General features: G+C 64.1%; 53 protein-coding genes (2 of these 53 running past the window's edge). 23 read left to right on the forward strand and 30 right to left on the reverse strand.

What is annotated here, in order from left to right; genetic code table 11:
• Window positions 1-288, reverse strand: the start of a protein-coding gene (locus AAFG07_RS28370) for a DNA polymerase Y family protein (RefSeq protein ID WP_342729267.1). It extends 1,209 nt beyond the left edge of the window; the window shows 288 of its 1,497 coding nt (coding positions 1-288); the start codon lies at window positions 286-288; its stop codon lies beyond the left edge, outside the window.
• Between the two features lie 187 nt (window positions 289-475).
• On the reverse strand, window positions 476-1,270 hold the full coding sequence (locus AAFG07_RS28375) for a DNA repair protein (RefSeq protein ID WP_342723088.1): 795 nt from the start codon (window positions 1,268-1,270) through the stop codon (window positions 476-478).
• 197 nt (window positions 1,271-1,467) lie between these two features.
• Here AAFG07_RS28375 and AAFG07_RS28380 point away from each other — a divergent pair, with 197 nt between their 5' ends.
• Window positions 1,468-2,901, forward strand: a complete 1,434-nt coding sequence (locus tag AAFG07_RS28380) for a UdgX family uracil-DNA binding protein (RefSeq protein WP_342723089.1) — start codon at window positions 1,468-1,470, stop codon at window positions 2,899-2,901.
• Window positions 2,902-3,198: 297 nt separating this feature from the next.
• Here the strand turns inward: AAFG07_RS28380 and AAFG07_RS28385 are convergent, their stop codons facing one another.
• Genes AAFG07_RS28385 through AAFG07_RS28410 form a run of 6 tightly spaced genes read right to left on the reverse strand, consistent with a single transcriptional unit; the run spans window position 3,199 to window position 10,320 of the window.
• Window positions 3,199-4,068, reverse strand: coding sequence for a cation diffusion facilitator family transporter (locus AAFG07_RS28385; RefSeq protein ID WP_342723090.1), 870 nt, complete (start codon window positions 4,066-4,068; stop codon window positions 3,199-3,201).
• Window positions 4,069-4,097: 29 nt separating this feature from the next.
• The gene (locus AAFG07_RS28390) at window positions 4,098-4,469 is read right to left on the reverse strand and encodes a hypothetical protein (RefSeq protein WP_342723091.1); all 372 of its coding nucleotides are present in this window, start codon (window positions 4,467-4,469) and stop codon (window positions 4,098-4,100) included.
• Window positions 4,466-7,675, reverse strand: a complete 3,210-nt coding sequence (locus tag AAFG07_RS28395) for a CusA/CzcA family heavy metal efflux RND transporter (protein WP_342723092.1) — start codon at window positions 7,673-7,675, stop codon at window positions 4,466-4,468. The genes AAFG07_RS28390 and AAFG07_RS28395 overlap by 4 nt, the downstream gene beginning before the upstream one ends.
• The gene (ihpB, locus tag AAFG07_RS28400; protein WP_342723093.1) at window positions 7,668-8,618 is read right to left on the reverse strand and encodes a divalent metal ion exporter adaptor subunit IhpB; all 951 of its coding nucleotides are present in this window, start codon (window positions 8,616-8,618) and stop codon (window positions 7,668-7,670) included. The genes AAFG07_RS28395 and ihpB overlap by 8 nt, the downstream gene beginning before the upstream one ends.
• Entirely contained in the window at window positions 8,615-9,886 is a 1,272-nt protein-coding gene (ihpA, locus tag AAFG07_RS28405) for a divalent metal ion exporter subunit IhpA (RefSeq protein ID WP_342723094.1), read from the reverse strand. Before ihpA ends, ihpB begins: the two co-directional genes overlap by 4 nt.
• Window positions 9,887-9,942: 56 nt before the next feature.
• The gene (locus tag AAFG07_RS28410; protein ID WP_342723095.1) at window positions 9,943-10,320 is read right to left on the reverse strand and encodes a hypothetical protein; all 378 of its coding nucleotides are present in this window, start codon (window positions 10,318-10,320) and stop codon (window positions 9,943-9,945) included.
• 354 nt (window positions 10,321-10,674) lie between these two features.
• Here AAFG07_RS28410 and AAFG07_RS28415 point away from each other — a divergent pair, with 354 nt between their 5' ends.
• On the forward strand, window positions 10,675-12,297 hold the full coding sequence (locus AAFG07_RS28415; RefSeq protein ID WP_342723096.1) for an inorganic phosphate transporter: 1,623 nt from the start codon (window positions 10,675-10,677) through the stop codon (window positions 12,295-12,297).
• 87 nt (window positions 12,298-12,384) lie between these two features.
• Here the strand turns inward: AAFG07_RS28415 and AAFG07_RS28420 are convergent, their stop codons facing one another.
• A complete protein-coding gene (locus tag AAFG07_RS28420) occupies window positions 12,385-13,293 on the reverse strand; it encodes a LysR family transcriptional regulator (RefSeq protein WP_342723097.1) in 909 nt (302 codons plus the stop codon).
• 138 nt (window positions 13,294-13,431) lie between these two features.
• On the opposite strand from AAFG07_RS28420, the gene AAFG07_RS28425 reads away from it, so the two are divergent.
• Together AAFG07_RS28425 and dapD are read left to right on the forward strand one after the other, a co-directional pair.
• On the forward strand, window positions 13,432-14,613 hold the full coding sequence (locus AAFG07_RS28425) for a cytochrome P450 (protein ID WP_342723098.1): 1,182 nt from the start codon (window positions 13,432-13,434) through the stop codon (window positions 14,611-14,613).
• A gap of 213 nt (window positions 14,614-14,826) precedes the next feature.
• The gene (dapD, locus tag AAFG07_RS28430) at window positions 14,827-15,798 is read left to right on the forward strand and encodes a 2,3,4,5-tetrahydropyridine-2,6-dicarboxylate N-succinyltransferase (protein WP_342723099.1); all 972 of its coding nucleotides are present in this window, start codon (window positions 14,827-14,829) and stop codon (window positions 15,796-15,798) included.
• A gap of 262 nt (window positions 15,799-16,060) precedes the next feature.
• Here dapD and AAFG07_RS28435 read toward each other — a convergent pair whose 3' ends face one another.
• The gene (locus tag AAFG07_RS28435) at window positions 16,061-17,233 is read right to left on the reverse strand and encodes a M20 aminoacylase family protein (protein ID WP_342723100.1); all 1,173 of its coding nucleotides are present in this window, start codon (window positions 17,231-17,233) and stop codon (window positions 16,061-16,063) included.
• Window positions 17,234-17,515: 282 nt separating this feature from the next.
• Here AAFG07_RS28435 and AAFG07_RS28440 point away from each other — a divergent pair, with 282 nt between their 5' ends.
• Complete coding sequence (locus AAFG07_RS28440) at window positions 17,516-17,941, forward strand: hypothetical protein (RefSeq protein ID WP_342723101.1); 426 nt, start codon at window positions 17,516-17,518, stop codon at window positions 17,939-17,941.
• A gap of 121 nt (window positions 17,942-18,062) precedes the next feature.
• Here AAFG07_RS28440 and AAFG07_RS28445 read toward each other — a convergent pair whose 3' ends face one another.
• The 3 genes from AAFG07_RS28445 to AAFG07_RS28455 form a co-directional block, all read right to left on the reverse strand.
• Window positions 18,063-18,755, reverse strand: a complete 693-nt coding sequence (locus AAFG07_RS28445; RefSeq protein ID WP_342723102.1) for a pyridoxamine 5'-phosphate oxidase family protein — start codon at window positions 18,753-18,755, stop codon at window positions 18,063-18,065.
• A gap of 39 nt (window positions 18,756-18,794) precedes the next feature.
• A complete protein-coding gene (locus AAFG07_RS28450; protein ID WP_342723103.1) occupies window positions 18,795-20,132 on the reverse strand; it encodes an amidohydrolase in 1,338 nt (445 codons plus the stop codon).
• A gap of 118 nt (window positions 20,133-20,250) precedes the next feature.
• A complete protein-coding gene (locus AAFG07_RS28455) occupies window positions 20,251-21,021 on the reverse strand; it encodes an IclR family transcriptional regulator C-terminal domain-containing protein (protein ID WP_342723104.1) in 771 nt (256 codons plus the stop codon).
• 169 nt (window positions 21,022-21,190) lie between these two features.
• On the opposite strand from AAFG07_RS28455, the gene AAFG07_RS28460 reads away from it, so the two are divergent.
• From AAFG07_RS28460 to AAFG07_RS28480, 5 genes are all read left to right on the forward strand, one after another.
• Window positions 21,191-21,682 (forward strand): MaoC family dehydratase, encoded by a 492-nt coding sequence (locus AAFG07_RS28460; protein ID WP_050406695.1) that lies wholly within the window; start codon window positions 21,191-21,193, stop codon window positions 21,680-21,682.
• A gap of 11 nt (window positions 21,683-21,693) precedes the next feature.
• Window positions 21,694-22,143: a MaoC family dehydratase gene (locus AAFG07_RS28465; protein WP_342723105.1), complete on the forward strand. Its 450-nt coding sequence runs from the start codon at window positions 21,694-21,696 to the stop codon at window positions 22,141-22,143.
• Between the two features lie 237 nt (window positions 22,144-22,380).
• Window positions 22,381-23,688 carry an MFS transporter gene (locus AAFG07_RS28470; protein ID WP_342723106.1) on the forward strand — a complete coding sequence of 436 codons (1,308 nt, stop codon included), beginning with the start codon at window positions 22,381-22,383 and terminating at the stop codon, window positions 23,686-23,688.
• A gap of 99 nt (window positions 23,689-23,787) precedes the next feature.
• Window positions 23,788-25,407 (forward strand): GMC family oxidoreductase N-terminal domain-containing protein, encoded by a 1,620-nt coding sequence (locus AAFG07_RS28475; protein ID WP_342723107.1) that lies wholly within the window; start codon window positions 23,788-23,790, stop codon window positions 25,405-25,407.
• 7 nt (window positions 25,408-25,414) lie between these two features.
• A complete protein-coding gene (locus AAFG07_RS28480) occupies window positions 25,415-26,332 on the forward strand; it encodes an alpha/beta hydrolase (protein ID WP_342723108.1) in 918 nt (305 codons plus the stop codon).
• Between the two features lie 114 nt (window positions 26,333-26,446).
• Here AAFG07_RS28480 and AAFG07_RS28485 read toward each other — a convergent pair whose 3' ends face one another.
• Complete coding sequence (locus AAFG07_RS28485; protein ID WP_342723109.1) at window positions 26,447-26,662, reverse strand: hypothetical protein; 216 nt, start codon at window positions 26,660-26,662, stop codon at window positions 26,447-26,449.
• 494 nt (window positions 26,663-27,156) lie between these two features.
• On the opposite strand from AAFG07_RS28485, the gene AAFG07_RS28490 reads away from it, so the two are divergent.
• Entirely contained in the window at window positions 27,157-27,645 is a 489-nt protein-coding gene (locus tag AAFG07_RS28490; RefSeq protein WP_342723110.1) for a hypothetical protein, read from the forward strand.
• A gap of 28 nt (window positions 27,646-27,673) precedes the next feature.
• On the opposite strand, the gene cax is transcribed toward AAFG07_RS28490, so the two are convergent.
• Entirely contained in the window at window positions 27,674-28,777 is a 1,104-nt protein-coding gene (gene cax, locus AAFG07_RS28495; protein WP_342723111.1) for a calcium/proton exchanger, read from the reverse strand.
• Window positions 28,778-29,163: 386 nt separating this feature from the next.
• Between cax and AAFG07_RS28500 the strand changes: the two genes are divergently transcribed.
• The 4 genes from AAFG07_RS28500 to AAFG07_RS28515 are packed head-to-tail and all read left to right on the forward strand — an operon-like array spanning window position 29,164 to window position 30,336.
• Window positions 29,164-29,346 carry a hypothetical protein gene (locus AAFG07_RS28500; RefSeq protein WP_342723112.1) on the forward strand — a complete coding sequence of 61 codons (183 nt, stop codon included), beginning with the start codon at window positions 29,164-29,166 and terminating at the stop codon, window positions 29,344-29,346.
• On the forward strand, window positions 29,310-29,507 hold the full coding sequence (locus AAFG07_RS28505) for a hypothetical protein (RefSeq protein WP_342723113.1): 198 nt from the start codon (window positions 29,310-29,312) through the stop codon (window positions 29,505-29,507). The genes AAFG07_RS28500 and AAFG07_RS28505 overlap by 37 nt, the downstream gene beginning before the upstream one ends.
• 20 nt (window positions 29,508-29,527) lie before the next feature.
• Window positions 29,528-29,956, forward strand: coding sequence for a universal stress protein (locus AAFG07_RS28510; protein ID WP_342723114.1), 429 nt, complete (start codon window positions 29,528-29,530; stop codon window positions 29,954-29,956).
• Window positions 29,953-30,336: a hypothetical protein gene (locus AAFG07_RS28515; protein WP_342723115.1), complete on the forward strand. Its 384-nt coding sequence runs from the start codon at window positions 29,953-29,955 to the stop codon at window positions 30,334-30,336. Before AAFG07_RS28510 ends, AAFG07_RS28515 begins: the two co-directional genes overlap by 4 nt.
• A gap of 108 nt (window positions 30,337-30,444) precedes the next feature.
• Here the strand turns inward: AAFG07_RS28515 and AAFG07_RS28520 are convergent, their stop codons facing one another.
• Complete coding sequence (locus AAFG07_RS28520; protein ID WP_342723116.1) at window positions 30,445-30,852, reverse strand: GFA family protein; 408 nt, start codon at window positions 30,850-30,852, stop codon at window positions 30,445-30,447.
• A 250-nt stretch (window positions 30,853-31,102) separates the two neighbouring features.
• On the opposite strand from AAFG07_RS28520, the gene AAFG07_RS28525 reads away from it, so the two are divergent.
• The 4 genes from AAFG07_RS28525 (at window position 31,103) to AAFG07_RS28540 (ending at window position 33,805) form a co-directional block, all read left to right on the forward strand.
• Window positions 31,103-32,056 carry a metallophosphoesterase gene (locus AAFG07_RS28525; RefSeq protein WP_097670581.1) on the forward strand — a complete coding sequence of 318 codons (954 nt, stop codon included), beginning with the start codon at window positions 31,103-31,105 and terminating at the stop codon, window positions 32,054-32,056.
• A gap of 12 nt (window positions 32,057-32,068) precedes the next feature.
• Window positions 32,069-32,392, forward strand: a complete 324-nt coding sequence (locus AAFG07_RS28530; protein WP_342723117.1) for a cupredoxin family copper-binding protein — start codon at window positions 32,069-32,071, stop codon at window positions 32,390-32,392.
• A gap of 94 nt (window positions 32,393-32,486) precedes the next feature.
• Window positions 32,487-33,044, forward strand: a complete 558-nt coding sequence (locus tag AAFG07_RS28535; protein ID WP_342723118.1) for a sigma-70 family RNA polymerase sigma factor — start codon at window positions 32,487-32,489, stop codon at window positions 33,042-33,044.
• Window positions 33,041-33,805 carry an anti-sigma factor gene (locus AAFG07_RS28540; protein ID WP_342723119.1) on the forward strand — a complete coding sequence of 255 codons (765 nt, stop codon included), beginning with the start codon at window positions 33,041-33,043 and terminating at the stop codon, window positions 33,803-33,805. The genes AAFG07_RS28535 and AAFG07_RS28540 overlap by 4 nt, the downstream gene beginning before the upstream one ends.
• A gap of 102 nt (window positions 33,806-33,907) precedes the next feature.
• Here the strand turns inward: AAFG07_RS28540 and hpnO are convergent, their stop codons facing one another.
• Window positions 33,908-35,299 (reverse strand): aminobacteriohopanetriol synthase HpnO, encoded by a 1,392-nt coding sequence (gene hpnO / locus AAFG07_RS28545; RefSeq protein ID WP_342723120.1) that lies wholly within the window; start codon window positions 35,297-35,299, stop codon window positions 33,908-33,910.
• Window positions 35,300-35,401: 102 nt separating this feature from the next.
• On the opposite strand from hpnO, the gene AAFG07_RS28550 reads away from it, so the two are divergent.
• Window positions 35,402-36,058: a DUF2147 domain-containing protein gene (locus tag AAFG07_RS28550; protein WP_342723121.1), complete on the forward strand. Its 657-nt coding sequence runs from the start codon at window positions 35,402-35,404 to the stop codon at window positions 36,056-36,058.
• 133 nt (window positions 36,059-36,191) lie between these two features.
• On the opposite strand, the gene AAFG07_RS28555 is transcribed toward AAFG07_RS28550, so the two are convergent.
• Window positions 36,192-38,807 carry an MMPL family transporter gene (locus tag AAFG07_RS28555; protein ID WP_342723122.1) on the reverse strand — a complete coding sequence of 872 codons (2,616 nt, stop codon included), beginning with the start codon at window positions 38,805-38,807 and terminating at the stop codon, window positions 36,192-36,194.
• 452 nt (window positions 38,808-39,259) lie between these two features.
• On the opposite strand from AAFG07_RS28555, the gene ispH reads away from it, so the two are divergent.
• Entirely contained in the window at window positions 39,260-40,186 is a 927-nt protein-coding gene (gene ispH, locus AAFG07_RS28560) for a 4-hydroxy-3-methylbut-2-enyl diphosphate reductase (RefSeq protein ID WP_092125121.1), read from the forward strand.
• 45 nt (window positions 40,187-40,231) lie between these two features.
• Window positions 40,232-41,392: an adenosyl-hopene transferase HpnH gene (gene hpnH, locus AAFG07_RS28565; protein WP_342723123.1), complete on the forward strand. Its 1,161-nt coding sequence runs from the start codon at window positions 40,232-40,234 to the stop codon at window positions 41,390-41,392.
• A gap of 70 nt (window positions 41,393-41,462) precedes the next feature.
• Here the strand turns inward: hpnH and AAFG07_RS28570 are convergent, their stop codons facing one another.
• From AAFG07_RS28570 to AAFG07_RS28615, 10 genes are all read right to left on the reverse strand, one after another.
• Window positions 41,463-42,359 carry a DUF2520 domain-containing protein gene (locus AAFG07_RS28570; RefSeq protein WP_342723124.1) on the reverse strand — a complete coding sequence of 299 codons (897 nt, stop codon included), beginning with the start codon at window positions 42,357-42,359 and terminating at the stop codon, window positions 41,463-41,465.
• A complete protein-coding gene (locus AAFG07_RS28575; protein ID WP_342723125.1) occupies window positions 42,356-43,198 on the reverse strand; it encodes a class II aldolase/adducin family protein in 843 nt (280 codons plus the stop codon). Before AAFG07_RS28575 ends, AAFG07_RS28570 begins: the two co-directional genes overlap by 4 nt.
• A 13-nt stretch (window positions 43,199-43,211) precedes the next feature.
• The gene (locus AAFG07_RS28580) at window positions 43,212-44,900 is read right to left on the reverse strand and encodes an acyl-CoA dehydrogenase family protein (RefSeq protein ID WP_342723126.1); all 1,689 of its coding nucleotides are present in this window, start codon (window positions 44,898-44,900) and stop codon (window positions 43,212-43,214) included.
• The gene (locus tag AAFG07_RS28585) at window positions 44,897-45,541 is read right to left on the reverse strand and encodes a TetR/AcrR family transcriptional regulator (protein WP_342723127.1); all 645 of its coding nucleotides are present in this window, start codon (window positions 45,539-45,541) and stop codon (window positions 44,897-44,899) included. Before AAFG07_RS28585 ends, AAFG07_RS28580 begins: the two co-directional genes overlap by 4 nt.
• A 385-nt stretch (window positions 45,542-45,926) precedes the next feature.
• Window positions 45,927-46,607, reverse strand: a complete 681-nt coding sequence (locus AAFG07_RS28590) for a phosphorylase (RefSeq protein ID WP_234600295.1) — start codon at window positions 46,605-46,607, stop codon at window positions 45,927-45,929.
• Between the two features lie 71 nt (window positions 46,608-46,678).
• On the reverse strand, window positions 46,679-48,640 hold the full coding sequence (gene shc, locus AAFG07_RS28595; RefSeq protein WP_342723128.1) for a squalene--hopene cyclase: 1,962 nt from the start codon (window positions 48,638-48,640) through the stop codon (window positions 46,679-46,681).
• A 165-nt stretch (window positions 48,641-48,805) separates the two neighbouring features.
• Window positions 48,806-50,056, reverse strand: a complete 1,251-nt coding sequence (gene hpnE / locus AAFG07_RS28600; RefSeq protein ID WP_342723129.1) for a hydroxysqualene dehydroxylase HpnE — start codon at window positions 50,054-50,056, stop codon at window positions 48,806-48,808.
• On the reverse strand, window positions 50,056-50,892 hold the full coding sequence (gene hpnD / locus AAFG07_RS28605; RefSeq protein ID WP_342723130.1) for a presqualene diphosphate synthase HpnD: 837 nt from the start codon (window positions 50,890-50,892) through the stop codon (window positions 50,056-50,058). The genes hpnE and hpnD overlap by 1 nt, the downstream gene beginning before the upstream one ends.
• On the reverse strand, window positions 50,889-51,767 hold the full coding sequence (gene hpnC, locus AAFG07_RS28610; RefSeq protein WP_342723131.1) for a squalene synthase HpnC: 879 nt from the start codon (window positions 51,765-51,767) through the stop codon (window positions 50,889-50,891). The genes hpnD and hpnC overlap by 4 nt, the downstream gene beginning before the upstream one ends.
• A 196-nt stretch (window positions 51,768-51,963) precedes the next feature.
• Complete coding sequence (locus tag AAFG07_RS28615) at window positions 51,964-52,200, reverse strand: hypothetical protein (RefSeq protein WP_024579436.1); 237 nt, start codon at window positions 52,198-52,200, stop codon at window positions 51,964-51,966.
• A gap of 405 nt (window positions 52,201-52,605) precedes the next feature.
• Between AAFG07_RS28615 and AAFG07_RS28620 the strand changes: the two genes are divergently transcribed.
• A complete protein-coding gene (locus tag AAFG07_RS28620; protein WP_207836402.1) occupies window positions 52,606-53,109 on the forward strand; it encodes a hypothetical protein in 504 nt (167 codons plus the stop codon).
• A gap of 79 nt (window positions 53,110-53,188) precedes the next feature.
• Here the strand turns inward: AAFG07_RS28620 and AAFG07_RS28625 are convergent, their stop codons facing one another.
• Together AAFG07_RS28625 and eutC are read right to left on the reverse strand one after the other, a co-directional pair.
• Window positions 53,189-55,573: an MMPL family transporter gene (locus tag AAFG07_RS28625; protein WP_342723133.1), complete on the reverse strand. Its 2,385-nt coding sequence runs from the start codon at window positions 55,571-55,573 to the stop codon at window positions 53,189-53,191.
• Window positions 55,574-55,770: 197 nt separating this feature from the next.
• Window positions 55,771-56,129, reverse strand: the final stretch of a protein-coding gene (eutC, locus tag AAFG07_RS28630; RefSeq protein ID WP_342723134.1) for an ethanolamine ammonia-lyase subunit EutC. It continues 436 nt past the right edge of the window; only the last 359 of its 795 coding nucleotides appear in the window; the start codon falls outside the window, past its right edge — the gene reads right to left on this strand; the stop codon is at window positions 55,771-55,773.

A 56,129-nucleotide genomic window follows, 5' to 3' on the forward strand; every position in this document is an offset into this window, starting at 1 on the left:
ACCGAACAGATGCGCGCAGCCGGTGATGTCGAGAAACAGCCCGTAAGGCGGATCGAGCGCGACCAGCGGCGTGAAGCGGTCGCACCAGTCGGCGATGTCATTCAGCGTCTTCAGATCGGCGGCGGGGTCGGCGTCGTAGACCGTAAGCTCCGGGCAGATCGCCCGCGCATTGGCAAGCGGCAGCCCGATCGACAGCCCGGCCCGCACCGCCGCCTCGTCGATCGCATGCAACAGGATCGCGTTGTGGTCCTTTGCGACGACGACGCTGGGGAGTTTTTGCACTTGCAGAAAGCGAGGTTCTTTCTTCGCCTCTCCCGCTTGCGGGGGAGGCCGGATCGCATCGCGAGATGCGATCCGGGTGGGGGCTCTCTCCTCAGCGGGACTCGTGGCGAGACCCCCACCCCAACCCTCCCCCGCAAGCGGGAGAGGGAGCCCTACCACCGCCCGTGTGTCGGTTGGCACAACGGCATGCGCATCAGCTTGCGAGGCGATGTCCTGCGCGCGCTTGCGCTTGATGCGGTCGATGGGTAGGCGTGGCAGCCACAGGCTGAGGATACGCCGACGGTTCACTGAATTGGCACTCATCACACTTCCATTCCATGATCCATCGCCCGACCGGGCCATGACGATTGCGCACGAGTTCGGCCTCGAAGCGCGGCGCGCCCCAGGCGCTTGCGGCATGGCCGGGCGGCGAATGCGCCGCGCGCACGATCCAGCGCGTCTCCGCGGTCGAGGGGATCGGAGTCGCCGCGATCCGCAACACCAGCGCGGTGACGCCGGAGGCTTGCGCGGCCAGGGTCAGTTTGCGGCTGGCGACGAGATCGAGCTGGCGCGCATCGCCCCAGATTTCCAGCACGACCGCGCCGAGCGCATCGCAGGCGAGCGCGTCGGCCGCGGTGCGCAGGCCGCTGTCGACATCGGCGGCACGCACGGTGACCAAGAGGCGCGGATCGAGGCCGAGCTCGGCAAGCCCGCGCATCGACAGCGCGCCGTTTTCGCGATCGGAAAAATCCTGCCGCACCCAGACCAGCGGCTTGCGCGCTGACACCCGTCCGGCGAGCCCGGCGATGAAGCCGGTCGCCGCGCCGCCTTGATGACCGGCCGCGAACACCTCGTGCAGCGCGGCCGGTGCAAGCCCGCCGCGCAGCATCGCGTCTGCGCTCGTGTGTCCAAGCGCGATGCGGTTCCGCATCGCTGCCTCCGATGGCGCCTCGATGCGCGCGATGCTGCCGCGCAGAGACGCAAGCGTACCCGTGCGTGCGCCGTTCATTGCGCCGCTCCTTCCCAACCAAAATTTGAGGCCGTCACTGACCAGAACAGAGAACCAGGGACTGGCTCATTTGTTCATGATATGTTCTAATATAAAGCTAACAGGGCCCGCGGAGTCAATCGGATTGGTGAGCTCATCGATTCATGAATGAAATCAATGGGATTCAGCAGCCGCCGAAGCGGAAACGGAGCAATCGCATGCGTATCATCGTGCTCGACAACGACACCGACTTCGAGGGCTGGCGCAAGGCCGCGCGGCGATTGGCGCTGAATGATGTGAAGCCTGCGGAGGTCACGTGGACCGTACGCAAGGACGACGAACTCTCGTCAGCCTCCTGCGTGAATGACTTGCCCGATGCGCCACAGGCGCGGTTCAACGTGACAGCCATTTTCGTCGAGCTCGCAAAGACCGCGATCCTGCATCGCAATGACACGCGCTTCTCCCTGCTCTATCGCCTGCTCTGGCGGCTGCGCAGCCACCATGATCTGCTCAGCGCGACTGATGATCCTGATGTGGCCGAGGTCCACGCGATGGCGCGCGCGGTCTATCGCGACATCGACAGGATGCACGCGCAGCTCCGCTTCCGCGAGATCGGCCGCGAGCGGACGGCGCATTATGTCGCCTGGTTCGAGCCGGAGCATCGCATCGTCGAGTTCGCCGCACCTTTCTTCGCCGGCCGCTTCGCCGACATGCCGTGGTCGATTCTGACTCCCGACGTCTGCGCGCATTGGGACGGGCACGCGATCTCGATCTCGCCGGGCGTCGCCAAATCCGAGGTGCCGAGCGAGGATCGGCTCGAGGAGGCCTGGCGGCGTCATGACAACGGCCTCTTCAATCCCGCGCGGCTGAAAGTGATGGAGACGCCGCAGGCCTATTGGAGGAACCTGCCCGAGGACTCGATCATCAAGCCGCTGATCGAAGACGCCATGCGCATGACCAGCGGCCCCTTCATCGCACGCAAGGCGGCCGAGCCGCGGAAGCCGCAGGATGAGCCGATGGCCCGTAAGCAAACTCACGACACGCAAGCGCACGACACGATTGCTGCCTTGCGCGAAGAGGCCGCCGATTGCCGCGCCTGCCCGCTATGGAAGGACGCAACCCAGACCGTGTTCGGCGAAGGGCCGCAAAGCGCGACGCTGATGCTGGTCGGCGAGCAGCCCGGCGACAAGGAAGATCTCGCAGGCCATCCCTTTGTCGGACCGGCCGGGCAGATGCTCGATCGCGCGCTTGAGGACGCCGGCATCGCGCGCGCCACGGTCTACATCACCAACGCGGTGAAGCATTTCAAATTCGTGCCGCGCGGCAAGATCCGGCTGCACCAGAAGCCGGGCACACAGGAGATCCGCGCCTGCCGCCAGTGGTACGCGCGCGAGCTCGACGCCATCAGGCCGGAACTCGTGGTGGCACTCGGCGCCACCGCAGCGCAGAGCGTGCTCGGCAAGATCACCCCGATCAACAAGAACCGCGGCCGCCTCATCGATCACGACGGAACCAAGGTGCTCGTCACCGTACATCCGTCCTACCTGTTGCGGCTGCCCGACGAGAAAGCCAAAACGCTGGAATATCAGCGCTTTATTGACGACCTGAAAATTGCCGCAGATCAGTTGCGTAGTTCGGCCCGCGCGGCCTGAGTTGCGCCAATCCGGCGGAACCAGGGACAACACTTCAACGTGAAATTGTTTCTGGACGCTGACAAAAACCTACAACCTTTAATTGATCCGTGGTACTGTGACGTGTTCCATAGGTATCGGGCGTCATGTTCACGCCATGACGTACCTGAGGCGGGCGCGCTGCGCGGTTTGCTAGCCCCAATCGTGCGGCGCGCCACCTCATCTCGCACTCCCCTCCTCACTCACCTGCTCGCAGCACGCGCCGGATGGCTGGTGACTAGCGTCGTGGGCGTCCGGGTAGAGACATGTAAATATCCTCTAAGCTTTTGATCGTTGAGGATTGGCCGACGGGGCGTTGCTCAGGTCGTTTCGTGCGTCCCGTATGATGGCAAAGGACGACTGCAGAAACAGAGCGGCAATGACGACCGCCACGACCAAGTCGGGCCACGGCGTTTGCGTCCAGGCAACCAGCAGCGCGGCGATCACGACCGCGACGTTACCGATGGCATCGTTGCGGCTGAACAGCCACACCGCACGCACGTTAGCGTCCCCGTGCCGGTGCGGAAGGAGCACCACCGCAGCCATCACGTTCACGACAAGTCCAACGAGGGCGAGTATCCCCATCAGCTGAGCTTCCGGCTCATGCTGCACCACCACGCGATAGGCCGTCACGACGAGAACTCCGGCTCCCAAAATGCCCAAGAAGATTCCCTGTAGCAAAGCGGCCTTGGCGCGCGCCGCCAACCCCCAGCCCACCGCGACCAGTCCCAGAAACGAGATCACGCCATCGCCGATGAAATCGAGCGCATCGGCCTTCACCGATTGCGAGCCGGCGAGGAAGCCGCCGACGATCTCGATGACGCCATAGCCGGCATTCAACAGAACCACGATCCAAAGGGCACGCTTGTAGGCCGGCGACACATGCGAGAGGTCCGGTACCTTGTCGTCCTCGTCTGCATCGATGCGCGCGAGCCGGTAGCCGAGCCCGGTGATCGAGCGCTCGACCTCGAGCAGCGGTGCCGTCCCGTCTTCCGTCCGAAGGGTCATCTCCTGGGATGCGATCGAAACCCTCGCATCCCGCACGCCAGCGACCGACCGCGCCGCGGCTTCGACCTTGGCAGCACAGGCCGAGCAATCCATGCCCGTGACGCGGTAGCGCACGGCTTCGGCTATGTCGGTCTTCGTCATTCGCATATCCTCGCATCGCGTCCTTGAGCCTACTTCTTGAATTTTACCTGGCCCGACTTCCCCTCGGCGGTTTTGATCGTGAGGGTAATCGTCGCACCGGCAGGGATTGGATTCTTCGCCTCACCCTTCAGCGAATTCTCGCCTTGGGAGGCAAGGGTGACTGTTTCGCGGCTCTGTCCGCCGGCTATCAATACGGCGCCGACATACCCCTTGGTCGACACCGGCTTCGCCTTGAAAGCCTCGAAGACGTTGATGGTGACCGTGTTACCCGACGTCAGAAGTTCGGCATCAATGCCGGCCACGTCGAGCATCAGGCCGCCGTTCGGCCCTTTTTCGTAGTCCTCGGCGGAAACCGGCGCGGCAAACAAGATGGATGCGATCACCAACAGTACGTATTTCATGACATGGCTCCTTCCCGGGCGGATGAGTTCGATTGCGCGCTGGACGGCTCTTCCCGCCGGAAGAGGACGTAGAGCGCCGGCAGCACTAACAGGGTGAGGATGGTCGACGATATGATCCCGCCGATGACGACGGTCGCCAGCGGCCGCTGGACCTCCGCGCCGGCGCCGGTCGCGATTGCCATCGGAACGAAACCGAGCGAGGCAACGAGCGCGGTCATCAGGACCGGCCGGAGCCTGGTCAACGCACCTTCACTGACCGCCTCGACCAGGGGCCTGCCTTCGCTGCGCAGCCGTTCGATGAAGGTGATGATGACCAGACCGTTGAGCACCGCCACGCCGGACAACGCGATGAAGCCGATGCCGGCACTGATCGAAAGCGGAATCCCGCGCAACAGCAGCGCCGCGACGCCGCCGGTCAGGGCGAGCGGGACCCCGCTGAACACAAGTAACGCGTCGGGAACCGATCCCAAGCTCATGAAGAGCAGGAGGAAGATCAGAAGCAGCGCGAACGGCACGACCACCGTCAGGCGCTGCGTCGCCGAGACGAGCTGCTCGAACTGGCCGCCCCACCCGACCCAGTAACCGGGCGGGAGTTTAACCTTTGTCACGATCTGGTTTTGGGCATCGGCGATGAATGAGCCGAGGTCTCGACCCCGCACGTTCGCAGTGACGACGATGCGTCGTTTGCCGTCCTCGCGGCTGATCAGATTTGGCCCCGGCGCCAGATCGATCTGGGCAACTTCCGAAAGTGGCACGTAGCGCATCTGAGCGAGCGGCGAGTTGCCCCACAGGGCCGGCGTCGCCTTGGTCTGGCCGTCGGTCGGCGGCAACGGAACGGGCAGCGACTTGATCGCCTCGATGTCGGAGCGAAGCTCTTCCGGTAGCCGTACGACGATGTCGAAGCGCCGGTCCCCCTCAAACACGCGACCCGCGCTTTTGCCGCCGACAGCGATCTCCACCAGATTTTGGACGTCTCTGACGTTGATCCCGTAACGCGACAGCGCCTGACGATTCAGCTTGACGGTAAGCACCGGCAGCCCCGTAGCCTGCTCTGTCTTGACGTCCTCGGCGCCCCGGACCTTCTGCATGATGGCCTGGACCTTCGCGGCGGCCTGGACGAGTTCGCTCAGATCGTCGCCGAAGATCTTGACACCCACATCGCTCCGGATGCCGGACACCGTCTCGTTCATGCGCTGCTGGATCGGCTGCGAGAATCCATAAGCGTTTCCGGGGACGTCTTCGGCCGCCGCCTGGATGTCGGATACGACTGCGGCCTTCGGCTTGCCGGGATCGGGCCACTCCTTCCGGGGCTTCAGCATCACGTAGCCGTCGGAGCCGGACGGTGGCATCGGGTCTGTTGCGACCTCCGCCGTCCCCGTGCGCGCGAAGACCTCTTTCACTTCCGGAAGGGTCGCGAGCCTCCGCTCGACCATGGCCTGCATCTCCACCGATTGTGTCAGGCTGGTTCCCGGGATGCGGATCGCCTCGAAGGAAACGTCGCCTTCGTCGAGACTGGGGATGAATTCGGTGCCCATGCGCGATGCGGCTATCCCGCAGACCACGACCAGGAGCGCGGCGATGACGGCGACGCCGGATCTGTTCCGGATCGAGGCCGCGAGCAGCGGCGCGTAAACGCGCCGCGCGCCCCTCATCAGGAGATTCTCATGTTCGGACATCTTGCCGCTGACGAGCAGGGCGACCGCGGCAGGTACGAAGGTGACTGACAGGATGCTGGCACCCGCGAGCGCCATCAGCACGGTCAGCGCCATCGGCGTAAACATTTTTCCCTCGACGCCGGTGAGCGTCAGGATCGGCAGATAGACGATGGCGATAATGAACGTTCCGAACAGGCTGGGGCGGACCACCTCTCGCGATCCGGCGAGGATGGTTTCGAAACGCTCGCGACGATCGAGCGGGCGACCGAGCCGGTGTTGCTCTGCCGCCAGCAACCGCAGGCAATTCTCGACGATAATGACCGCGCCATCGATGATGATGCCGAAATCGATCGCGCCCAGACTCATCAGGTTCGCGCTGACGCGGTTCTCCACCATCCCGGTGATGGCGAACAGCATGGACAGCGGTATGACGCACGCGGTCGCGATGGCTGCCCGGAAGTTTCCAAGCGTCAGGAACAACACAACGACGACCAGCAGAGCGCCTTCGGCCAGATTGCCCTGAACCGTCTCGATTGTCGCCTCGACCAGGCGGGCCCGGTCATAGACGGCGTGGGCGATCACACCATCCGGCAGCGTCCTCCCGATCTCCTTGATCTTGGCCGCGACCCGCTGCGCCACGGTACGGCTGTTCTCGCCGATCAGGAGCATCGCGGTGCCCAACACGACTTCTTTCCCATTCAACGTCGCCGCGCCCGTGCGCAGGTCCTTGCCTTCCCTGACGTCGGCGACGTCGGATATCCGGACCGGAACGCCGTTCCGCGAGCCGATCACGATCTCCTTGATTTCGTCGCTGGTTCCGACCTGGCCGGGGGTCCGGACGAGATACTGTTCGCCGTTGCGCTCGATATAGCCGGCCCCGACGTTTGCGTTGTTCGCGGCCAGGGCCGCCATCACGTCGCGGAAGCTGATCTTGTAGGCCATCAGTTGCGCCGGATCGGGCAGCACGTGGAACTGCCTCTCGAATCCGCCGACCGTGTTGACCTCGTTGACGCCGGCCACCGTCCGCAATTGCGGCCTGACGATCCAGTCTTGGATGGTTCGCAGGTCGGTGGCCGTGTAGGGCTCGCCGTTCGCCTTGCGGGCCTCGGGCCTGGCTTCGACCGTGAACATGTAAATCTCACCCAGACCGGTGGACACCGGCCCCATCGCGGTATCGATGCCGGAGGGCAATTGATCCCTGACCTGTTGGATTCGCTCGTTGACCAACTGCCTGGCGAAATAGATGTCGGTCCCGTCCTTGAAGATGACCGTGACCTGGCTGAGCCCGTAGCGGGATTGTGACCGGGTGCTTTCAAGGCGCGGCAAGCCGCCCATCGCGGTTTCGACCGGGAATGTGATGCGCTGCTCAACTTCGAGGGGCGAGTAGCCGGGCGCGCGGCTGTTGATCTGGACCTGCACGTTCGTGATGTCGGGGACGGCATCGATCGGTAGGCGAGTGAAATTCCAGACGCCGAAGCCGGCCATCGCAAGCACGCCGATCATCACCAGCCACCGCTGACGGATGGCGAAGGAGAGAATGCCGTCAATCATTGTCCGCTCCTCCCTTCGCCATTTCGGCCTTCACGATGAAGCTGTTCTTTGCCGCGTACACGTCGCCTTCCAGAACACCGAACGTAATCTCCACGAACTCCGGGTCGCGATCGCCGATTTCGACGTCGCGAGCCTCGAATTTCTTGCCGTCCCGGACGAATACGACAGTGCGGTTTTCGACGGTCTGCAGCGCCGAAGATTTAACCGCGACCGGCACCTGCCTTGCCGAAAGCGTAAGCCGCCCGGTGATGAAGAGCCCCGGGCGCAGCCGTTGTTCGGTGTTCGGCACGACTGCTCTTGCTGCCGCGCTCTGGGTATCGCTGCTGCCGACGGGCGAGAGATAGGAAATCTTCGCCTCGATCGGCGGCGGCTTTCCGTCCGCCGGATCGATGAGGATCCGGTCGCCGACGTGGACTCGGCCGAGGTCACGGCGATAGACGGAGAAATCCACCCAAACGGTCGACAGATCCGCGATGACGAACGCTGGCTTCTGTTCGGAGACGTATTCGCCCAGAGTCGTCTGACGGTCGATCACTGTCCCGCCAAGAGCGGCCTTCAATTCATAGGGAGTAAGGCTCTGGTTGCTCTCGACGATAGCAAGGACGTCGCCCTTGTCGACATGGTCGCCGATCCGCTTACGCACGTCCCGCACAATTCCCGGGAAGCGAGGGGTGACTTGAACCAGGGATTCCTGGTTCGGCTGGACCATCCCGTTCAGCAGCAGACTATCGTGCAACACGACTGGCGATGCCTTTGCGAGCTCTATCCCCGCCGCGGCGATCTTCGCGTCAGCCATCTCGACGCTGTTCGAATGTTCTTCCTCTTCAACCTTCTCGGTTGAAACCGTCTTGGTCGTTGCCGGTGTCAGCATCCGATAGCCGGCATAAACCAGCGATACGGCAACCAGAACGAGCACCAAATATCGGATCAGACGCCGCATCATCTTGAGCTCTCACGCGCGAGCGAAAATGGATTGCCGACGAGCCCTTCAATGGTCGCGACGGCAATGTGGAAGTTCTGCAAGGCCTCCTGCTCACGCAGCCGCGCCTGAGCGAGGCTTGCCTGAGCGTCCAGCACTTCGAGGAGCGAGAAGCGGCCTTGGCTATAACCGTCAGAAATGGCTTGGCTCGCTTGCTCCGCTTTCGGGATCGCGACTTCGCGAAGGACAGTAAGCTCCCTCAGTGAGCCCTGCACCGAATCGTAGGCCCGGCCTGCAATCACGATCAGCGTGTTCCGGGCTGCTTCGCGCTCTGCCCTGGTCTTCGCCAGGCTCTCCTGGGCGGACAGGATATTGCCTTGGTTCTGGTCGAACACCGGGATCGGCACCGAGAACGTCAGTCGGACGGCATCGTCGTTGGTCTCGTTGAAATGCCGCCACCCGGCAGCAATCGTGACGTCCGGATAGGGCTTCAGCCGTGCCAGCAGAAGTTGCGCGTTCCGCTGCGCATAGACCGCGGTCCAGCGCACCAGCTGCGGATTCGCGTCGATCGCCGCCACGATCGCCTTGAAGGCCTGCGGCTGTCCGGTGGCGTCGAGCCGCCCGGAGACGGCGGCGAATTTCGGCGCCGTATCGCCCATGAGAACTGCCAGTTCGCGCCGCGCACTGGCGAGGGTCGATCGGACGCGTTCGCGATCCGCCTTGACCAGGGCGGAGGCCACTTCGGCCCGGCCGGTCTCCGCCGGCGAGGATGCGCCTGCCTCGACGCGCCGCTGTAGCAGCGGGGTCAACTTGTCGATGGCTGCGACCTGTTCATCCAGAATCTGAATTCGGCGCTGCCCGCCCAGCACGTTCAGGAATGCGATGGCAGTCTCAGAGAGAACTTCCAGCCGGACCGCCTGACGCTGGATCGCCGCCGACTGGACACCGGCCGCGCCGGCCGCAATGCGAGCCTCTCGCTTCCCGAACCATTCGAATGCCTGGCTGATCTGCAAGGTGGTTTCGGCGGATTTGGTCCCCCGAAACTTGCCCGTGCCGAAGGAATTGTCCTGTTCGTAGGACACCTCAGGATTGAGCAGCGCGCCTGCCTGGATGCGTTGACCGGCGGCAATCCCCACGTCCCGCTCGGCCGCCGTGAGACGCGGGCTAGCCGCGAGTGCACGCGCGAGCGCGTCCCTCATCGTCAGGGTTTGCGAATGTGAAGCGCTCGCCAGCCACGGGCTGAACAGAAATACCATCGCCCACGCAAGAAGCGTGGCCTTCTTCCGAAACATGAGCAGTTACCTGACCAAGCAGAACAATCGAGCGCTCGCGCGCTCCGAACAGGCGCTCAGGCAGGGTACTTGGGCGGCGGCGTATCGAGCCCCGGATGATCCTCAAGAAGGAAGTTCGGCGTGGCGTATGTCGGTGGGATCGACTTTGCCGCCCGCTCCCCGACCAGGACGGGCGGCGGAACGAGCAAGGGAACACACGTGTAGCAATGATCTACGACCGTGACAGGAGGCTTCTTCGTATCCTGGTCGGATTGACCGGCCACGGCTGCAAATTCGAGTTGTTCGACCTGCTCAGCCGACGCAAGCGTCTCCCCCGCACAGGCAATTTCTCCAGCAACACCAACGACGATATACGCAAATGCAAGACAAACGGTCAGCAGCCCGCGCAGCGCAGGTGCAAAGGGACGCCGTTTTTGGCCGACTTTCGGTTTCATCGAGGACATCGGATAGCAAGGACGGCGGTCGAACACTACCACAAATCCGGCCTTTCAGGACGCGGTTCACACGAATGAGCACCGCATGCGCCGACCCGGTCGCGCGGCCAATGTCCCGATCCCCTCATTGTCTTGCGACGCGAAATCCAGACCGACAGTCTCGCGCGTGATCCACCTCACTGTTGCTGAAGATTGCCACGAGGCCGCGAAGGCCCGTGCACCGTCAATGCATTGCACAAAAAATTCGGCCCTCTTTCCACCGCCACGGTCAAACCAGCCCGTCTCACGGCCCTGATTTCAATTGCTTGTCATATGCATCGATCAAAATCAGAGGCATTGGGACAGGAGTTTACCATGAGCGATATGGCGTTACCCGGCTCGATCGAGCCCGCCCTGAAAAAGGGTCCGGACCTCGACAAGGGCTTCCACCCTATGACGGGGATCATTTATTTGGGCGTGGTCGCAGCCGCGCTGCTGTTCGTTGCCTACAGCATCTATGCCGACGTCGACGCCACCGGCACGCGCGTCACGTCGTTCCTGCCCTACATCATGCTGTTCGTCGCGCTGCTGATCGCGCTCGGCTTCGAATTCGTCAACGGCTTCCACGACACCGCCAACGCGGTCGCCACCGTGATCTACACCCGCTCGCTGCCGGCGCATATCGCCGTGGTCTGGTCGGGCATGTTCAACCTGTTCGGCGTGCTGCTCTCGAGCGGCGCCGTCGCGTTCGGCATCGTGTCGCTGCTTCCGGTCGAACTGATCCTGCAGGTCGGCTCCAGCGCCGGCTTTGCAATGGTGTTCGCGCTGCTGATCGCCGCCATCATCTGGAATCTCGGCACCTGGTGGCTCGGCCTGCCGGCCTCGAGCTCGCACACCCTGATCGGTTCGATCATGGGCGTCGGCATCACCAACGCGCTGCTGCGCGGCCGCGACGGCACCTCCGGTGTTGACTGGTCGCAGGCGACCAACATCGCCAAGGCGCTGCTGCTGTCGCCGCTGTTCGGCTTCGCGCTCGCCGCCGGCCTGCTCTACATCCTCAAGATCGTGCTGGCGCGTGCGACGCCCGCGCTGTTCGGCGAGCCGGTCGGCGACCAGCCGCCGCCGTGGTGGATCCGCGGCATCCTGATCCTGACCTGCACACTGGTCAGCTTCTTCCACGGCTCGAACGACGGCCAGAAGGGCATGGGCCTGATCATGCTGATCCTGATCGGCACCGTGCCGACCGCATACGCGCTGAACCGCGCGCTGCCCGCGAGCCAGATCGAGCAGTTTGCCGCGCACTCCACCTCGGCCAGCAAGGTCATTGAAGGCAAGGCCGCCGGTTACAACGTGATCGGCAATCCGCGCCCGGCCGTGACCAACTACGTCGCGCAGCACCAGATCAACGAAGGCACCTATCCGTCGCTGGCGGTGCTGGTGCGCGACATCGGACAGCAGGTCGCCCAGTATGGCTCGCTGGCCAAGTTCCCGGCTGACGCGGTCGGCAACACCCGTAACGACATGTACCTGGCGTCCGAGGCGATCCGCTTCCTGATGAAGGACAAGGAAGCCGAGCTGACCGCCGCCGACGTCGCCACGCTGAACCAGTACAAGGGCTCGCTCGATGCCGCGACCAAGTTCATCCCGAGCTGGGTGAAGTTCGCCGTCGCGATCGCGCTCGGCCTCGGCACCATGGTCGGCTGGAAGCGTATCGTCGTCACCGTCGGCGAGAAGATCGGCAAGACCCACCTGACCTACGCGCAGGGCGCCTGCGCCGAGATCACGGCGGCCGCGACGATCGCGGCGGCTGACGGCTACGGCCTGCCGGTCTCGACCACGCACGTGCTGTCGTCGGGCATCGCGGGCACCATGGCCGCCAACGGCTCCGGTCTGCAATGGGCGACGATCCGCAACATCGCGATGGCCTGGGTGCTGACCCTGCCGGCCGCGATGATCCTCTCGGGCTGTCTGTACTACGTGTTCTACCACGTGTTCTGATGCCGACAGGCTTTCGGCGCGGCAACGCGCCGGACGAAGGCCCGCACCATTGGTGCGGGCCTTTTGCTTTTGACGGTCGCGGCGCGCTCAGGCGGCGTACACTTTCGCGACCTCCGCCAGCAGGCCGCGAACCCATTTGTGCAGGCCTGATTTGGTTGTCCGGGCGCTCCAGTACATGTCGATCGAGATCGGCACGCGGAACGGCAGCGACGCGACATGCAGGCCGCCGCGCATCGCCCGCGCCAGGTGATGCGGGATGGTCGCAACCAGCCTTGTGCCGGCGACGATGCGCTCCAGGCTGTCGTGGTTCGGAAGGCTGACCGCGGGCTCAATCTCGATCTCCCTCGCCTTCAGCGCCTCGAGATAAAGCGGCTGCCACTCGCCGCTATGGGTGATGAAGACATGCTCGGCCTTGGCATAGGCCGACAGTGCGATCCGGCCGCGCGCCAGCGGATTGGCCGGATCCATCACGCAGACATAGTGATCGGTGAGGATGTGGCGCCGAAAGAAGCTTTCGCCGACCACCCCGACCGGACCGAGCACGATGTCGCACTGGTTCTGCTTGAGATGGATGTCGCCATGGCCCGCGGCATCGAGCAGGACGAGACGGACCCGTGGTGCGCCGGCACGCAGCCATGCACTGAACTGCGGCATCAGGGTCTGGCGTTCGTGATAGTTGCAGGAGATCGTCACGCTGCCCTGCGCCGTCGCCGGATCGAATTCGGCCGGTGAGGCAAGCCCGTCGATCTCGCCGATCATGTCCCGCGCCCAGCTGACCAGCGCCGCGCAGCGTTCGGTGGCGGTCACGCCGTTGCCGTTGCGGACGAACAAGGGATCACCGAGCGCGCCGCGCAGCCGCTCGACCGCGTAGCTGATGGTAGACTGGTTGACGTCGAGCCGCTTGGCCGTCGCCGAGAACGACTGCAGGTCGTAGACCAGCACAAGCGTCCGCAAGGTCCCGATGTCGATCGGATCGATCGAGGAATTGGCCGCCACGCTGCACCTCCCGCCTTGCTGGCGGCCCAGCCTACCACGAGGTCATGGAATATTTCGATGGCTGATATCAATCCCATCGAATTGAGTGATTACGGCCCGAGGCGCTAGCCTTCGCAAAAAAGCGCTCCGGGAGGACCAATGACCAGCACCGTGCCCATCGTCACCGACATCGCGTATCAGGATCTGCTCGACGACCCCTATCCGATCTTCCGCCGCCTGCGCGAGCTGGCGCCGGCGGTGTTCGTCGAGCCGGCGAAGCTGACGCTGGTGACGCGCTTCGACGACATCGTGCGGATCGAGCGCGATCCCGCGACCTACTCGGCCGACAATCCGACCTCGCTGGTCAACAAGGTGATGGGGCCGACCTTCATGCGCAAGGACGGCGCCGAGCACGCGATCGGCCGCAAGGCGATCGAGCCCTCGTTCCGCCCCGCCACGATCAAGGAGTATTGGGCGCCGAAATTCACCGCGATCGCGCAAGAGCTGATCGATGACCTGTCCGCGGCCGATCAGGTCGATCTGTTCTCGGCGCTGGCCGCGCCGATGGCCTCGCGCAGCCTGATGGCGATGATCGGCTTTCGCGCGATGCCGTGGCAGACCCTGGCCGACTGGTCGCAGGCGCTGATCGACGGCGCGGGCAATTACGCGGCCGATGCCGGGATCGAGCGCAAGGCGATGCAGGCCAGCGCCGATGTCGACGCCGCGATCGACGCGGTGCTCGATGATCACCGCAGCAACCCCAACCCCTCGATCCTGTCCTCGATGGTCAACGCCGATCCGCCGATGCCGATCGAGGGCATCCGCGCCAACATCAAGGTGATCATCGGCGGCGGACTGAACGAGCCGCGCGACGCGATCCTGACCCTCGTGCTCGGTCTCCTACAAAACCCGGCGCAGAAAGACAGCGTGCTGGCAACGCCGGAACTATGGCCCGCTGCGCTCGAGGAAGCGGTGCGCTGGATCTCGCCGATCGGCATGTATCCGCGCCGCGTCACGCGCGATGTCGATCTTTCCGGCACCACGTTGCCTGAGGGCCTTCAGATCGGGCTCTGCGTCGGCGCGGCGAACCGCGACGGCAACCGCTTCGCTGCACCCGATCGTTTTGATGTGATGCGACCGAAGCAATCGCATCTGGCGTTCGGCGCCGGACCGCATTTCTGCGCCGGCACTTGGGTGTCGCGGCTCACGGTCGGCAAGATCGTGGTGCCGATGCTGTTCGCCCGCTTGCGCAACTTGCGCCTCCGCGCGGAGGCACCGCCTGTCGTCCGCGGCTGGGTGTTCCGCGGACCGGTGATGCTGCCGGTGCGGTGGGATGCGTGAGGTCGTCCGGGACGCGGACTCATCAAGCCGCAGCCAGACGCGACGCCCTCGGCCGGCCCCGGCCTACGGCCACAAGCGGACATCACCTGTCGGCTCCCCCGTTCAATCCGCCGAAACTGGCCCAAAGCGGACGTGTTTGAGCGTGCAGAAGTTGCCAATTCCAGGAGAACTCGCGTATGCACTATGTGTAGGGTCGTAGTGTGAGCAATTCAAATGGCGATAGAGCTGAGGGGCGCGAGCGGCGAGGGATTTGCGACGTTTGCCGCTGACGGTCGCGTGTTGGATTCCTGGTTTCTTCAGCTGCGCCTGGTCGCGGAGGCCGACAAGGCGGCAACGGTACGGCTGACGAAGGACGAGATCAACAGATCGCTGGGTGAGTCGGCAGACGGATATGCGCGACACGACGACGTCCGCAATGTCGACATCGTTCCAATCCGTACGGAAATTGGCTCCCTTGCATCTGCGCCGACTGATGTGCACGACGCATATCTTCGACTCCATCTCCTGAGCCACCGGGTCGTTCAGCCGAATTGCCTGAACCTAGATGGAATTTTCAGTCTGTTACCCAACGTTGCCTGGACGACCCTCGGTCCCTGTGAATGCTCTCGTGTACCGGACGCACGACTGACAGCACGAAAGCGTGCCCTCGCGTTTGAGGTGACAGGCATCGATAAGTTTCCGCGCATGACCGACTATGTGACGCCTGCGGACGTGAGAATTGCAGATGCGGATCGCGTAAGGCTCGGAGCCTACCTGGCTCCGGGCACGACCGTCATGCATGAAGGCTTTTGCAATTTTAATGCAGGTACGCTCGGTCCCTGCATGGTCGAAGGCCGGATCAGCGCCGGTGTGGTTGTGGGAAGCGGCAGCGACGTTGGTGGCGGAGCGTCGATCATGGGCACTCTGTCCGGGGGCGGGAAAGAGCGGATTACAGTTGGTGAACGCTGCCTGATCGGAGCCAACGCCGGTATCGGCATTTCATTGGGTGACGATTGTATCGTCGAGGCGGGCTGTTATGTCACGGCAGGCGCGCGCATCCTTTTGGAAGATGGCCGAGTGCTGAAAGCCAAAGAACTCTCAGGCCAGAAGGGCCTTCTGTTTCGTCGCAATTCCCAGAGCGGCGCTCTCGAGGCAACCAGACGCACCGCAAATTGGGACGGCCTCAACTCGCAACTTCACGGCTAGGCAGCGCACTCGAAAGAAGTCGTCGGCGACATGTGGTGCGTCAGCGACGTCGCGTTCTGACGCCTCGCGTCATTTGCTGCTGCTGCAATTGCCAGCCAACGGGTCGCGCGAACGCGCGCCCGATGACAGGCTCCGCGAAGCAATCCATCTCTTCGCTCGCTGAGCCATGGATTGCTTCGTCGCTGCGCTCCCTTGCGCAAACGCTTCGCGTTTGTCGCAGACAATGACGATTGAAAGGTAGCGCAGCGACCAACAGCAAAGATCACGCCGCCAGCGCGTCCTCCACGATCTTCACGAAGTACGACGTACCGAACACGATCGCCTCGTCGTTGAAATTATAGGCGGGGTGATGCAGGCCGGCGCTGTCGCCGTTGCCGCAGAAGATGAAGGCGCCGGGCCGCGCTTCCAGCATGTACGAAAAATCCTCGCCGCCCATCAGCGGCGGCATCGGATGCACGTTGCCGTCGCCGGCCACCTCCTTGGCGATGCGGGTCGCGAATTCGGTCTGCGATGCGTGGTTGACGGTGACGGGATAGCCGCGCTTGTAATCGAGATCGATCCGCGCGCCGGTCAGTTGCGCCACGCCCTTGACCACTTCACCGATGCGCTTCTCGATCAATTGCCGGACTTCCGGGGTCAGGGTGCGGACGGTGCCGCGCAAGACCGCGGTCTGCGGAATCACGTTGCGGGCATTGCCGGCGTGGAATTCGCAGATCGAGATCACGGCGGAATCGAGCGGATCGACGCTGCGCGACACGATCGACTGCAGCGCGGTGATCAGCTGCGCGCCGACCATCACCGAATCGATGCACTTGTGCGGCCGCGCGGCGTGGCCGCCGAGCCCTTCGATATTGATATTGACCTCGTCGGTCGACGCCATGATTGGGCCGGAGCGGATCGCGAACGAGCCGATCGGAATCCCCGGACCGTTGTGCATGCCGTAAACCTGCTGGACGCCGAAGCGGTCCATCAGGCCGTCCTTGATCATGGCGGCCGCGCCGGCCCCGCCCTCCTCGGCCGGCTGGAAGATCACGACCGCATCGCCGGCGAAATTGCGCGTCTCGGCGAGATAGCGTGCCGCGCCGAGCAGCATCGCGGTGTGGCCGTCGTGGCCGCAGGCGTGCATCTTGCCCGGCGTCTTCGAGGCGTAAGGCAGGTTGGTTTCCTCGTGGATCGGCAGCGCGTCCATGTCGGCGCGCAGGCCGATCACCTTGACGTCGCCCTTGGCCGCCCCCTTCTTGCCCTTGATGACCCCGACCACGCCGGTCTTGCCGAGCCCGGTCACGACCTCGTCGCAGCCGAATTCCCTGAGACGGTCGGCCACGAATGATGCTGTGCGGTGCACGTCATACAGCAGTTCGGGGTTTTCGTGGATGTTGCGGCGCCAGGCCTGGATATCGGGTTGCAGATCGGCGACGCGGTTGACGATGGGCATGAGAATCCTGGCCTCAGAGGTTGGACGTAAGTCCTGTCTAGCATGCAAGAGGCGGTCCACCCAACAGATGTGGCATGCCTCTGGCTTGGGCCCTGCATTCGCAAATGGGATGCCGAATGTGCCCAGGACGTGGGGCCGGGCAACCTTGCGTCTGTTCGCCAATATCCAGCCCGACAGGATCGCATCCGACCAAAGCCTAATAGTGCCGGGGATATCCCATGCGGATACTACTTGAGGTTTCCGCACCGAAATCCTCCAGCCTTCAAAGAAGGGCGCGGCTGCATGACGCCGGATCAAGCGGTCTTGTTCTCCACCATCATCCTGCTGGTGCCGATGGGCTACTTCCTGCTCGCGGCTCCCGCGTTCCTGCTCGTGAAGCTCGACGTTCCGCCCGTCACCCGCCTGCTGCGCGGCATGTTCAATGCCTACTTCCTGGTGCTGACGGTCTCGGGTGCGATCGGGACGCTCGCCTTTGCCGCCGCGGGCCGGCCGGCCGTCGCGCTTGGCATCGCCTTGATCGCGGCATTCGCGATGCTGGCGCGCCGATGGTTCCTGCGGCGGCTCGATGCCGAGGCGGACGCGCGAGACTCAGGTGATCCGACCGCGGTGCGGCGGCTCCGCCGGCTGCATTGGGGCGGCATGCTGTGCAACGCGGTTCAGGTGTTCGTACTGGTCGGCAGCATTCCCTATATGGCGCCGCTGCCTTGATCGAATTTTGCTCCGCCTCTCCCATATCCGCTTACGGCGCGGACGATCATACGCCGCGTCCGCTTTGCCCTCGAAACGAGGCGCAGAGCAAGATCCGTTCTCGCCACGCGGAGCCTGCTCGCTATGCGTCGCGTTTCCGATGCGGATCGTATTTCGAAAGTACGTCCTTGAGGTAATCCCGGCTCTTCCACTCCGGTGCGGGCGGCTCGTAGCCGGGCCGAGGAACGAACGGATTCGCCGGCGAATCCGCTGACGCGCTCATCATGTCCGGAATGTAGCGCGGGCAATTCGGGAAGATTTCGCATTTGACGCTGACGACAAGCTTCGCACCATGATGCCGGGCAAGCGTTTCCGCGCCGTCGTGGATCGTTGCCTTGCCTCGGATGCGCGCGCGAAACGTCTTGCCGTCGAGGCGCACAAACAGCAACCCGACGTTCGGGTTGCGGTGAATATTGCCGAGTGTACGGTACATGTTGTTGCCGTCATACTCAGGGTATTCAAGCGTGTCGGGCCCGGTGATCCTCACGAAGCCGGGATCGCCGCAACGCATCGAACAATCGACATTGTCCTGATAGCTCGTCGCGATGAAAAAGAATCGCGTCTCCTCGATGAGCTTGCGCTCCTGTTCCCAGAATTCGAAGTGGAGACGATGCTTCTCGAGGCCGTCGGCGACGCGACGACCGTCGAAGCGGTCCTGCAACTCACGCATTCCGTCGTGGTAGAAAGGGGCGCGAACGGGATCTGCCACAGGACTCCTCCAGCAAGTTGAGCAACCGGTCTGCAAGTTTTGGCACGGCGAGAATATGCGGCGCAACGGCAGCAGAATCTCCTGGGCGCGCCCGGCCGCAGACCGCTAGTTTCCTCGCGCCTGCCGGTCGAACGCGCTCAACACGGCAAGCGTCATGGCCTCGACACCGGTCTTGATGGTCGGCTCCGGCACCGGCGCGAACAGCGGCGAGTGGTTGGTCGGCAATGGCGGGCCGCTGCCTGCCCGCGCCGCGGCAACGCGCTCCGGCTCGTAGACACCGATGTTGAAGAACATCGACGGCACCCCGGCACTGACGAATTCCGAATAATCCTCGCTGGGCGTGCCGGGCGGCGAGGTTGCGAACTTGTCGCCAAACGCCGCCTTCAGCACCTTTTCCGCCGTGCCGACCACGTCGGGATCGTTGATCACGGCCTTGGTCCCTTCGGCGAGGTTGATCTCAGGCTCCGGCGCATTCGACATGGCGGCGACCGCCTTTGCCGTCCGCTCGATGCCGGCAAGCATCTTCGCGCGCACCTCGGGCTTGAAGGTGCGAATGGTGCCGAGCAGCACCACATCGTCAGGAATGATGTTTGACGCGGTACCGCCGTGAATTGCGCCGATGCTAACCACGCCGAATTCGGTCGGGTCCTTTTCGCGGCTGATCACGCTCTGAACGTCGACGACAAAGCGCGCGGCCATCATCACGGGATCGATGGTCGCCTGCGGTACCGCACCGTGCCCGCCGCGGCCACGGAATTTGATGTAGAGGCCATCGGCGGCGGATGAGCCGATCCCGACGCGATAGCGCACCGTTCCATAGGCGAACGGGCCATCGTGCAGGGCGAAGCCGAAATTCGGCTTTGGAAATTTCGTGAACAGACCATCCGCCAGCATCGCCTTGGCGCCCGCCACGATCTCTTCAGCCGGCTGGGCGATGAACATCAGCGTGCCGTGCCATTGGTCTTTCAGGCCGACCAGCGTCTTGGCCGCGCCCACCCAGCTCGCCATGTGGATGTCGTGGCCGCAGCTGTGGGCCACGAAGGTTTCCCGTCCCTGCCAGATCGTCTTGTCGTGGCTGGCATAGGGAAGGCCGGTCTTCTCTTCCATCGGCAGCGCATCGAGCTCGGTGCGCACCATGATGGTGGGGCCCTCGCCGTTCCTGTAGATCGCGACCAGCCCGGTCTTGCCGACGTGCTCCGTCACCTCGAAGCCCAGCGCCCGCATCTCGGCAGCCAGTTTGGCCGCGGTCTTCTCCTCCTGAAACGCGATCTCGGGATGGGCGTGAAGATCCTTGTAGAGCGCGTCGAGCTTCGGATAGTCCGCCTCGACCGACTTCTCGATTGCGCCCTTCAGCGCGGCGACATCGAGTTCAGCATTGGCTCGCAGCGGCAATGACGCGCAGAGCGCGGCGGACGCAAGTAGCGTGAGAACAATCCTGTTCATGGCAATCGCTCCAACCGAAACCCGGATACTGCACCCCGAGCGCCAGGTCGGGCCCGGCTGCGCGATCTAAGCAGGCCAGGTGATCGGAAACAATGGCTGATCCAGAGCGTGTGCGCACCTAGCCCGAGGTGAGCATCTGGCTGCGGATCTCCTGTGCGGTGCGGCGCAGCGGCAGCAGAAATTTCTTGCGCGCGCCGGCCTCGCTGACCGTGCCGGAGATCGTATTGACGCTGAGCGCCGCGACCACCGCACCGGCCGGGTCGCGCAAGGGCACCGCGATGCCGCAGATCGCGGGATCGAGCTCGCCGTCGACCCAGGCGTAGCCGTCGCTCTCGACCCGCGCGAGCAATTCGCCGAGACGCTCCGGATCGGTCACGGTGCGCGGCATGACCTGCTTGAAGCCGCCGGTCGCAAGATAAGCTTCGCGGGTGCCGGGCGGCAGCGCCGCGAGCATGACGCGGCCGAGCGACACCAGATGCGCGGGCAGCCGGCTGCCGACGCCGAGATTGGCCGACAGAATCCGCCGCGCCGGCAGACGCAGCGCATAGACGATCTCGTCCTCATCGAGCACCGCCATCGCGCAGGACTCGCCGATCTCGTTGCGCAGATTCTCCAGCGCGCGCTGCGCATGCGCCCAGTAAGGCAATGCATTGAGATAGGACAGGCCGAGCCCGAGCGCGCGCGGCCGCAAGCTGAAATAGCGTCCATCGGAGGCGCAATATTTCAGCGCCACCAGGGTCGCGAGAATGCGGCGTGCGGTGGCGCGGTTGAGACCGGCGGTGTCGGCGGCCTCCGCTAGAGTGTGCCGGCCCGGCGGCTTGCCGAGCGCCTCGATGATCGAGAAACCGCGCGCGATCGCGCGCACGAAGCCGTCACTCTCTTTGCTCATGGCGTCATCTGGTTCGGGCTGTCGTTCTGCTCATCACATCGCAGCTCGCATGGCTGCCTGCGCATGACGCGGCGCTGCCCGCTTGTCAGGGGCTCCCGACCGCGCTAGCGTCAATTCACACAGCGAATGAACTGTTCGCCTGGCGAACTGAATAGCAGGAGGATCCTCGATGGCGCAAGCAGAAAGTTCTGCGGCCACCCCGTTCGAAACCGATTTCTGGAAGGACGCGAAGCTGCGCAAGGTGTGGGACGACATCGTCCCCGGCGAGCCGCGCAAGACGCTGCCCTACCTGCTCACGCAGGACGCGATCGCGCTGTACTGCCGTGCGGTCGGCGAGACCAATCCGCTCTATCTCGACGAGGCGGCCGCGAAGGCCGGCCCCTATGGCGGCCTGATCGCGCCGCCCGCGATCCATATCCTGCTGATGTTCGCCTGCACGCCGGCCGACGACTGGATGCGCTCGCCGGGCACCGTCAATGCCGGACAGTCCTGGAGCTACAACATCCCCGCCCGTCCCGGCGACACCATCACCCTGCAGGCCCGCGCGCTCGACAAGTTCATCAAGCGCGAGCGGCTGTTCGTGGTGCACGACAACGTCTTCTTCAACCAGCATGGCGACGTGATCTGCTCGGGTCGCGGCCAAACCATCCGTCCGATGTAAGGAGGATCACGATGACCCCAGCGAATTTCGATGCTCTCAAGGCCGGCGACACCATCGACGGCCCCGCCTTCGCCGTCTCACGCGAATCGATCCGCCTGTTCTGCGATGCATCGCTCGACTACAACCCGCTGCATCTCGACGACAACTACATGAAGGGCGACTTCGGCAAGACCAATTTCGGCGGCATCATCATGCATGGCATGAACAATTTCGGCCTGATCTCGCGCATGCTGACCGACTGGGCGACACCTGCCGGAGCGATCCATCGCCGGCTCGAGACGCGCTGGCTGAAGCCGGTGAAGCCCGGCGACACCATCCGCCCCGCCGGCACCATCAAGGCCAAGCAGACCACCGCGAAGTCACGCTGGGTGCTGGTCGACGTCGCCGTGCAGAACCAGCGCGGCGAGACGGTCGCGGCCGGCGAAGCGATGCTGGAGTTTCCCGGCGCGAAGGCGGGCTAGCCGCGCGTATTTCGATCAGAGCAACGGGCTCCCGCCCCGCGTGCGGGGAGAGGCCGGAACGCATCGCCAGATGCGTTCCGGGTGAGGGGGAGCTTCCGCGAGCGCAGCTATCACCCTGTATGCGGAAGCAGCCCCTCACCCCAGCCCTCTCCCCGTAAGAACAGGGGCGAGGGAACGCTGCGCCCGCGCGGCGCCAATACACCTAACGACCAAAACAAAATCACTGAGGAGACTTTCATGCAGGATGCGGCCCAATCGCGGCTCTATGGACGGATCGCCCGGCGCCTGATCCCGTTCCTGCTGGCGTGCTACACGGTGGCGATCATCGATCGTTTCAACATCGGCTTTGCCAAGTTACAATTCCTGCACGACCTCAACATCGATGACGCGGTGTTCGGGCTTGCCGCCGGCATCTTCTCGGTCGGCTATGTCGCGCTCGAAGTGCCGAGCAATCTGCTGCTGGTCAGGATCGGCGTCCGCAAGACGCTGCTGCGCATCATGGTGCTGTGGGGTGCTGTGACCGTGCTGCTCGCGCTGGTGCAGAACCAGTATCACCTCTATCTGCTGCGCTTCCTGCTCGGCGCCGCCGAGGGCGGCTTCTTCCCCGGCATCCTGTATTACCTGACACTGTGGTTTCCGGATCGCGTGCGCGGCCGCATGACCAGCCTGTTCGTGATGGCGGTGCCGCTCGGCGGCGTCATCGCGGGACCGTTGTCGGGCCTGATCATGGACCACATGCAAGGCGTCCACGGCCTGCATGGCTGGCAATGGCTGTTCATCCTCGAAGGCGTTCCAGCCGTGCTGCTCGGCGTCGCCGCATATCTTGCTCTCGCCGACGGGCCACAGGCCGCGAGCTGGCTCAGCGCCGATGAGCGACGACAGGTCGCAAGCGATCTCGCCCGCGATCGCGCCGCCGCCCCTAACACGACAAGCAGCTTCGCGGCCGCGCTGCGCGAGCCGCGCGTCTATCTGCTGTCCTTCATCTATTTCGCGTTCTTCTGTTCGCTCAACACCATCCTGTTGTGGACGCCGACGCTGCTGAAGCGCGTCGGCGTGGCGACCACCACCGAGATCGGCTGGCTGAGCGGCGCAATCTCGGTCGCGTCGGCCATCGGCATGGTCGCCATCGGCTACAGTTCCGATCGCACGCGGGAACGGCGCTGGCACGTGGTCGCTTGCGGCCTCGTCGCGGCGGCGTGCTTCATCGCCCTGCAGGCCGCGCAGGGCAGCATCCTGCTGACCGTGACCCTGCTCGCCATCGCCTCGATCGGCATCTTTGCGATTCTCTCCCTGTTCTGGACCATTCCGAACGCGATGCTGGAAGGCAGCGCCGCAGCGGGCGGCATCGCGCTGATCAGCGCGATCGGCTCGTTCGGCGGCGCAGTGTGCCCTGCCCTGATCGGCTGGATGAATGTCGCGACCGGGAGCATCTACGCACCGCTCGCCCTCGTCGGTGCGCTGCTCGCGATCGGTATGCTGACGCTGATCCTCTGTGTGCCGCGGCCCGGACCCGAGGTCACACTCGCCGAACCGAGCCGTCCCTGATCATCCAGCGCACGCCCGGTATCCACCGCCGGGCTTGTCTCGACCGGCTGCGTCTGACTAATAGACGCGTAACAAAAGGCGCTTGCCGGGAACGAGGACATGCCGCGAAGGCTCGAAGGTGATTTCGACTACATTATCGTCGGCGCAGGCACGGCGGGCTGCATTATGGCCAACCGCCTGTCGGCCGATCCGAAGAAGCGCGTGCTGCTGCTGGAAGCCGGAGGCAAGGACAACTGGATCTGGTTTCACATCCCGGTCGGCTATCTCTTCGCGATCGGCAATCCGCGCTCGGACTGGATGTTCAAGACCGAGGCCGAGCCCGGCCTCAACGGCCGTGCGCTCGCCTATCCGCGCGGCAAGGTGATCGGCGGCTCGTCGGCGATCAACGCCATGATCTCGATGCGCGGCCAGGCCGCGGACTACGATCACTGGCGGCAGCTCGGCCTCACCGGCTGGAGCTACAGCGACGTGCTGCCGGCATTCAAGCGGCTGGAGGATCACTTTCTCGGCGAAAGCGAGCATCACGGTGTCGGCGGCGGCTGGCGCATCGAGGCGCCACGGCTGTCGTGGCAGATCCTCGATGCGGTCGGCGATGCCGCCGAGGAGATGGGCATCAAGCGGATTCCCGACTTCAACACCGGCGACAATGAGGGCACCAGCTACTTCCACGTCAACCAGAAGCGCGGGCGGCGCTGGTCGTCGGCGCGCGGGTTCCTCAAGCCGGTGTTGAACCGCAGCAATCTGCGGCTCGAGACCGACGTGCTGGTCGACCGCCTGATCATCGAGAGCGGCCGCGCCGCCGGCGTCGAGTTCCGTCAGGGCAACGAGACGGTAGAAGCGCGCGCCAAAGGCGAAGTGATTCTCTGCGCCGGCTCGATCGGCACCACGCAGGTGCTGCATCGCTCCGGCATCGGCCCGTCCGAATGGCTGTCTCCGCTCGGCATCGACATCGTGGCTGACGTGCAGGGCATCGGCCATAATTTGCAGGACCATCTGCAGCAGCGCGCGATCTACAAGGTATCGGGCGTGCGCACGCTGAACGAGACTTACTACAACCTCGTGCGCCGCGGCCTGATGGGCCTCGACTACGCGTTCCGCCGCCGCGGCCCGCTGACCATGGCGCCGTCGCAGCTCGGCATCTTCACGCGCTCGGATGCGACGCGCTCGCGCGCCAACATCCAGTTCCATGTGCAGCCGCTGTCGCTCGACAAGTTCGGCGACCCGCTGCATCGCTTCCCCGCGATCACGGTGAGCGCCTGCAATCTGCAGCCGACCTCGCGCGGTACCGTCCGCATCCGCTCGACCGCGCCCGACGACAAGCCGTCGATCGCGCCGAATTACCTGTCGACCGAGGACGATCGCCAGGTCGCGGCCGACGCGATCCGCACCACGCGCAGACTGATGAAGCAGAAGGCGCTTGAGAAATATCGTCCCGAGGAATTCCTGCCCGGCCCCTCGGTCGGCGATGACGACGCCTCGCTCGCCAAGGCCGCCGGCGACATCGGCACCACGATCTTCCACCCCGTCGGCACCGCGAAGATGGGAACAGCCAACGATCCGATGGCTGTCGTCGACGAACGCCTGCGCTTCTACGGCCTCAACGGCCTGCGCATCGCGGATGCCTCCGTGATGCCGACCATCACCTCCGGCAACACCAACACGCCGACCGCGATGATCGCCGAGAAGGCCGCGGCGATGATCCTGCAGGATGCGCGATAGAGCGACGATGAACTCCAGCAAGCGCATTCTCGTTGGCGATGCCGGCGCGCAGATCGCGCTGGCACGATGGGGCGAGCCGGCCTCCGCCAAGCCGCCGGCGCTGCTGCTGCACGGCACCGGTTTTGTCGCCGAAGTGTGGACCGAGGTCGCCGAAGCGCTGGCCGCCGACTACACCGTCTATGCGCTCGACCGCCGCGGCCACGGCCTGAGCCACAAGCCGCCGGCCGACCGCTACCAGTTCCAGGATTTCGCCGACGACGTCTGCATGGTGGTCGAACGCCTCGACCTTCAGAACATTTACGGCATCGGCCATAGCGCCGGCGCGACCGACCTGATGCTCGCAACGAAGCTGATGCCGGACCGCTTCGCGCGGCTGTTCGTGGCGGAGCCGACCGCGATGGATCCGCACGCGCCGCGCACCGGTGGCCTGAGCGAGATCGCGAACGCATCGGTGCAGGGCGTGCTGCGCCGCCGCGCCGAATTCGACAATGCCGACGATTTGTTCCGGCGATTGCGCGCCGCGCCGGCGTTCGCGCCGTGGACCGAGCCGTCGCTGTGGGCCTATATCCATCACGGTTTTGCGCGGCTCGACGACGGCCGCATGCAGCTGCGCTGCACGCCCGAGATCGAGTCGGCACTGCTTGGACCGATCTTCCAGGCCATGGAGCAGATCTACACCGGCGATGCGCGCGGCAATCCGTTCCCGTGGTTCTCCGACATCGCCTGCCCGGTCTGCATCGCCACGGCTGAACAGTCATGGCCGGTCTACAAGGAGATGGCCGATCGCGCCGCCGCCCTGATCCCGCACGCCAGCCGCTGGACTTTCGCGAACGTTGGCCATTGCGTCGCGCAGGAGGCGCCGGAGTTGATGGTTGCAGCGATCAGGACGTTTGCCGGGCGGGCGGGCCGCGAGGCCTTCCCATAGGCGCCCTAGGTCCGCATCGGCCTCGAAAACCGAAGCGAGATGGGTCCAGGCCAGGTCTGTGCTGGACCTGGACGATACTGACCAGTTGCGCGCCGACGGCAACCGAACGTCACGTCATCGCCGATCGTCGAGTTGCTTCACCGAATAGGCCGGTGCGCGCACTGGCTGGATCGTCAGCCGATAGGCGATCAGGTTGGTGCCATCAAATGCTTCAAGCAAATAGTCGCAAACGGGACAGTGATACTCACCCTTGGCGCCGGGTTCGGACCATAGCTCCAACCGCCGGAAACCTGCGCCACAGCACGCGCACGTTACATCCGCTTTCCGCACGTTCGTTCTCTCCCCGATGCCAACTGTGCAAGAACACGGCCAAGCGATCGAGATTGGAGAGAAGCCCAGCAGAATGTCGCCTGCGAGGCTGATGTCTCCGAACCCGTCCTCATCATCGCCGCTGCAAATCGCGGGGTTCTGCGTTACGGAACACCTCGGATCGAGGTTGGTTCAACTATTCCGACTGCGCACGGCCGCAAGCGAAAAAACGTTGGTCAACTCGGCAATGGATGGGGCTGTCGCCTGACTGAGAGGTGACACGACAAGTCACGTAACCTCCGAAGTCCAGCATTCTAAGCAGGGCCGCTTCGACAGCAAAGTGCAGATTGTGCCTGAGGCGATTTGATAGCAGGCGCCTGTCGCGGTTGCGCGAAAGCGCCCGCGGAACCCGGCATCTCGAACGCGATTGCGTTCCGTTGATCTACATCAACCCGGTGCACTTGGTGTGATGCAGTTTCACGGTTCGCAACCTCGTCCGCTAGGGAGGACACGCCATGCTTCGTTGTATCCTCGCCGCTCTGGCAGTTCTGCTTCTCGTTGCTGTCTGCCTCGTTCCTGATGACGCCTATGCCCGCCGTGGAGGAGGCGGCGGCTTCCGCGGCGGCGGGGGCGGCGGCGGCGGATTTCACGGCGGTGGGATGCGTGGCGGCGGCATGCATGCCGGCGCCGGAAGGATGCATGCCGGAAGGATCCATGGCGGAGGATATCGCGCTGCCGGCCGCCCGCGCCCCTCACATCCGATCGCCGGCCGTCCGGGCTATCCGGGCCGACCGATTGCGGGACGCCCTGGCCGCCCGGTCGCCGGCTATCCCGGTTATGGCGGCGGCTACTATCGACCCGGCTGGGGCTATGGTGCTGCGGCGGCCGGCGCCGCGGCCGCGGCTGGCGCGTACTATGGCAGCTATGGCTACTACGGCAACCAGGGCTGCTATCATGATCGATACGGTCAAATGATCTGCCCGCAACAGCAGTATCAATACTGATCCGGCTGGGCAGTCGTTGGACGGTTGGTCAAACCGGAGCGTGCGATCCCGGCGGCACCATGTACAGCGTCATGGCAAAAATCGCATAGATCAGCACGAGCAAGGCGCCAATGAACCATGCCGACCGTCCGCTGTTGGTGATGAAGCAGGACGTCACGGAAGCGATCATGACCATCGTCACGGCGCCCGGCCAGAACTGCAAGTCCATCGGCTTCGGACCGATGACATAGCTTAGAAGAACCAGCGCCGGCGCCACGAACAGGGCGATTTGCGAAGCGCTTCCGAGCGCGATGCTGACGCTCATGTCGAGCCGGTTCTTGCGCGCCGCGGAGAATGCCACCGCCATTTCCGCCGCGGCGCCGACCAGCGCGACGATGATGAAACCGACGAACGCCGGACTCAATCCCAGCGTCTCGCCTGCTTTCTGCACCGAACTCACGAATATCTCGCTGACCAGGGCAACCAGCACCGTAACCCCGAGAAGCGTACCCAACGCAAGTCCGATCGGCCAGCCGGCGCCGCCGGTCTCGCCATGCTCCTCGCTTGCGAACAGCTCCTTGTGGGTCTTGAGCGAGAACAGCAGGCCCAGCCCGTAGGCACTTATCAGCAGCACGGCGAGGCCCGTGCTGAGGGTCAGCGCCATGGCTTGGCCGCGTGCCGGATCAAGGTCGGCGACGGCGGAGGGGGCGAGCAGCGCAATCGTGGCCATCAGCAGCAACGCCGCGTACATCCTCCCGCCTGCCCGATTATACTCCTGAACGTGATGGCGGAGCCCGCCGAGCAGGAACGATGCGCCAAGCATGAAGAGCGAGTTGGTGACAATGGCACCGGCGATCGATGCCTTGACCAGCATGTATTCTCCGGCATGTAACGCTGCGATCGCGATGATCAGCTCGGTCAGATTTCCCAAGGTTGCGTTGAGCAGGCCTCCGATGGCATCGCCCGTTTTCTCCGCGACGCTCTCCGTCGCGTGGCTGAGAAGGGCAGCCAATGGCACGATGGCCAGGACAGCGAGCACGAACAGCGCCGTATGGGCGGACGGAGCTGCCGTTTCGACCGCCAGTACGATCGGTACGAAGATCAACATCCAAAGCAGTGGATTATGTCGTATTTCCTTGAGCAGAAGATGCATGGTACCGCCCGGTCGAAACGATTTGGACAGCACCTTTTGATCACCACGGACCGCTCGATCTTGATCTAGCTCAATCCGTCACCGTCGCCTCGCCGGCCACGGCTTGAGCCAGGCCGGCCTACGCGAAGTCCCACGGCATTTCCCGAACGGTCAGAAGCGCGTCCATATTTCTCTTTGACCTAGATCAACCTGCGGCTGACCAGCTTGTGGGTTTCTTCTCGCGGACATCCACGATAGCAGCTCAGGAGTTCGCAACGACGAGGAACGCAGCCGCCGTAGCGATTGTATTTTTGGTGACGACCTCGTCTCTCGCCTTCGCAGCAGAGACATCCCCGACTGTCGGCGTAGCGTCACCCAGCGCCGCCGACCTCAAGAGCCTGACCGACATGCGCGTCGGCATCGTCAAAGCCGCCCTGCAACTCACCCCCGATCAGGAGAAATACTGGCCGGCCATCGAGGATGCGATCCGTACACGGGCGAAAAATCGGCAGCCCGGCTGGAGCGGATTGCCGAATTGCACGAGAACGGCGCGATGGACGGTCTTCATGACGGCAATCCGGTCGAGATGATGCAACGCAGGGCGGACCGGCTGATTCAACGTGGGACCGACCTCAAGAAGCTCTCCGATGCCTGGGAGCCGCTGTACAAGACATTGAGCGATGACCAGAAGCGAAGGATGGCCTTCGTGTCGTTCGCCGTCATGCGTCGCTCTTCGCTTGCGAATTCCTGAAACACCACGGGAGTTGAAGCATGTACCGGCATATTCTCATCCCGACCGATGGGTCGGAACTAGCGAAGCATGGTATCGCCCAAGGGATGGCGCTCGCAAAATCCATCGGAGCCAAGGTCTCCGTGATTTTCGCCGTCGAGCCGTTTTCAGAACTGACGGGGCATTTCCGTGACACGATCGCCAACTATGCCGAGATGCGGAAAGAGCAGGCCACGAAAGCGCTGAACGACGCGGCGAATGCGGCCAGGGAAGCCGGCGTTCCCTGCGAGACGGTGCTGGCGGAGCACGGGCAGCCCCATCAAGCGATCATCGCGGCGGCTGCGGACAGGGGTTGCGATCTCATTGTCATGTCGTCGCATGGACGCAGTGGACTCTCCGTGCTTCTGATCGGCAGTGTGACAAACAAGGTGTTGGCGCAGGCAAAAACCCCCGTGCTGGTTTGTCCGTGAATGATCAGACGCTTGACGATGAGAACGTCAACGCGCGCCGCCCGCCAAATGAAAACGCCGTCCCCTTGCGGGGGACGGCGGAAGCCACTCACGCAGTACTGGAACGTTTATTGGTGTTCGCCGTGGTGCTCGGCGTGATGCCGGCTGGCCTCGGTGTGGTGATGCTGGGCATGGCTGGCGTGACCATGGGCGCTGTGGGCGTGATGCGCCGCCTTGTGGTGATCGCCGGCTTCGTGGTGCTTGGCGGCTTCGCGATGATGACGCGCCGCGTGTTCGTGATGCTCAGCTGCCTTGTGGTGATGCTCAACGCCTGCGTGGTCGCTCATGAAGATCTCCCGGTGTGGCGAGTGAAGTCCGCCATTCTTATGCAGGAGCGCTGACATTATGCTGACGGCAGCAAGACAGCTGTGTTGCGGTTGTTCATCTATGTTGCAGGGCATCGCCATGTTGCGGCGCGCATCAGCGCCGCTGCACCGGTCGGCCGCCGCTCATTCCGGCGGCGGAAAGCGCTCGACGGTCGGCAGCTCATGCGCCGCTTCCATCCAGCGCAGCCGCTCCGCGACCTGGATATGCATCGTGGCCGGCACCGCATCGGGATCGTCATAGGTGCCGCTCTGGATGTCGATGAACCCGGGCAACATGTTGCCATTGGTGTAGAAAAGCCCGGTGCCGCAGTTCGCGCAGAATTGCCGCCGGCCCTGCTCGGAGGACCGGTAGATGCTGGGCTGCCCCTTGGTCACCTTGACCATGCCTTCTGCGACCATCACCCAGCCGACCATCGGCGCGCCGGCATGGCGCCGGCAATCGGTGCAATGACACAGCGCATGGACGACCGGTTCCCCGGTCACCTCGTAACGAATCTCGCCGCAGTGACAGCCGCCGGTGACGCCAGCCATGTTTTCCTCCGACTGATCAGTGGTTTGCCGGGTCGATAGCGTTGCAGGCCCCAAACTTTCAATGGCGCATCTTGCCCTTGCGTCCACCTGTCGCGCCGGCCGTATGTCTGCTCATGTCGCGGCCGGCTTTCCGGCTCTCACGAAATCGTCATCCCGGCCCTCAACCCCTCCAAAGCCCCGGGAATAAACCCTTAGGCCCGCTGATCACCTTCCCGGAAACCCAATCCCTGGGCCCAACGGGAGACTTGCTATGAGCGGACACGATCACGATCACCACGATGAAGAGAAAGGCGTCAGCCGACGCAAGGTGCTGGAATGCATGACCTGGGCCGGCACCGGCGTACTCTGGACGGTTACCGGCGGCGTGCCGCATTCACTCGGCATCGTCGGCTCGGCAGCCGCAGCCGAAGCTGCCACCGGCATGACCTTCATGCAGATCAGCGACAGCCATGTCGGCTTCGACAAGCCGGCCAACCCGAACGCCATCGGCACGCTTGAGGAGGCCATCAACAAGGTCCGGGCGATGCAGGTCAAGCCGTCGTTCATGATCCACACCGGCGACATCACGCATCTGTCGAAGGCGTCCGAATTCGACGACGCCGATCGCATCATCTCGCAGGCCAAGCTCGACGTGCATTACGTGCCGGGCGAGCACGACTTCATCGACGAGGAGGTCAAGCTCTACAAGGAGCGTTACGGCAAGGGCACCAAGGGTCCGGGCTACTACTCCTTCGACGCCGGCGGCGTGCATTTCGTCGGCCTCGTCAACGTCGTCGACCTCAAGGGCGGCGGCCTCGGCAATCTGGGCAACGAGCAGCTCGAATGGCTCGAGAACGACCTCAAGGGCCGCTCGAAGTCGACGCCGATCGTACTGTTCGCCCACATCCCGCTGTGGACGGTCTATCCGCAATGGGGCTGGGGCACCGAGGACGGCGCCCGCGCGCTGGAATACGTCAAGGGCTTCGGCTCGGTCACCGTGCTGAACGGCCACATCCACCAGGTGATGCAGAAGGTCGAGGGCAACGTCACCTTCCACACCGCGCGCTCGACGGCCTTCCCGCAGCCGGCGCCGGGTGCCGCGCCCTCGCCCGGCCCGATGAAGGTCGAGGATGCCAAGCTGCGCAGCATGCTCGGCGTCGCCAGCATCAACTTCAAGCAGAACAGCCAGCCGCTGGCGATCATCGACACGCCGTTGCAGGGCTAAGGGACGAGACCGATGAGTTCGATCAATCGACGCGACTTCGGTACAGCCGTGGTCGCCGCCATGCTGCTGCCCATCACGGCGGCCCGCGCCGAAGACGTCGCGGTCCACATCGACAACTTCTCGTTCGCGCCGAACCCGCTCGACGTGAAGGTCGGTACCACCGTGACCTGGACCAACCGCGACGACATCCCGCACACCGTGGTGTGCGCGGGCAAGTTCCGCTCCAAGACCATGGATACCGACGGCACCTTCTCGTTCACCTTCACGGAGCCCGGCGAGTACAAGTATTTCTGCTCGCTGCATCCGCACATGACAGGCAGTATCAAGGTTGGGTAACGTGACCACCCATACGATCACAGCCATGCCCGGCCGGTGGCCCTCCGCCCCCGGCCGGGCACAAGCCGTCTCTCGACATGCCGGACAGGACACGATGGTTGTCAAAGCGTCGCAGGACGATCCCGAAAAGGCGCGGCGCTTCCGCGAAGCCGCGCTGCCGTACCTTGACGACGCCTATACCCTGGCACGCTACCTGCTGCGCGATGCCGCCGACGCCGAAGATGCTGTGCAGGAATGCTATCTGCGCGCCTACAAGCATTTCGCCAGCTACCGGGGACCTGCGATGAAGCCGTGGCTGTTTGCGATCTTGCGCAATGTCTGCCGCGCCGAATATGCACGCCGCAAGACCGCCCCCACCGCGGTCGAGGAGCTGCCCGAAGGCGGCGATCAGACCCCGCTGTGGAACGAGGCGCCGGAGACACCGGAAAAGCAGCTGCTGCGTCGCTTCGACGGCGACACCGTGCGCAAGCTGGTCGCGGCGCTCGCCGAGCCGTTCCGCGAGACCTTTGTGCTCAGGGAAATCCAGAATCTTTCTTACCGCGAGATCGCCGATGTCGCCGCCGTGCCTGTCGGCACCGTGATGTCCCGCCTCGCACGCGCCCGCGCCATGCTGCGATCGGCCTGGCTCGCGGAACAGGAGCAAGTGAAATGAATTGCGAGGAAGCCGAAGTGCTGGTCCACGCGCTGATCGACGGCGAACTCGATGCCGGCCATGCGCGCGAAGTGGAAGCCCATATCGAGGGTTGCGCGCATTGCGCCGCCCTGATGAAGGAGTATCAGGAGATCCGCCAGGCGATCGCCGAGAGCGACGTGCGCTACAAGGCGCCGCTCGAGCTGCGCCGCAAGATCGAGAAGGCGTTGCCGCAACCGCAGGCGGCGCCGACCCGGCGTTCGGTGCTGCGCGGCTTCGCGATGGGCTCCGCCGTGTCGGCGATGGCCGCGACCGGCCTCGTCGCGATCGTGCTGCGCAATGACGACGAGCAGCGCATCGAGAACGAGGTGGTGTCGGCGCATCTGCGCTCGCTGCAGGCCGGCCACCTGATCGACGTGGTCTCGACCGATCAGCATACGGTCAAGCCCTGGTTCAACGGCAAGCTCGACGTCTCGCCGCCGGTGATCGATCTCACCGCACAGGGCTTTACCTTGATCGGCGGCCGGCTCGACTACGTCAACGCCCGCGAGATCGGCGCCGTGGTCTACAAGCGGCGCCAGCACGTCATCAACCTGTTCGTGGCGCAGACCGCGAACACCGAACGGAAGTCCGCGAAGATCTCGACCTTGCAGGGCTTCAACATCCGGCGCTGGAGCGACCGCGGCCTGAATTACTGGGCGGTCAGCGATCTCGGCGCCGATGAATTGACGGAGTTCGGCGACAAGTTCGAGGGCGCGATGCGTGCGAACAAGGAGGGGTGAGGACTTGTAGCCCGGATGGAGCGAAGCGAAATCCGGGAACAGTCTCGCAAGGATTGAGAACCCCGGATTTCGCTTCGCTGCATCCGGGCTACGGGTTCGAGCTTACGCCGACTTGCGCACCGCGTTGTCGACCAGCGTCTTGCCGAGCGACCAGATCGCGCCGGGCACCTTGTGGCTGCCGGCGATCACGTCGTCGAACGACTTCTCGATCCAGCTGCAATCCTCTTCGGTGATCACGAGCGGCGGCAACAGCTTGATGGTGTGGAGGCCGTGGCCGGCGACCTGGGTCAGGATCTTGTGATCCTTGAACAGCGGCACCGTGATCAGCTGGCAGAACAGGCCCTTGTTGGCGGTCTCCAGCAGATTCCACGACGCCTTGAGCCGCAGCGATTTCGGCGGACCGAACTCGACCCCGATCATCAGGCCCTTGCCGCGGACTTCCTTCATCAGCTCATAGCCCGGCACCATGCGCGTCAGCGCAAGGCGGAGCTCGGCGCCGCGTTTGGCGGCGTTCTCGACGAGCTTCTCGGCCTTGATGACATCGAGCGTGGCGATGCCGGCGGCCATCGCCAGATCGTTCTTGGCGAAGGTCGAACCGTGCACGACGGCGCGATCCATCTGGTTGAAGATCTTGTCGAAGATGCTCTTGCGCGTCAGCAGCGCGCCGATCGGCACGTGGCCGCCGGAGAGTGCCTTCGCCAGCAGCACCATGTCGGGCTCGATGCCCCAGTGCTCGATCGCGAGGAACTTGCCGGTGCGGCCGATGCCGGTCTGGATCTCGTCGGCGATGAACAGCGTGCCGTATTTGCGGCACAGCGCCAGCGCGCCGGGCAGGAACTCGTCGGTGGGCATGTTGACGCCCTTGCCCTGGATCGGCTCGACGATGAATGCGCCGACCTGGCGCGACGACAGCGCTTTTTCGAGCGCTTCGAGATCGTTGAAGGGGATCGCGGTGCAGCCCGGCAACAGCGGCTCGAAGCCGCTGCGGAAATTCGTATCATCGGTCAGCGATAGCGCGCCGTAGGACAGGCCGTGGAACGAATGCCCGCAATAGACGATGCCGGGGCGGCCGGTGGCGCCACGCGCGAACTTGATCGCCGCTTCGACGGTTTCGGCACCGGAATTGGCGAAAAACACCTTGTCCAGATATGGGACATATTCCAAAAGCCGTTCCGCGAGCACGCCGGCGAGCGTAGAGACGTCGAGCTGCACCAGATTCGGCAGATCGGCGTCGAGCACGCTCTTCAGCGCCTTGCGCAGGTCCGGATGATTGCGACCAATCGCAAAAACGCCAAATCCGCTCAATAGATCGAGGTAACGAGCCCCCTGACGATCGAAGAGGTATTGACCTTGCCCCTTCTGGAAGCCGACGTCATAGCCGATGGTCTTGAGGACGCGAACGAGCTGCTCGTTGAGGTGTCGCGTGTGCATGGCACCGCGCTGCCCCTCTCGCTCCACAAAAATCTCGGAAACGTCTAAATTGGAACTTACCATTCGTTACATACGTCGGTTGATGGCCATCTCGTCAACTTAAAACGCTCGCTAGCGGCGTTTTGACCCCCGCTCGGATCGTCTAGTTAAGCACAGGTTTGGACCATGTTGCACTGCCCAAGAACTTTCGCGCGTACAATAGCCTTTTCAGGTTTATTTTTGGCCACCGTATTATCACCGGCACTTGCAGCGGACCCGACCGGCGACTGGAAGGTCGCCGACGGCGTCGCCACCATCCGCGTCGCCCAGTGCAATGGCAACATGTGGGGTGCGGTGTCCTGGGAAAAAACCCCCGGCGGCAAGGATAAGAACAATCCTGATCCGGCGAAGCAAAGCAGGCCTACGCTCGGCATGCCGATCCTGATCGACATGAAGAAGAAGGCCGGCGCCGACGCGTGGGAAGGCCAAGTCTACAACGCGAAGGACGGCCAGCTCTACAGCTCGACCATCAAGCCCGTCGGCACCGATCAGCTCGAGATCCAGGGCTGCGTGCTCGGCTTCCTCTGTGGCGGCGAGACCTGGACCCGCGTCGGTCCGCCGATCCCGGTCAGCGTCGCCGGCAACCCTCCTGCCGCGGGCAGCCCTGCAGCGAAGGGCGCCCTGCCCAAATCGGCAGCGCCGCAGAAGACCACCGGCGCCGTGGCGCCTGCCACCAAGCCGGGGCAAAAGCAGGCAGCAAATGCCCCAGGCAGCGCCAATGCGTCGGCTGACGTCGTGGGCGATATCTGCCTGCTCCCGGACATCGCGCGACCGACGCATTAGCAGAGGCCAGCTGGCGGCGCCGCACGCGGTCGCGCGCGAGCACGCCTGCTGTTTCGGGACGTTGACGCCTGCCTGAATTAGGGCTCGGCGGCGACTTGCCGCCAAGCCTCATCGACGCCGGATCGCCTGCGCGTCAGGTGACGTCGTTGGCGATATCCTCCTCCTTGAGGGCCTCGCGCGGCTTGCCCATCAGAGCCGGCTGGAACAGCAACACCGCCGCGAGCGTGGTGACGAGCGAGAGCGCGAGCAGCTTGCCCATGCTCGCAGTGCCGGGATGACTGGACAGCCACAGGCTGCCGAACGCGGTCGCCGTGGTCAGCGCGCTGAAAAAGATCGCACGCGTCAGGCTCGACTGCAGCAGGTTCGTCCTGCCCTGCCGCCATGCCGTGACATAGTAGATCTTGAACGCGACGCCGACGCCGAGCAGCAGCGGCAGCGCGACGATGTTGGCGAAGTTGAGCGGCAGTCCGATCAGCACGCAGATCTCCAGCGTGACGATGCCGGCGACCAGGAGCGGCACCAGCGTCATCAGCACGTCGACGACGCGGCGCAGCGTCAGCCACAGCAACAGGCCGATCGTGACCAGCGCCAGGATGCCGGCGTGGATGAACGCATTCACGATGACATCGCCCGACTTCAGGATCGAGACCGGCCCGCCGATCGCGGTCGGCTCGGCGGCGAGCACGGCGTCGGCAAAGCGGCGCAGATTGTCGTTGTCGTTGGGATCGCCCTTCGGCTCGACCTCGACACGCATCAGGCCGTCCTTGGTCTTCCAGCTCGCGACCAGTTCCGGCGGCAGGTTCTGCAGCGTGACGGTCTGGGCCTGCAGCGTGTTGCGGAGCTGGTCGAACACGATCTTCATCGGCGCGACGAAGACGTCCTGCGCCTTGTCGCGGATGGACTGGTTCGAATCGGCCAGCTTCTGCAGGGCGTCGGCGAGCCGGCGCGCGGCAACCGCGCCCGCCCCCTTGCCGTCGCCCGCGGTCCTGCGCAGGCTGTCGACCGAGCTCTTCAGCGACTCGACATTCTCCTGATCCGACGGCGCCGGATCGACCGAGTCGGGGTTGAGCGCGGGGCCGAGCGTCTTGGCGGCCTGCGCGATCAGCTTCAGCTTGGCCGGCTGATCATTAGGCACGAAGCTTTCGAGCGACATCACGCGCGAGACTTCGGGCAGCTTCTCGAGCTTGGCCTCGATCTTCTTGGCGTCGGCCTCCGAGCGCGTCATCACGTTGATGGCGTTGGCGCCGGTGTTCGGATCGTTTCTCAGGTCGAGGAAGGTCGCGATCGATTCCGCGTGCTTGTTGCGCAGATTGATCGGGTTGAAGTCGAACTTCATGTAGTGCAGCAGCGGCAGGCCCGCGACCGTGACCAGGATCGTGCCGACGATGATCGGGACGCGATGCTTTTCGAGGAAGTGATCGAGCGGCGCCAGGAAGGCGTAGCCGACCGGCTCCTTCTCTCCAGGCGGATTGAGCAGATCGAGCAGCGCCGGCAGCACCGTGATGCTGGTGATGAAGGCCACCAGCATGCCGGCGCCGGCGATCTTGCCGAGTTCGGAGATGCCCTTGTAGTCGGTCGGCAGGAAGCACAGGAAGCCGGCCGCGGTCGCCATCGCCGCGAGCGACAGCGGCACCGCCGAGCGGCGCGCGGCGTTTTCCAGCGCCAGCGTCAGGTTATCGTTCTTGTAACGCTCGGAGCGGTAGCGGACGCTGAACTGGATGCCGAAGTCGACGCCGAGGCCAACGAACAGCACCGCGAAGGCGATCGAAAGCAGGTTCAGCGATCCGACCATCATCAGGCCGACCGCCGTGGTGAGGGCAAGACCGATGAACAGGTTCACGAACACCGCGAAGATGATCTTGCCGGAATGCAGCGCCAGCCAGAGGATGATCAGCACGATCACCACGGTGCCGATGCCGTTGCGGATCGCGCCGTCCTGCACGGTGGCGTATTCCTCGTTGGCGATCGGCACGGGTCCGGTCAGGCGGACGCGCGCATGATACTCGGTCGGGAATTTCAGGTCGGCCGCCGCCTGCCGGATCGCATCGGTTGCGTCCTTGCCCGGCTCCAGCGCCGAATAGTCGATGATCGGCTTGATCTCGATGAAGGCGCGCTTGTCCGAATCGGTCAGCGGCTTGTCGCTGGTAAGCTCACGCCAAGAGAAGGTCGCGTTGCCCTTGGCGAGGACGGTCTCGACGGTCTCGGAGATCAGGTTGAAGGGCGGAGCGGCGTTGTCGAGCTTGACCTGTCCGCGCTTGACGCCGGCAAGGCCGGTCTCGAGCGCACCGGTCAGTCCGCGAATTGAAGGGTCGCCGGCCATGATCTCGATCAGCGGCGCGGCCGCTTCGAGCTGGCCCGTGACCTTGCCGACCTCTTCGGTCGGCAGGAACAGCAAGCCGTTCTTCTCGAAGAATTCGCCGGAGCCGAGCGCGGTGATCGCCTCGAAGTTCTTCTTGTCGGCCTGCAGCTTCGCGGTGAGCGCCTTCGCGGCCGAGCTGGTCAGCTCGGGCGTCGCCGCCTCGACGACAGCCAGGATCAGCCGCTCGCGGTCGAAGGCTTCCTCGAACTGATTGTCACGCTTGCGCCAATCCAGATCCGGCGAGATCAGCTTGTTGATGTCGGTGTTGATCGAGAAGTTGCGAGCCGTGTAGAAGCCGGCGCCGATCGACAGCAGCACCGAGAGAATGACAACCGGAAGGGCAAAACGCGTACAGGTCCTAACAACGGAGACGACAATATTTGTCAGCACTTCGTTTCTTTCTAATCTCAGGGAAGCATGGCCGAAAACGCCCGCTCTGTAGCGGAGTTCCCGGGACCGATCTAATGTTGTTTTGTTACCTTCCTCGTCGAGATGGCGAGGAGGTTCCAAACCACAGGAACGGCCACGAGTCGCCGGTATAGACCGCAGGAGTGGGCGATAAAGTGACGAACAAGTGAGGGAGACGGACGGTCGCAGGACCCAAAATCCATACCATATTACCTCAATCCCCTCACTTGACTGGCTACTGATCCGCTCGAAGCGCTACCTTTTTGCCACAAATCCCTGTATTTCCACGCCCTTGAGGGCGCGGATCTCGTGCAGGACCTGAGATGGTGCGGACATTGCAACGGAAGTTGCGGCGTCCGACTGAGTGGAGTGCGTTGCCGAAAAGGCCGCAGGGCATGGAATGAGATTGGTGCAATTTGCGTAACGGACGACCTATGGAAGTGTTTCTTGCCCAGCCGCGCGGCTTTTGCGCGGGCGTTGTGCGCGCGATCGAAATCGTCGAACGCGCGCTGCAGAAGTATGGCCCGCCGGTCTACGTCCGCCACGAGATCGTTCACAACAAATACGTGGTCGAAAGCCTGAAGAAGAAGGGCGCGATCTTCGTCGAGGACCTGTCGGAAGTGCCGGCCAAGGCGGTGACCGTCTTCAGTGCCCATGGCGTCGCCAGGAGCGTCGAGGAGGAGGCGGAGGCCCGCGACCTGCCCGTGCTCAATGCCACCTGCCCGCTCGTCACCAAGGTCCACAACCAGGGCAAGCGCTATATCTCGAGGGGCCGTGCCCTGATCCTGATCGGGCATGCCGGCCATCCCGAGGTCGAGGGAACCATGGGGCAGGTTCCGGGGCCGGTCCTTTTGGTCCAGAGCGTTCAGGATGTGGCGGAATTGCGGCTGCCGACCGACGCCCCCGTCGCCTATATCACCCAGACCACCCTGTCCGTGGACGACACCAGGGACATCATTGCGGCCCTTCAGGCAAAATTTACAGATATTCAAGGCCCGGACATCAGGGATATCTGCTATGCGACACAGAACCGCCAATCTGCGGTAAGGGACCTGAGTAAGCTGGTGGACGTCATTTTGGTGGTGGGGGCCGCCAATAGTTCCAACTCGAACAGGCTTCGTGAGATCGGCACCGAGGTTGGTGTCGCGAGTTATCTCATTGCCGATGGGAGCGAGCTCAACCCGGATTGGCTGAAGGATGCGAAGGCCGTCGGCATTACGGCGGGTGCATCGGCACCTGAGGTTTTGGTCGACGATGTCATCGAGGCCCTGCGGCGCATCGGACCGGTGTCGGTCTCGGTCGTTCCGGGCCGAGAAGAGAATATCGAATTCCGGCTGCCGGCCGAACTGACTGCGGGCTGATCTGAACCCACTTCCCTTTGATAAGTGCAGAAAGAAAATCGTCTAATGGCTATACCGTTCTTCAAGGAAATGCGTATCGGCGGTTATCTGATCAAGCAGAAGCTGCTTGGCCGCAAACGCTATCCGCTCGTGCTGATGCTGGAACCGCTGTTCCGTTGCAACCTCGCCTGCGTTGGCTGCGGCAAGATCGATTATCCCGATGCGATCCTCAATCGCCGCATGACCGCGCAGGAATGCTGGGACGCGGCCGACGAATGCGGCGCGCCGATGGTGGCGATCCCGGGCGGCGAGCCGCTGATCCACAAGGAGATCGGCGAGATCGTGCGCGGCCTCGTGGCGCGCAAGAAGTTCGTCTCGCTGTGCACCAATGCGCTGCTGCTCGAGAAGAAGCTCGATCTGTTCGAGCCGTCGCCCTATTTGTTCTTCTCGGTGCATCTCGACGGCCTGAAGGACCATCACGACAAGGCGGTGTCGCAGAAGGGCGTGTTCGATCGCGCCGTCTCCGCGATCAAGGCGGCGAAGGCGCGCGGCTTCACGGTCAACGTCAACGCCACGATCTTCGACGGCCATCCGGCCGAGGAGATCGCCAAATTCCTCGACTTCACCACCGAGCTCGGCGTCGGCGTCTCGATGTCGCCGGGTTACGCCTATGAGCGTGCGCCCGATCAGGAGCACTTCCTCAACCGCACCAAGACCAAGAAGCTGTTCCGCGACGTCTTTGCGCTCGGCAAGGGCAAGAAGTGGAACTTCATGCATTCTGGCCTGTTCCTCGACTTCCTCGCCGGCAACCAGGAATACGAGTGCACGCCCTGGGGCATGCCGGCGCGCAACATCTTCGGCTGGCAGAAGCCCTGCTATCTGCTCGGTGAAGGCTACGCCAAGACCTTCAAGGAGCTGATGGACACCACCGATTGGGAGACCTACGGCACCGGCAAGTACGAGAAGTGCGCCGACTGTATGGCCCATTGCGGTTACGAGCCGACCGCGGCGACCGCTGCGATCAACAATCCGCTGAAGGCGATGTGGGTCGCGCTGCGCGGCATCAAGACCACGGGCCCGATGGCGCCGGAGATCGACATGACGAAGCAGCGTCCGGCGCAGTACATCTTCGCCGAGCAGGTCCAGAAGAAGCTCTCGGAGATTCGCCGCGACGAGGCGACTGCCGCCGCTGCGAAGCAGCAGCAGAAGGCTTCCACCGCCGCCTGATGCTCCATGTGAGCGGAGAGCAGAACGAACAAGGGCCTCGGTTCAGCGAACCGGGGCCCTTTTTCGTGGATCAGGATGCCGCCTGCTCTTGCCGGGTTCGGAGTAGCAGCTGTTCGATCTCGGCGGCGCGCGGAGCGCTGAGTGTGCCACGCTCGATCCCGAGCGGGACATTGCGGAGAGCCAGTTCGCGATACAACGCGCCCGAGGCGGGAAAGCGCTCGTCCAGGGCCCGCAGGTGCTTGACGATCGTTCCAACGTCGCCGCGCGCCACGCAGCCACCCATGCCGTTGGCGAGGCCGCCGTCGAGAACGGCCGCGACGGTGCCCCGCAGCAGCGGCATCATGGCGCGCAGCGCATCGGCCTCGCTGGCGCCAAAGCTCTTCCAGAGCTCGACGCCTTCCCTGAGCAGCGAGATCAGGAACGGACCGACATAGTAGGCCGAGGCATGATAGAGCGCCCGCACGCCGGCCGGCAGCGCCAATGGCTCGCAGCCGATGCTGGTGGCGAACCGTTCAAGGTCGTGCCGGAAGTCGCCTTCTGCCTCGATGCCGACAGTGCATCCGCGCAGCCCCTCGAGCGCGACGTCGGGATTTGCAAACATCTGCATTGGATGAAACCCGCCGGTCGCGGCGCCCGCGGAGCGCGCATGATCGAGCGCCGCCAGTTCGGTCGCGCCGCTGCAATGGACCACGCGGTGACGCGGCTCCCAGCTCAGACCGCGGCAGACCGGCAGGATCGCGTCGTCGCTTACCGTGAGGAAGACCATGTCGCAGTTGTCCACGACCTGCTGAGCGTCGGTCATCGGCCGTGCCGACGGGATGCGGGATCCGAGACGCCGCGCGGCATCGGGACCGCGGTTGTAGAAGGCTGCGACGTTCAAATCCGCGCGGGCGAACGCCGGCGCGAGCGTCTGGGCCACGCGGCCGGCACCGATGAAGCCGATCCGCAACGCCCGCGACGCGCTCATTGCGCATAGCTCCCGTCGATGCGGTCGAGCCTGCGCCGCAGCGCCGGCCATTCCAGCAATCCGTAACCGGCCTCCAGATTTTGCGCCGCTTCATTCAGCACCGGATTGGTGTCGCGCTCATTGTCCAGCGTGATCTCGGTGCCGGCAAAGCAGGTCACCGTGTTGCCGATCGCCAGTTCGCTCGGCGCGTGCAGCGGTCGGCCGCAGCCGAGCGCATCGACCTGGATCCGGCAGGCCTGCTCCAGCCAGTAGATCGCATTGAACGCCTGCGGAATGGTGTTGCCGCAGACCAGCAGGCCATGATTGCGCAACACCAGCACGTCGTTGCGGCCGAGATCGGCGACGACCCGGTCGCATTCGTCGCGGTCGATCGCCGGCCCCTCGAAGTCGTGATAGCCGATCCGCCCGTGAAACCGCATTGCCGTCTGCGACAGCGGAAGCAGTCCTTCGGCAAGCGTACTGACCGCAGTCCCTGCCCGGGTGTGGGTATGCAGGACGCATTTCACGTCGGGCCGTGCACGGTGGATCGGGGCATGCAGATAGAAGCCGGCCACGTTGACGTTGTAGCCGTGGTCGGGCTGCAGCAAGGTCCGGCCCTCGATGTCGATCTTGACGAGGCTCGACGCCGTGATCTCCTCATAGAGCATGCCGTACGGATTGATCAGATACCGATCGTCATGCCCCGGGACCTGCGCGCTGATGTGGTTGTAGATCAGGTCGGTCATTCCATAGAGCGCGACCAGGCGGTAGCACGCCGCGAGATCGACCCGCATCGCCCACTCCTCTTCTCCGACGATGGCCCTGACGTCGCTGACGGCACAAACTTCGGTCTGACGCATATGACTGGGACCCTTAGTGACGGATGACGGAGGCGCGTTCGACGACCTTGCCAAGGCCGTCCGACGACGGAAGCGTGCCGAACACATGCATCCCGTCCGCGCCAAGTCTGGATTGCGCGAAGAGATCGGCGGCGGTGGCATCGCCATGCCGCAACATCTCGGCCGCCTGCAACGCATGCGCCATGCGGGTGACCAGCGCCCGCGCATGCCCGTCGTCCGGATATCGTGCCAGCAAGCGATCCGCGAGATCGTCCATGTACCGGTCATAGACCGCATTGAGGCCCCTGCTCGCACGCAGTTCGTCGACGAACGCGTCCCGGCAATTTGCATCCCGTTGCATGGCGCGCAGCACATCCATGCACATCATGTTGGAGGTGCCTTCCCAGATCGAATTGAGCGGCGCCTCGCGATAGAGCCGCGCCATCGCATTCTCCATGATGAAGCCGTTGCCGCCATGCACCTGCAGGCACTCATAGGTGAAGGCCGGCGCACGCTGGCAATTCCAGAACTTCACCACGGGAGTGGCGACCCGCGCCAGCAGCCGCTCGTGGTCGCTCGTCTGCAGGCCGTCGGTCGCACGCGCGACGCGAAATGCGCCCAGCATCGCCGCCTCGCTCTCGAGTGCGAGGTCGGCGAGCACGTTGCGCTGCATCGGGAGCTCGGCCGTCGGCTTGCCGAACGCGGTTCGCGTTTGTGCATGGTTCAGTGCCAGGCTCAACGCCTGCCGCATCAGCCCGGCGGAGCCGACCGCGAAATCCAGCCGGGTCAAATGAGCATGCGAAAGGATCTCCGCGATGCCGCGGCCTTCCTCACCGACCAGGATCGACCACGTATCGTGGTACTCGATCTCGCTCGATGCGTTCGAGCGGTTGCCGCACTTGTCCTTCAGGCGCTGAATGTGGATGCGGTTGGCGCTGCCGTCCGGCAACAGGCGCGGCACGAACAGGCAACTGACGCCGGATTGGGTGCGCGCCAGCGTGTAGAATCCATCGGCGACCGGCACCGAGAAAAACCATTTGTGACCGCTGATCGCATAGATCTCGCCATGCGCGCCGCGCTCGACGAAGCGCGCGGCGGTCTGGGTCTCACGCAGATCGGAGCCACCCTGCTTCTCGGTCATCGCATAGCCGATCACCGCCGCACGCTTGACCTCGATCGGAAGCCGGCGCGGATCGTAGTCCGCCGCCAGCGTTCGTTCCCGCCACAGACTGAATTGCGGCTTGCCGGAAAACCCGGCGATCGCGGCGTACGCCATCCCGGTCGGACAACCGACACCGTTCTCGATCTGATTCCAGAGATAGCTCAGCGCCGCGCGCGCCAGATGGCCATGTGGCTCGGACGTCGACCAGGCCAGGCTATGGACCTCGCTCTGGAACGCCAGCGCCATCAATTGATGCCATGCCGGATGAAACTCGACCCAATCATTGCGATTGCCATACCGGTCATGGGTCAAGAGCTTCGGCTCGTGCTCATTGGCAAGCCGCGCGGCCTCCTGCACAGCTTCGCTGCCGGCATGGGCCCCGAGCGCCGAAAGCCTGTCCTTCGCCCATGGCACCATCCTTGCGATCAGATCGCTCAACGCGCGGTCGTCATCGAACGCGTTGAAGCCTGTGGCTAGCCGCGCCTGATTGCGGACTTCATGAGAAGCGAACGCACTGGTTTTCGCTTCCGCGACGGCAACCGGCTGGACACGCGCATTCATGCGGAAACTCTCGATACAGGGGTCAATTCAGGCGCGGGATGGCGAAACAGCATGCGCGCGGAAAGCCCCGCGATCGTCTGAGCGATCGCCTTTGCCGCGTCGGAGTCCGGGGCTGCTTCGGGCGCCAGCGGACCAACCAGCGCCTCCATGAAGGCGCCGGCCACGCAGGATGCCGCGACATTCGCATCGATATCGACGAACTCGCCGTTGGCGATGCCGCGCCGAACCAGCCTTGCGATCTGGTCGGCCAAGGCCGCCCGGTATTTCAGGCGCGCCGCGTCGATCTCGGGCTCACAGGGTTCGGCGATCAACGCATAGGCCAGACGGCGGCCGCGCATCGCCCGGACCGAGAAGGTGTAGATCGCGTCCACCAGACACTGGGACGCGGATCCCTCCGCCTCGACGATCGCGGCGACAACGGCCACCTCGCGCTCGGAAACCAGGGCGAGCACCTGCGCGTAGAGGTCCGCCTTCGAGTCGAAGTAACGATACACGCTGCCCGTGGCCACGCCGGCCCGTGAGGCGATCAGGGCGATCTGGGCGTCCTTCCACCCACTCAGCGCCACGGCGTCCCTGGCGGCATCCAGAATGCGGGCCTTGGTCTCGACGAGTTGGTTGAGGCGAACCGCCGCGATTGCCATCGTGAACCTTAATTCATGAATACAGGATCATAATTCATATTCGGTCGAATGGCGGTATCTGTCAAGCAGCCACGGGGGGGCGGCCCGAGGTCGCAGGACGGCGCACCCCGCCCGCGGACGCTGCACCTCGGCTTGCAGGACCAATGATCGTCGGAGACTTGCCGTGCCACGCGCATGCAGGAACAGGCCTCGGCGTCACCCGCAAGCCGGCAAATGCACGCCCGGCAAATCGCCCGCTGAACGCCCAGAACCCGGACCGGCGTGACATCGAACCAAACCATCAGGCACCAAAGCAAAAGGCCCGATCGCGATGCGATCGGGCCTTTATTTTGGGCTTGATTGTTTTGAGTCTGGTGCGGCGCCGTCCCGGCCCGGGACAGCTGGATCAGGCCGCCTTCGCCACCAGGACGTCGTCCACCGGCATCAGCACGTCGCTGCCGAGCAGGAAGCCGCGGCAGCTGCGCAGCGAGCGCAGCGCGCGATTGAAATCGATTCCGGTCGACACCAGCGCCCGCAGCGTCCGCGGATTGCGCACGATGCCGCGCAGCACCTTGCGCAGGTCGATGTCGCCGTTCGGCTTCACCGCGGATTTCGCAAGCTCGGGCAGCGCCCGGTGCGCGGGATCGCTGATCACGCGCAGCGCGGCGAACGGAACGCCCGCCTTGGCGGCATAGGCTGCCGCGATGTGGCTTTCCATGTCGACTGCGGCTGCGCCCGTCATCGAGCGCAGGGCGGCCTTGCAGGCCTTCGCCGCGATCACCTGTTCGACGCCGGCAAGCCCGCCGCGGACGATCCGGCGGCGCTTCAGCGCGGCGCTCGCGATCATCTCTTCGTTCAGGGCGGATGCGGCCAGGAAACGGGTATCGCCGGACATCACTTCGGTCGCGACCACGACGTCGCCCGACTTCAGCGACGGATCGAGCCCGCCGGCCACGCCGAACGAAATCACGCCACGGAAGCTCGTCGGATCCAGCGTCGCCAGCAATTCACGCAGCTGCTGCGGATCGCTCGAGCTGCAGATCACGATCATGCCGGGACCGGCTGCGATGCGGGCCTCCTGCACCAATCCAGTCACAATCAATACCGGCCGAGGATCAATTCTACTGCCCACGGTCTCGGCGGCCCCCGCCTCAACAATCACATCCCGACCCCTACCACCCTGCTATTGGTGCTTCTCAAATTCCGATACCGCGCCAGCGCCCAGAGCGGAAAGAACTTCGAGTAGCCATGATATCGCAAGTAAAATACCCGCGGAAACCCCGTAGCTGTGTATCGCTGCTCGTCCCACAGCCCTTTTTCCGTCTGTGTTGCCTTTAGGTACTCCACCCCCCGCGCAACGGCGGGATTTTCGACCTCTCCGGCCGCCATCAATCCAAGCAAGGCCCATGCCGTTTGCGAGGAGGTCGACGGCGCAACTTCATAACCCTTGTAATCCAGCCGGTAACTGACGGCGTCCTCGCCCCAGCCGCCGTCCTGATTCTGGACTGACGCCAGCCAATCGACCGCTTTCCGAATCATCGGGTCGTTGCGATCGACCCCTGCGACATTTAGCGCGGAGAGCACCGACCAGGTGCCGTAGACGTAATTCAGGCCCCAGCGGCCGTACCAGGAGCCCTCGGCCAGCTGGGTGCGGCGCAGATAGGCAACGCCGTCGGCCATCGCCTTGTTGCTCTCCGCGGTCTCGCCGAGCTGGCCCAGCATCGAGATGCAGCGCGCCGTGACATCCTCGGTCGGCGGATCGAGCAAGGCGCCGTGATCGGAGAACGGGATGTTGTTGAGGTAATATTCGAGGTTGTTGGCGTCGAACGCCGCCCAGCCGCCGTCGCGGCTCTGCAGCCCCTCGATCCACTCGCGGCCGCGCGCGATCGCCTCGTCATATTCCCTGGTTCCGCTATGACGCCGCACGCGGTCCATCGCCATCACGACCACGGCGGTGTCGTCGAGATCGGGATAGTGATCGTTGTTGTACTGGAACGCCCAGCCGCCGGGGCGGACATCCGGCGCTTTGACCGCCCAGTCGCCCTTCAGCTCCAGCACCTGGCGCGGCTTCAGCCAGTCGAGGCCCTGCTTGGCCTTGGCGAGCGTATCCTCGCCGCCCGCTTCCTGCAGCGCATGACAGGTCAGCGCGGTGTCCCACACCGGCGAGACGCAGGGCTGGCAATAGGCCTCGTCGTCGCGGATCACGAGCAGCTTGTCGATGCCGCGGCGGGTGACGGCGCGCGGCGGGAAATCCTCGTCCTTGCCGAGAGCCTCATACATCATGACGATGTTGGCCATCGGCGGATAGATCGCGCCCATGCCGTCTTCGCCGTTCAACCGCTCTTCGGTGAAGGCGAGCGCGGCGTCGATCGCGCGCTGGCGCAGGCGCTTCGGAAACATCGGCTCGATCACGCGCAGCACGGCGTCGAGCGAGCGGAACAGATAGAACCAGCTCGCGCTCTGATGCGGCGCCTTCGGCGCCATGCGGACTGATCTCGGATCCTCCAGGAACAGTTCGTCGATGCCGACGCCCTTCGGATTCTTGGCGCGCGGCTTCAGCGCGGCGAGCACCATCAGCGGCACCATGGTGGTGCGCGCCCAGTAGGAGATCTTGTTGATGTGGAACGGCGACCACATCGGCAGCAGCATGATCTCGATCGGCAGCACCGGCGTCGCGCGCCAGGTCACGACGCCATAGAGCGCGAGCAGGAAGCGCGTGAACACGTTGCTGCCCGAGGCTCCGCCGCGCGAACGGATCGCCTCGCGCGCCCGCACCATGTGCGGCGCGTCGACGGAATCGCCGATCATCTTCAGCGCGAAGTACGACTTCACGCTGGCGCTCATGTCGAACGGGCCGTCATGCACCAGCGGCCAGCCGCCATGCGCGCCCTGGACGCGGCGCAGATAGTTGCCGAGCTTGGCCTCGAGCGCGGCGTCGACGGGCTCGGCCAGATAGTGACGCAGCAGGATGTACTCGGCCGGAATGGTGCTGTCGGCCTCGAGCTCGAATATCCAGTGCCCGTCGGACTGGCGATAGCCGAGCAGCGCTTCGGTTGCCTTGGAGATGCTCTTCTCCAGCGCGACCGGATCGACTGCGACGCTGTGATTTCTCGAAAGCATTTCGCTCGATATCCTCTTCATTGCGGACCGGCTGATCGAAAGCCGCGGCCCGCTCCAGAGCATGGTCCGATTGCATCGGATCACGCTCTTGTCCGTTTGTTTGGTCGCGTTTTCTTCACGCGAACCGGTAACCACCTCGCTCGAAAACGCTCCAACAGGTCGAATCTAACGCCTGGCCAGAACCAGATCTGCGGCGCGATCACCCGACCGCACCGACCCCTCGATGGTTGCCGGCAACCCGGTAGCAGTCCAGTCGCCGGCAAGGAACAGGTTTTTTTGCGCCGTCGCGGGCCCCGGACGCAGGGCGTTCTGCTCCGGCGTCGCCTCAAATGTGGCGCGGCGCTCGCGCACGATCTGCCACGGCGGCAGGTCGCCGGAAACGCCGGATGCCTTGCAGATGTCCCTCCAGATCGCCTGCGCGAGCTCCTCGCGCGGCATGTCGACCAGGCGGTCGCCGTTGCTGATCGTCACCGAAAGCCGCTGCGGGAACGCGAACAGCCACTCCACGAGGCCGCCGACCACGCCGACAATGGGCGCAGCGTCGCGCGGCGGATCGACGCGGAAATGCGCGTTCACGATGGCGCGGAATCTGGTCGGGGTTTTCAGGCCGGGCAGCAGGGTTGCGGCCGCGCGCGGCGGCACCGCGAGCACCACGGCATCGTCGGCCGCCAGCGCGATCTTGTCGCCACCGCCGAAGTCGAGCTCACCGATGCGATCACCCGACATGCCAAGCGTACGCAATTCGTGACTGAACTGGACGCTGTGGCCCCGCTCCTGCAACAGCTTCACGGCCGGCTCGATCAGCACCGAGCTCAGGCCGTCGCGCGCGATCAGCGGACGGCAGGCCTGCCCGCCGGCGAGCAGCGTCTCGCGCACGATGGCGCCGGCAAGCCCGGCCGAGCCCTCCGGCGGATCGACGTTCAACGCGGCGAGCAGCAGCGGCTGCACCAGGCGGTCATACAGCGTGCCCTTGCAGGGAATGGTGTTGCCGACCAGCGCCTCGGTGCCGGCCCAGGCCAGCGGCGCCAATGCGAGATAATCGCGCAAGGTCGTGTCGGGGACGCGGCGCGCCTCGTCGAACACCCACAGCGGCAGGCGGGAATCGCCGAGATCGAGCTGCCAGCGCTGGCCGGTGGCCAGATCGACGAACGGAAACTGCGCGCGCGCAGGTCCCACGAGGCCGGCCTCGGTGCCGATCGAACGCGCGTAGCTTAGCGCGTGGCGGTTGCCCGACAGCAGCAGATGGTTGCCGTTGTCGATGGTGAGATTGGTGGCGGCGTCGAAATAGGAGCGGCAGCGGCCGCCGGCCTGCTGCGTCGCCTCGTGGACGGCAACCTTGTAGCCGCCATTGGCGAGCCGCACGGCCGCGGAGAGGCCGGAAATACCGGCACCGATGATATGAACGGTCTTTTGCATCAGATGATCGCGTAACGAAGAAGAATGCCGATCTTGGCTGCCTTGGACACACGCACCGGCTCACGCGGAGCGGCGAAGCCTCGCGCGATCAGGAGATCGAGGATCGCGCGGTAGTATTTCGACATGATCCGCGGCGCGCGCACGGCGCGGCGCGAATTGCGCTTCATGATCTCGTCGGACTTCTGGAAGTGCATCTTGGCGCGCTCGGCAAGCGGCGCGCATACTTTCGGCAGCGCGCGGTCGGCGGTGACGCGGGCCGGATCATTGTTGGTGATGCCGGCGTGCCAGAGCCATTCGCGCGGCAGATAGAGCCGGCCGAGACCGGCATCCTCGTCGATGTCGCGCAGGATGTTGGTGAGCTGCAGCGCGCGGCCGAGATGGTAGGCGAGCTGGATGCCGTCCTCCTCGGGCAGGCCGAACACGCGCACCGACAGCCGGCCGACCGCGCTCGCGACGCGATCGCAATACAAATCGAGCGTCGCAAGATCGGGCGCGCGGATGTCCTGCGGCACGTCCATCTCCATGCCGTCGACGATCGCGACGAAATCCTCGCGCTTCAGGCCGAAGGCCTTCACCGACGCGACATAGTCCCTCAGCCGCTCCGGCGGATGCCCCGCATAGAGCGCATCGATATCTTCGCGCCACCGCTGCAAGGCGGCCAGGCGCTCCGGCCGCGGACCGTCGGAATCGGCGATGTCGTCGACCTGCCGGCAGAAGCTGTAGATCTGGAACATCGCCTCGCGCTGCGCGTGCGGCAGGATGCGCATCGCGGCATAGAACGAGCTGCCCGACGCGGTGCTTCCATAATTTGCGTTGGCCGCCGCCTCAGCACTCATGCCCCTGCCGCCGTCTTGGAGACCGCCCGCCGTCCGATCGCCCGCCGCGCGGTTTCGCCGGCGACGCCGCCGAGGCTCTGCAGCAGCAATTCGACCGGGCTCAGATGCACGCGCTCGCTGAGCGGATCGCGCACCTTAAGCAGGTTGACGATCTTGTCGGCAAACGCCTGGATCACCGATATCTCGAGCCCGAGCCGGAAATCCTTCACTTCGGCGGCGAGCGACTTGCTCTGGTCGAGCAGCGCCGCGGTGCGCAGCGCCAGCGCCTGCAGGCATTTGAGCAGGGCCGGCTGCGACTTCGCCTCGCCGAGCATCTCGACGGTCGCACCCGTAGCGGCCAGCGCATCGCGCGGCAGATAGACGCGGTTCAGGTTGCGGTAGTCCTTGCCGCAATCCTGGAGATGATTGTTGATCTGCAGGCCAGCGCAGAGCGCATCCGACGCTGCCCAGGTCGAGGTGTCCTCGCCATGGACGTCGAGCATGAAGCGCCCGACAGGCATCGCCGAGTACCGGCAATAGTCGATCACGTCCTCCCAGTTCTCGTAACGCAACTTGGTGACGTCGAGGCGGAACGCTACCAGCACGTCGAGTGCGTGCCGCGGCGGCATGCCGCGCTCGGCAAAGGCGCGGCGCAGGCTGACGGCCTCCTTCTGGCTATCGCCATTGCCGAGCAGCTCGGCCTCCATGAGGTCGAGATAGCGCAGCTTCTCTTCGGCGGGCAGCGTGGCGTGATCGGCGATATCGTCGGCGGTGCGGACGAAATTATAGAAGGCCAGGATCAGGGCACGATGCCGCGGATGAATGATCCACGACGCGACCGGAAAATTCTCGTCGCGGTGGGTCTTTCCGGATCGCAGGTCGCTCGCGGTGGTCATGGGAAATTTGGGCTACACTGGTCATGGCACGACGCAGGCGCGGACGGTCAGGCGCATGCGGGGGATTTGCGAGCCCCATATAGGGGAATACGCCACCAAAACCAATGCTATCTGTGACCGCCAGCATATGTAACCGCGGCCGGCATGGCTGCCAGCCGCGGCATTGATAGCGGTCCCTTGAGACCTGAATTCGGTCTTATTGGCCGTGGGTCTTCAGCACCTGGTCGCAGGCGGCGCTGATCTTGCTGCGGTTCTGCTGCAGGCAGGCGAGGATGGTGAAGTCGCCCTGATCGATCACGGCGCGGCAGTGACGCTGCACGTCGCGCGTGCAGGCCTTCTGCTCATCGGGCGTACCGCGCCCTTGCTGCTGGGCGAAGGCGCTAGACGAGAGCGGGATCGACAACAGGGCAACAGCCAGGAGAAATTTACGCATCGTATTCCTTCATTTCCGACAGCAGAAAATCTGTTCCCGAAACGCGTTTCGGCATGGCCGGGACGGATTTTGGGGATTGCAGACGCCACGTAACGCGGCAACGGATTGACGACAAGCACTGCTAAATGCGGCTAAATTTGCGGCGCTGTAAACCCCCGATTAAGCCATTGATTTAACACAAGGATTCATGCCATCACTTTGTCGCGTTTGGGTATTGCGGATCATACTCGCGCAAAGCTACATGCCATCATGAGGCCAATGGTTTCTGATTCTGTTCGATGACAACTGGGCTCGCGCACGCCGCTTCTGTCGTTTGAACCTAACATTCTTGGGTGACACTAAACCTTCGATGCGGCGAGACGCTTTCTTGCGAAAGAAGCGTTGATTTTGATGGGAAAATTCACAATGAAACTGTTTGGTTCCAGCCTTTATGGTCAGGCCCTCAGAGCCGTGGGCGTCGGCGCCGCACTGATGCTGTCGGCCTCCGCGGTCCATGCCCAGGCCAACGGTCCGTTTGCCGGTTTTGCCGGCTCGTGGACCGGAACGGGCACGGTGGCGTTGTCCAACGGCACGACCGAACGGATTCGTTGCAAGGCGGATTACAAGGTCGCGCCATCGGGCATGAACCTGAAGCAGTCGCTGCATTGCGCCAGCGACAGCTACAAGTTCGACCTCTCCAGCGACGTCACCAGCCAGGGCGACCGGATCTCCGGCAACTGGAGCGAGGCAAGCCGCAACATCTTCGGTAATTTGCAGGGCACCGCAGGCGGCGGGCGGATCGACGTGTTCGTCGAGGCCTCCGGCTTTGCCGCCAACCTGAACCTGCAGACCAACGGCTCCAAGCAGGTCGTGCAGATCGATTCCAAGGGTGAGATCCGCGGCGTCACGATCACGATGACGAAGACCTGACGTTCCCGACCGATTTCGCCGGCCAATAAAAAGGCCCGGTTCCGAACGCCCCGGAACCGGGCCTTTTATTTTCGATCAATCAAGCCTTCTCGATCGGCGCCGGTTGCCCGCCCTTGCCGCGCAGCTTTTGCGACAGGTTGATCAGGAACATTGAGGTCGGCCGCAGGATGAAGAGGTCCGCGACCAGGGCCGCGACCATCGAGAACGCGCTGAGCCAGCCGAACAGCCGCAGCGACGGCAGGTCGGAGAACACGGTGACGACGAGGCCGCAGGCCAGCACCACCGTGGTCAGGATCAGCGCGGGACCGACCAGCACCGTGGCGCGCTCCACCGCAAGCTCCGGCGTGACACCGGGCTTGGTCTCCAGCCGCAGGCGATTGAGGAAGTGGATGGTGGCGCTGAGGCCGAGGCCGAACGACACGGTCAATGCCACCACGCTGGCGAATTGCAGCCCCTCCCCGAGCAGCCACAGCACCGTGCCTGACAGCACCACCGGGAAGATGCCGGGCAGGATGCAGGAGAACATCACCACGACCGAGCGGAACGCGAGCCCGATGAAGATCGCGACCAGCGCGAACTCCACGGTGAGGCCGCGGTTGAGCTTCTCGATCATGTTGGCGCTGTTGCGCGCGGCAATCACCGACAGGCCGGTGACCGCGATCTCGTAGCCGGGATGCTCGGCGCGCACCTTGTCCAGCGAATGATCGAGCTTGTTGACCACCGGAAGCAGCTGGCTCGAATCGAGATCCGGGACACGGCCCGACACCACGACGGCATCCTGATCCTTCGAGATGAAGCGGCGCACGAGATGCTCGGGAATCACGCTGACATATTCCTTCAGCGTGGCGACATCGTTGCTGCCGGCCTTCTCGGCGAGCCAGCGCCGCAGGGTTTCCAGCGACCAGACGTTGCCGACGCCGGCGCTGTCCTCGACCATCGCATGAACGTCGGCGATCGTCTTCAGCGTCTCCGGCGAGTAGAGCGATTGGCCCTTGGGAAATTCGATCAGCACATCGACCGGATTGGCGCCGGTCAGCTTGGCGTCGAGCCGGCTCGACGCCTCCACCGCCTGCCGCTTGTCCGGCACCTGGTCGGCGAGCCGGTAACGCGGCTCGAGATTGGCGTAGATGATGCCGAGGCCGCCGACGACGATCAGCGCAAGCAGGCTGAACAACCCGGGACGGCCGACCATCCGCACCGCGATCCAGTAGCAGAAATTGCGCAGCGCTTGCACGCCGGCGTCCGCACTCTGGAACTTGACCGCGAAGACCTTCTCGTTGCGCACCAGCAGGATGCCGAACACCGGCACCAGCGAGAGCACCGCGACCAGCGCGATGATGGTCGCCGCAAGCCCGGCCTCGCCGAACTTGCGGATCAGGTCGGAATCCGAGAACTGTAGCGCAATGAAGGAAATGCCCGCCGTACCGTGCGTCAGCACGCAGGCCGGGCCGACCACCAGCACCGCGTTCTTGAACGCGGTGAACTTGTCCTGGCCCGCGATCAGCCGGTCGCGTGCCGCGAATGTCAGCTGCATCGAGTCGGAGAAGCTGATCACCATGATGAGCGGCGTCATCACGTTGAGGAACATGTTGAGATTGAAATTGGCCCAGCCGAGGCCGCCAAGCGCGAGCAGGATCGCGATCATCGGCGGGAACGCCGCCGCCACCATGAAGGATATCTTGCGGAAGAAGATGATGGCGATGACGCAGCCGGCGAGGATGCCGAGGATGTTGTAGGTCAGGCCGTCGCGCTCGACCGCATTGCGGATCTCGAGCTGCATGACCGGCACGCCGGACAGCTGGGCATTGAGCCCGCTGCCGCTGAGATCGTCGGCCATGATCTTCCTGATGTCGCCGACCACCTTGCTGAGCTTGTTGCTGCCGACCACCTCCGGCTCGAGCGACAGCACGACCAGCGCGAGCGTGCCGTCCTCCGACAACAGCTTGCCGCGGATGATCTCGTTGCTTTTGACGGTCTCGACGAACTTGTCGTAGGCCGCGCCCTCGGGGAGTTCATTCGGGAATAGCGCCGCCGGCAGCTTGCCGGGCTCCGGCGCCTGGCGTGCCGAGAACAGCGACACCAAGCCGCGCACGCCCTCGACGAGCTGCAGGTCTGTGACCATGTCACGGAGCTTGCCGAGATTGTCGCGTTCGAGCAGCGTCTTGCCTTCGACCACGACGAGGACGTCGAACTCGGTCGCCGGGAAGCGCTTGGTCACCGCCTCATATTGCTTGTAGTCCTTGGATTCGGAACGGAACAGCTGCGACAGCGAATCGTCGATCTTGATCCGATGCACGCCGAACACCGCACCGATCAGCAACAGGACGAGCACGATGCAGGACAGGATCGGCGCCCGCATCGGGATCAGGCCGAGACGCTCGATCCCGAACGCGATGCTGGGGCCCGTCCGCGGTTCTTCGACCTTCTCGACGTGGACCTGACTTTCGGAGTTCTTTTCGAGCATGCCCTGTCCAGTTCTGAAAACGGCTCAATCTGTCTAGCTTGGGTCGAGGGGCGCGAATGAGGCGGGTGAGCGCGGCTTATCGGCGCTAGTCCTTGAAAACACGCGAATATTGACCGGCGCGTGTTTTACCTGTCTGCACCTTTGCTCGCAAGCGCGAGGGTAGAACCAAATCGGCGGGGAACCGTTGATCCCCACTATTAAGTATCTGATTTGTCACACCCTGGAAGCGCATTCTGTGACGATCCACCGCCGCTTTCATCTTTCAACGCGACCCCGGTGATCTGGCGCGCCAGCCCCTCGCGCACAAGCCACGCGATCCTGAATGCGGCTTCCGGATAGCTCAGGCCGGCACGGTGGATGTTGGAGATGCAGTTGCGATCGGCATCGGTGAGGCCGATCCGCGGCGCGAAGGTGAGATAGGCGCCAAGGCTGTCCGGCGCTGACAGGCCGGGCCGTTCGCCGATCAGCATCACCAGCATGCGCGCGCCGACGATGGCGCCGATCTCGTCACCGAGCGCGACGCGCGCGCCTGACGCGACGATCACCGCACCAGCGT

Source organism: Bradyrhizobium sp. B097 (genome assembly GCF_038957035.1).
In the GTDB taxonomy this organism is placed as follows: Bacteria; Pseudomonadota; Alphaproteobacteria; order Rhizobiales; family Xanthobacteraceae; genus Bradyrhizobium.

What these genes read in the sequence shown, in the direction of transcription:
- AAFG07_RS28375 (WP_342723088.1), bottom strand. Translation starts at nt 1,270, where the DNA reads ATGAACGGCGCACGCACGGGTACGCTTGCGTCTCTGCGCGGCAGCATC.
- AAFG07_RS28380 (WP_342723089.1), top strand. Translation starts at nt 1,468, where the DNA reads ATGCGTATCATCGTGCTCGACAACGACACCGACTTCGAGGGCTGGCGC.
- AAFG07_RS28385 (WP_342723090.1), bottom strand. Translation starts at nt 4,068, where the DNA reads ATGACGAAGACCGACATAGCCGAAGCCGTGCGCTACCGCGTCACGGGC.
- AAFG07_RS28390 (WP_342723091.1), bottom strand. Translation starts at nt 4,469, where the DNA reads ATGAAATACGTACTGTTGGTGATCGCATCCATCTTGTTTGCCGCGCCG.
- AAFG07_RS28395 (WP_342723092.1), bottom strand. Translation starts at nt 7,675, where the DNA reads ATGATTGACGGCATTCTCTCCTTCGCCATCCGTCAGCGGTGGCTGGTG.
- ihpB (WP_342723093.1), bottom strand. Translation starts at nt 8,618, where the DNA reads ATGATGCGGCGTCTGATCCGATATTTGGTGCTCGTTCTGGTTGCCGTA.
- ihpA (WP_342723094.1), bottom strand. Translation starts at nt 9,886, where the DNA reads ATGTTTCGGAAGAAGGCCACGCTTCTTGCGTGGGCGATGGTATTTCTG.
- AAFG07_RS28410 (WP_342723095.1), bottom strand. Translation starts at nt 10,320, where the DNA reads ATGAAACCGAAAGTCGGCCAAAAACGGCGTCCCTTTGCACCTGCGCTG.
- AAFG07_RS28415 (WP_342723096.1), top strand. Translation starts at nt 10,675, where the DNA reads ATGAGCGATATGGCGTTACCCGGCTCGATCGAGCCCGCCCTGAAAAAG.
- AAFG07_RS28425 (WP_342723098.1), top strand. Translation starts at nt 13,432, where the DNA reads ATGACCAGCACCGTGCCCATCGTCACCGACATCGCGTATCAGGATCTG.
- dapD (WP_342723099.1), top strand. Translation starts at nt 14,827, where the DNA reads ATGGCGATAGAGCTGAGGGGCGCGAGCGGCGAGGGATTTGCGACGTTT.
- AAFG07_RS28435 (WP_342723100.1), bottom strand. Translation starts at nt 17,233, where the DNA reads ATGCCCATCGTCAACCGCGTCGCCGATCTGCAACCCGATATCCAGGCC.
- AAFG07_RS28440 (WP_342723101.1), top strand. Translation starts at nt 17,516, where the DNA reads ATGACGCCGGATCAAGCGGTCTTGTTCTCCACCATCATCCTGCTGGTG.
- AAFG07_RS28450 (WP_342723103.1), bottom strand. Translation starts at nt 20,132, where the DNA reads ATGAACAGGATTGTTCTCACGCTACTTGCGTCCGCCGCGCTCTGCGCG.
- AAFG07_RS28455 (WP_342723104.1), bottom strand. Translation starts at nt 21,021, where the DNA reads ATGAGCAAAGAGAGTGACGGCTTCGTGCGCGCGATCGCGCGCGGTTTC.
- AAFG07_RS28460 (WP_050406695.1), top strand. Translation starts at nt 21,191, where the DNA reads ATGGCGCAAGCAGAAAGTTCTGCGGCCACCCCGTTCGAAACCGATTTC.
- AAFG07_RS28465 (WP_342723105.1), top strand. Translation starts at nt 21,694, where the DNA reads ATGACCCCAGCGAATTTCGATGCTCTCAAGGCCGGCGACACCATCGAC.
- AAFG07_RS28470 (WP_342723106.1), top strand. Translation starts at nt 22,381, where the DNA reads ATGCAGGATGCGGCCCAATCGCGGCTCTATGGACGGATCGCCCGGCGC.
- AAFG07_RS28475 (WP_342723107.1), top strand. Translation starts at nt 23,788, where the DNA reads ATGCCGCGAAGGCTCGAAGGTGATTTCGACTACATTATCGTCGGCGCA.
- AAFG07_RS28480 (WP_342723108.1), top strand. Translation starts at nt 25,415, where the DNA reads ATGAACTCCAGCAAGCGCATTCTCGTTGGCGATGCCGGCGCGCAGATC.
- AAFG07_RS28490 (WP_342723110.1), top strand. Translation starts at nt 27,157, where the DNA reads ATGCTTCGTTGTATCCTCGCCGCTCTGGCAGTTCTGCTTCTCGTTGCT.
- cax (WP_342723111.1), bottom strand. Translation starts at nt 28,777, where the DNA reads ATGCATCTTCTGCTCAAGGAAATACGACATAATCCACTGCTTTGGATG.
- AAFG07_RS28500 (WP_342723112.1), top strand. Translation starts at nt 29,164, where the DNA reads ATGCGCGTCGGCATCGTCAAAGCCGCCCTGCAACTCACCCCCGATCAG.
- AAFG07_RS28505 (WP_342723113.1), top strand. Translation starts at nt 29,310, where the DNA reads ATGGACGGTCTTCATGACGGCAATCCGGTCGAGATGATGCAACGCAGG.
- AAFG07_RS28510 (WP_342723114.1), top strand. Translation starts at nt 29,528, where the DNA reads ATGTACCGGCATATTCTCATCCCGACCGATGGGTCGGAACTAGCGAAG.
- AAFG07_RS28520 (WP_342723116.1), bottom strand. Translation starts at nt 30,852, where the DNA reads ATGGCTGGCGTCACCGGCGGCTGTCACTGCGGCGAGATTCGTTACGAG.
- AAFG07_RS28525 (WP_097670581.1), top strand. Translation starts at nt 31,103, where the DNA reads ATGAGCGGACACGATCACGATCACCACGATGAAGAGAAAGGCGTCAGC.
- AAFG07_RS28530 (WP_342723117.1), top strand. Translation starts at nt 32,069, where the DNA reads ATGAGTTCGATCAATCGACGCGACTTCGGTACAGCCGTGGTCGCCGCC.
- AAFG07_RS28535 (WP_342723118.1), top strand. Translation starts at nt 32,487, where the DNA reads ATGGTTGTCAAAGCGTCGCAGGACGATCCCGAAAAGGCGCGGCGCTTC.
- AAFG07_RS28540 (WP_342723119.1), top strand. Translation starts at nt 33,041, where the DNA reads ATGAATTGCGAGGAAGCCGAAGTGCTGGTCCACGCGCTGATCGACGGC.
- hpnO (WP_342723120.1), bottom strand. Translation starts at nt 35,299, where the DNA reads ATGGTAAGTTCCAATTTAGACGTTTCCGAGATTTTTGTGGAGCGAGAG.
- AAFG07_RS28550 (WP_342723121.1), top strand. Translation starts at nt 35,402, where the DNA reads ATGTTGCACTGCCCAAGAACTTTCGCGCGTACAATAGCCTTTTCAGGT.
- ispH (WP_092125121.1), top strand. Translation starts at nt 39,260, where the DNA reads ATGGAAGTGTTTCTTGCCCAGCCGCGCGGCTTTTGCGCGGGCGTTGTG.
- hpnH (WP_342723123.1), top strand. Translation starts at nt 40,232, where the DNA reads ATGGCTATACCGTTCTTCAAGGAAATGCGTATCGGCGGTTATCTGATC.
- AAFG07_RS28570 (WP_342723124.1), bottom strand. Translation starts at nt 42,359, where the DNA reads ATGAGCGCGTCGCGGGCGTTGCGGATCGGCTTCATCGGTGCCGGCCGC.
- AAFG07_RS28575 (WP_342723125.1), bottom strand. Translation starts at nt 43,198, where the DNA reads ATGCGTCAGACCGAAGTTTGTGCCGTCAGCGACGTCAGGGCCATCGTC.
- AAFG07_RS28580 (WP_342723126.1), bottom strand. Translation starts at nt 44,900, where the DNA reads ATGAATGCGCGTGTCCAGCCGGTTGCCGTCGCGGAAGCGAAAACCAGT.
- AAFG07_RS28585 (WP_342723127.1), bottom strand. Translation starts at nt 45,541, where the DNA reads ATGGCAATCGCGGCGGTTCGCCTCAACCAACTCGTCGAGACCAAGGCC.
- shc (WP_342723128.1), bottom strand. Translation starts at nt 48,640, where the DNA reads ATGCTTTCGAGAAATCACAGCGTCGCAGTCGATCCGGTCGCGCTGGAG.
- hpnE (WP_342723129.1), bottom strand. Translation starts at nt 50,056, where the DNA reads ATGCAAAAGACCGTTCATATCATCGGTGCCGGTATTTCCGGCCTCTCC.
- hpnD (WP_342723130.1), bottom strand. Translation starts at nt 50,892, where the DNA reads ATGAGTGCTGAGGCGGCGGCCAACGCAAATTATGGAAGCACCGCGTCG.
- hpnC (WP_342723131.1), bottom strand. Translation starts at nt 51,767, where the DNA reads ATGACCACCGCGAGCGACCTGCGATCCGGAAAGACCCACCGCGACGAG.
- AAFG07_RS28615 (WP_024579436.1), bottom strand. Translation starts at nt 52,200, where the DNA reads ATGCGTAAATTTCTCCTGGCTGTTGCCCTGTTGTCGATCCCGCTCTCG.
- AAFG07_RS28620 (WP_207836402.1), top strand. Translation starts at nt 52,606, where the DNA reads ATGAAACTGTTTGGTTCCAGCCTTTATGGTCAGGCCCTCAGAGCCGTG.
- AAFG07_RS28625 (WP_342723133.1), bottom strand. Translation starts at nt 55,573, where the DNA reads ATGCTCGAAAAGAACTCCGAAAGTCAGGTCCACGTCGAGAAGGTCGAA.